Annotated in this window: 54 protein-coding genes and 1 pseudogene (2 of these 55 running past the window's edge); 15 read left to right on the forward strand and 40 right to left on the reverse strand. The window is 34.7% G+C overall.

Annotation, left to right across the window (positions count from 1 at the left end; genetic code table 11):
• Positions 1-210, forward strand: the 3' portion of a protein-coding gene (locus ACIQ1H_RS13390; RefSeq protein WP_402889396.1) for a substrate-binding domain-containing protein. It extends 711 nt beyond the left edge of the window; the window shows 210 of its 921 coding nt (coding positions 712-921); the start codon falls outside the window, past its left edge; its stop codon occupies positions 208-210.
• A 143-nt stretch (positions 211-353) separates the two neighbouring features.
• Entirely contained in the window at positions 354-629 is a 276-nt protein-coding gene (locus tag ACIQ1H_RS13395; protein WP_402889507.1) for a TRIC cation channel family protein, read from the forward strand.
• Positions 630-639: 10 nt separating this feature from the next.
• Here the strand turns inward: ACIQ1H_RS13395 and ACIQ1H_RS13400 are convergent, their stop codons facing one another.
• The 4 genes from ACIQ1H_RS13400 to ACIQ1H_RS13415 all read right to left on the reverse strand — a co-directional run bounded on the left by ACIQ1H_RS13400 (position 640) and on the right by ACIQ1H_RS13415 (position 3,807).
• Positions 640-1,908: a PTS ascorbate transporter subunit IIC gene (locus tag ACIQ1H_RS13400; RefSeq protein WP_173478398.1), complete on the reverse strand. Its 1,269-nt coding sequence runs from the start codon at positions 1,906-1,908 to the stop codon at positions 640-642.
• Positions 1,909-1,989: 81 nt separating this feature from the next.
• Positions 1,990-2,253, reverse strand: a complete 264-nt coding sequence (locus ACIQ1H_RS13405) for a PTS sugar transporter subunit IIB (protein WP_337982194.1) — start codon at positions 2,251-2,253, stop codon at positions 1,990-1,992.
• Positions 2,253-2,708 carry a PTS sugar transporter subunit IIA gene (locus tag ACIQ1H_RS13410; protein ID WP_402889398.1) on the reverse strand — a complete coding sequence of 152 codons (456 nt, stop codon included), beginning with the start codon at positions 2,706-2,708 and terminating at the stop codon, positions 2,253-2,255. Before ACIQ1H_RS13410 ends, ACIQ1H_RS13405 begins: the two co-directional genes overlap by 1 nt.
• 202 nt (positions 2,709-2,910) lie before the next feature.
• Positions 2,911-3,807 (reverse strand): LysR family transcriptional regulator, encoded by an 897-nt coding sequence (locus ACIQ1H_RS13415; RefSeq protein ID WP_402889400.1) that lies wholly within the window; start codon positions 3,805-3,807, stop codon positions 2,911-2,913.
• Between the two features lie 137 nt (positions 3,808-3,944).
• Between ACIQ1H_RS13415 and ACIQ1H_RS13420 the strand changes: the two genes are divergently transcribed.
• The 8 genes from ACIQ1H_RS13420 to ACIQ1H_RS13455 all read left to right on the forward strand — a co-directional run bounded on the left by ACIQ1H_RS13420 (position 3,945) and on the right by ACIQ1H_RS13455 (position 12,736).
• Positions 3,945-4,910 carry an ABC transporter ATP-binding protein gene (locus ACIQ1H_RS13420; protein WP_402889402.1) on the forward strand — a complete coding sequence of 322 codons (966 nt, stop codon included), beginning with the start codon at positions 3,945-3,947 and terminating at the stop codon, positions 4,908-4,910.
• Entirely contained in the window at positions 4,904-5,941 is a 1,038-nt protein-coding gene (locus tag ACIQ1H_RS13425; protein ID WP_402889509.1) for an ABC transporter substrate-binding protein, read from the forward strand. The genes ACIQ1H_RS13420 and ACIQ1H_RS13425 overlap by 7 nt, the downstream gene beginning before the upstream one ends.
• 185 nt (positions 5,942-6,126) lie before the next feature.
• Positions 6,127-7,788 (forward strand): ABC transporter permease, encoded by a 1,662-nt coding sequence (locus ACIQ1H_RS13430; RefSeq protein ID WP_402889511.1) that lies wholly within the window; start codon positions 6,127-6,129, stop codon positions 7,786-7,788.
• A complete protein-coding gene (locus tag ACIQ1H_RS13435) occupies positions 7,781-8,872 on the forward strand; it encodes an MBL fold metallo-hydrolase (protein ID WP_402889404.1) in 1,092 nt (363 codons plus the stop codon). The genes ACIQ1H_RS13430 and ACIQ1H_RS13435 overlap by 8 nt, the downstream gene beginning before the upstream one ends.
• Positions 8,869-9,678 carry a hypothetical protein gene (locus ACIQ1H_RS13440; protein WP_402889405.1) on the forward strand — a complete coding sequence of 270 codons (810 nt, stop codon included), beginning with the start codon at positions 8,869-8,871 and terminating at the stop codon, positions 9,676-9,678. The genes ACIQ1H_RS13435 and ACIQ1H_RS13440 overlap by 4 nt, the downstream gene beginning before the upstream one ends.
• A 315-nt stretch (positions 9,679-9,993) precedes the next feature.
• Positions 9,994-11,295, forward strand: coding sequence for a M48 family metallopeptidase (locus ACIQ1H_RS13445; RefSeq protein WP_402889513.1), 1,302 nt, complete (start codon positions 9,994-9,996; stop codon positions 11,293-11,295).
• A 114-nt stretch (positions 11,296-11,409) separates the two neighbouring features.
• Positions 11,410-12,225 carry a YitT family protein gene (locus ACIQ1H_RS13450; RefSeq protein WP_173478579.1) on the forward strand — a complete coding sequence of 272 codons (816 nt, stop codon included), beginning with the start codon at positions 11,410-11,412 and terminating at the stop codon, positions 12,223-12,225.
• 133 nt (positions 12,226-12,358) lie between these two features.
• Positions 12,359-12,736: an MmcQ/YjbR family DNA-binding protein gene (locus ACIQ1H_RS13455; RefSeq protein WP_402889408.1), complete on the forward strand. Its 378-nt coding sequence runs from the start codon at positions 12,359-12,361 to the stop codon at positions 12,734-12,736.
• A 132-nt stretch (positions 12,737-12,868) separates the two neighbouring features.
• Here the strand turns inward: ACIQ1H_RS13455 and ACIQ1H_RS13460 are convergent, their stop codons facing one another.
• From ACIQ1H_RS13460 to ACIQ1H_RS13485, 6 genes are all read right to left on the reverse strand, one after another.
• Positions 12,869-13,213, reverse strand: a complete 345-nt coding sequence (locus tag ACIQ1H_RS13460) for a GIY-YIG nuclease family protein (RefSeq protein ID WP_402889410.1) — start codon at positions 13,211-13,213, stop codon at positions 12,869-12,871.
• Between the two features lie 16 nt (positions 13,214-13,229).
• Positions 13,230-13,985 carry a DUF2087 domain-containing protein gene (locus ACIQ1H_RS13465; protein ID WP_402889411.1) on the reverse strand — a complete coding sequence of 252 codons (756 nt, stop codon included), beginning with the start codon at positions 13,983-13,985 and terminating at the stop codon, positions 13,230-13,232.
• Positions 13,986-14,111: 126 nt separating this feature from the next.
• A complete protein-coding gene (locus ACIQ1H_RS13470; RefSeq protein ID WP_402889413.1) occupies positions 14,112-14,990 on the reverse strand; it encodes an ABC transporter permease in 879 nt (292 codons plus the stop codon).
• Complete coding sequence (locus tag ACIQ1H_RS13475) at positions 14,990-15,910, reverse strand: ABC transporter ATP-binding protein (RefSeq protein ID WP_402889415.1); 921 nt, start codon at positions 15,908-15,910, stop codon at positions 14,990-14,992. The genes ACIQ1H_RS13470 and ACIQ1H_RS13475 overlap by 1 nt, the downstream gene beginning before the upstream one ends.
• A gap of 6 nt (positions 15,911-15,916) precedes the next feature.
• Complete coding sequence (locus tag ACIQ1H_RS13480) at positions 15,917-16,321, reverse strand: DUF3021 domain-containing protein (protein WP_402889417.1); 405 nt, start codon at positions 16,319-16,321, stop codon at positions 15,917-15,919.
• Position 16,322: 1 nt separating this feature from the next.
• Complete coding sequence (locus ACIQ1H_RS13485; RefSeq protein ID WP_337981699.1) at positions 16,323-16,772, reverse strand: LytTR family DNA-binding domain-containing protein; 450 nt, start codon at positions 16,770-16,772, stop codon at positions 16,323-16,325.
• Between the two features lie 295 nt (positions 16,773-17,067).
• Between ACIQ1H_RS13485 and ACIQ1H_RS13490 the strand changes: the two genes are divergently transcribed.
• Positions 17,068-18,096 (forward strand): AbrB family transcriptional regulator, encoded by a 1,029-nt coding sequence (locus ACIQ1H_RS13490; RefSeq protein WP_402889419.1) that lies wholly within the window; start codon positions 17,068-17,070, stop codon positions 18,094-18,096.
• Between the two features lie 46 nt (positions 18,097-18,142).
• Here ACIQ1H_RS13490 and ACIQ1H_RS13495 read toward each other — a convergent pair whose 3' ends face one another.
• On the reverse strand, positions 18,143-19,837 hold the full coding sequence (locus ACIQ1H_RS13495) for a methyl-accepting chemotaxis protein (protein ID WP_402889421.1): 1,695 nt from the start codon (positions 19,835-19,837) through the stop codon (positions 18,143-18,145).
• Positions 19,838-20,172: 335 nt separating this feature from the next.
• Between ACIQ1H_RS13495 and ACIQ1H_RS13500 the strand changes: the two genes are divergently transcribed.
• The 3 genes from ACIQ1H_RS13500 to ACIQ1H_RS13510 all read left to right on the forward strand — a co-directional run bounded on the left by ACIQ1H_RS13500 (position 20,173) and on the right by ACIQ1H_RS13510 (position 23,532).
• Positions 20,173-20,313: an RAxF-45 family protein gene (locus ACIQ1H_RS13500; RefSeq protein ID WP_402889423.1), complete on the forward strand. Its 141-nt coding sequence runs from the start codon at positions 20,173-20,175 to the stop codon at positions 20,311-20,313.
• 105 nt (positions 20,314-20,418) lie between these two features.
• Positions 20,419-22,218, forward strand: coding sequence for a ribosomal protection-like ABC-F family protein (gene abc-f, locus ACIQ1H_RS13505; RefSeq protein ID WP_402889425.1), 1,800 nt, complete (start codon positions 20,419-20,421; stop codon positions 22,216-22,218).
• 579 nt (positions 22,219-22,797) lie between these two features.
• Positions 22,798-23,532, forward strand: a complete 735-nt coding sequence (locus tag ACIQ1H_RS13510) for a hypothetical protein (protein WP_402889426.1) — start codon at positions 22,798-22,800, stop codon at positions 23,530-23,532.
• 98 nt (positions 23,533-23,630) lie between these two features.
• On the opposite strand, the gene ACIQ1H_RS13515 is transcribed toward ACIQ1H_RS13510, so the two are convergent.
• The 29 genes and pseudogenes from ACIQ1H_RS13515 to ACIQ1H_RS13655 all read right to left on the reverse strand — a co-directional run bounded on the left by ACIQ1H_RS13515 (position 23,631) and on the right by ACIQ1H_RS13655 (position 57,373).
• A complete protein-coding gene (locus tag ACIQ1H_RS13515) occupies positions 23,631-24,011 on the reverse strand; it encodes a hypothetical protein (RefSeq protein ID WP_173478422.1) in 381 nt (126 codons plus the stop codon).
• 384 nt (positions 24,012-24,395) lie between these two features.
• A pseudogene (locus tag ACIQ1H_RS13520) lies at positions 24,396-24,890 on the reverse strand (peptidoglycan recognition protein family protein); the annotation flags it as partial.
• The gene (locus ACIQ1H_RS13525) at positions 24,874-25,170 is read right to left on the reverse strand and encodes a phage holin (protein ID WP_402889428.1); all 297 of its coding nucleotides are present in this window, start codon (positions 25,168-25,170) and stop codon (positions 24,874-24,876) included. The gene ACIQ1H_RS13525 and the pseudogene ACIQ1H_RS13520, both read right to left, overlap by 17 nt.
• Positions 25,171-25,188: 18 nt before the next feature.
• Complete coding sequence (locus ACIQ1H_RS13530; protein WP_402889430.1) at positions 25,189-25,602, reverse strand: hypothetical protein; 414 nt, start codon at positions 25,600-25,602, stop codon at positions 25,189-25,191.
• A gap of 78 nt (positions 25,603-25,680) precedes the next feature.
• Positions 25,681-26,127: a hypothetical protein gene (locus ACIQ1H_RS13535; RefSeq protein WP_402889431.1), complete on the reverse strand. Its 447-nt coding sequence runs from the start codon at positions 26,125-26,127 to the stop codon at positions 25,681-25,683.
• 26 nt (positions 26,128-26,153) lie between these two features.
• Positions 26,154-28,076, reverse strand: a complete 1,923-nt coding sequence (locus ACIQ1H_RS13540) for a DNRLRE domain-containing protein (protein ID WP_402889433.1) — start codon at positions 28,074-28,076, stop codon at positions 26,154-26,156.
• Positions 28,077-28,107: 31 nt separating this feature from the next.
• A complete protein-coding gene (locus tag ACIQ1H_RS13545) occupies positions 28,108-30,432 on the reverse strand; it encodes a LamG domain-containing protein (RefSeq protein WP_402889435.1) in 2,325 nt (774 codons plus the stop codon).
• A 43-nt stretch (positions 30,433-30,475) separates the two neighbouring features.
• A complete protein-coding gene (locus ACIQ1H_RS13550; protein WP_402889437.1) occupies positions 30,476-31,390 on the reverse strand; it encodes a LamG-like jellyroll fold domain-containing protein in 915 nt (304 codons plus the stop codon).
• 1 nt (position 31,391) lies between these two features.
• Positions 31,392-32,609 carry a discoidin domain-containing protein gene (locus tag ACIQ1H_RS13555; protein ID WP_402889439.1) on the reverse strand — a complete coding sequence of 406 codons (1,218 nt, stop codon included), beginning with the start codon at positions 32,607-32,609 and terminating at the stop codon, positions 31,392-31,394.
• A 47-nt stretch (positions 32,610-32,656) separates the two neighbouring features.
• Positions 32,657-33,856, reverse strand: coding sequence for a discoidin domain-containing protein (locus tag ACIQ1H_RS13560; protein WP_402889440.1), 1,200 nt, complete (start codon positions 33,854-33,856; stop codon positions 32,657-32,659).
• A gap of 20 nt (positions 33,857-33,876) precedes the next feature.
• Positions 33,877-35,121, reverse strand: a complete 1,245-nt coding sequence (locus ACIQ1H_RS13565) for an SPRY domain-containing protein (protein ID WP_402889442.1) — start codon at positions 35,119-35,121, stop codon at positions 33,877-33,879.
• Between the two features lie 4 nt (positions 35,122-35,125).
• Positions 35,126-36,427, reverse strand: a complete 1,302-nt coding sequence (locus ACIQ1H_RS13570) for an SPRY domain-containing protein (RefSeq protein ID WP_402889443.1) — start codon at positions 36,425-36,427, stop codon at positions 35,126-35,128.
• Positions 36,424-37,497, reverse strand: a complete 1,074-nt coding sequence (locus ACIQ1H_RS13575) for a discoidin/SUN/FTP domain-containing protein (protein ID WP_402889445.1) — start codon at positions 37,495-37,497, stop codon at positions 36,424-36,426. Before ACIQ1H_RS13575 ends, ACIQ1H_RS13570 begins: the two co-directional genes overlap by 4 nt.
• A gap of 17 nt (positions 37,498-37,514) precedes the next feature.
• Entirely contained in the window at positions 37,515-37,844 is a 330-nt protein-coding gene (locus tag ACIQ1H_RS13580; protein ID WP_402889447.1) for a hypothetical protein, read from the reverse strand.
• Positions 37,845-37,867: 23 nt separating this feature from the next.
• A complete protein-coding gene (locus tag ACIQ1H_RS13585) occupies positions 37,868-38,464 on the reverse strand; it encodes a hypothetical protein (protein ID WP_402889449.1) in 597 nt (198 codons plus the stop codon).
• A gap of 86 nt (positions 38,465-38,550) precedes the next feature.
• A complete protein-coding gene (locus ACIQ1H_RS13590) occupies positions 38,551-39,297 on the reverse strand; it encodes a hypothetical protein (RefSeq protein WP_402889451.1) in 747 nt (248 codons plus the stop codon).
• Between the two features lie 62 nt (positions 39,298-39,359).
• On the reverse strand, positions 39,360-40,523 hold the full coding sequence (locus tag ACIQ1H_RS13595; protein WP_402889452.1) for a hypothetical protein: 1,164 nt from the start codon (positions 40,521-40,523) through the stop codon (positions 39,360-39,362).
• A gap of 27 nt (positions 40,524-40,550) precedes the next feature.
• On the reverse strand, positions 40,551-40,964 hold the full coding sequence (locus ACIQ1H_RS13600; RefSeq protein ID WP_402889453.1) for a PAAR domain-containing protein: 414 nt from the start codon (positions 40,962-40,964) through the stop codon (positions 40,551-40,553).
• A gap of 12 nt (positions 40,965-40,976) precedes the next feature.
• Complete coding sequence (locus ACIQ1H_RS13605) at positions 40,977-44,741, reverse strand: phage tail spike protein (RefSeq protein ID WP_402889455.1); 3,765 nt, start codon at positions 44,739-44,741, stop codon at positions 40,977-40,979.
• A 23-nt stretch (positions 44,742-44,764) separates the two neighbouring features.
• Complete coding sequence (locus ACIQ1H_RS13610; RefSeq protein WP_402889456.1) at positions 44,765-45,406, reverse strand: hypothetical protein; 642 nt, start codon at positions 45,404-45,406, stop codon at positions 44,765-44,767.
• A 13-nt stretch (positions 45,407-45,419) separates the two neighbouring features.
• Positions 45,420-46,076, reverse strand: a complete 657-nt coding sequence (locus ACIQ1H_RS13615; protein WP_402889457.1) for a hypothetical protein — start codon at positions 46,074-46,076, stop codon at positions 45,420-45,422.
• A gap of 1 nt (position 46,077) precedes the next feature.
• A complete protein-coding gene (locus ACIQ1H_RS13620) occupies positions 46,078-46,674 on the reverse strand; it encodes a distal tail protein Dit (RefSeq protein WP_402889458.1) in 597 nt (198 codons plus the stop codon).
• Positions 46,674-53,033, reverse strand: a complete 6,360-nt coding sequence (locus ACIQ1H_RS13625; RefSeq protein WP_402889460.1) for a peptidoglycan DD-metalloendopeptidase family protein — start codon at positions 53,031-53,033, stop codon at positions 46,674-46,676. The genes ACIQ1H_RS13620 and ACIQ1H_RS13625 overlap by 1 nt, the downstream gene beginning before the upstream one ends.
• 163 nt (positions 53,034-53,196) lie before the next feature.
• Positions 53,197-53,688 carry a hypothetical protein gene (locus ACIQ1H_RS13630; RefSeq protein ID WP_402889462.1) on the reverse strand — a complete coding sequence of 164 codons (492 nt, stop codon included), beginning with the start codon at positions 53,686-53,688 and terminating at the stop codon, positions 53,197-53,199.
• A 67-nt stretch (positions 53,689-53,755) separates the two neighbouring features.
• A complete protein-coding gene (locus ACIQ1H_RS13635) occupies positions 53,756-54,754 on the reverse strand; it encodes a hypothetical protein (protein ID WP_402889464.1) in 999 nt (332 codons plus the stop codon).
• Positions 54,755-54,776: 22 nt separating this feature from the next.
• A complete protein-coding gene (locus ACIQ1H_RS13640) occupies positions 54,777-55,550 on the reverse strand; it encodes a hypothetical protein (protein WP_402889465.1) in 774 nt (257 codons plus the stop codon).
• On the reverse strand, positions 55,547-56,086 hold the full coding sequence (locus ACIQ1H_RS13645) for a hypothetical protein (RefSeq protein WP_402889467.1): 540 nt from the start codon (positions 56,084-56,086) through the stop codon (positions 55,547-55,549). The genes ACIQ1H_RS13640 and ACIQ1H_RS13645 overlap by 4 nt, the downstream gene beginning before the upstream one ends.
• A 231-nt stretch (positions 56,087-56,317) precedes the next feature.
• Complete coding sequence (locus tag ACIQ1H_RS13650; RefSeq protein ID WP_402889468.1) at positions 56,318-56,788, reverse strand: hypothetical protein; 471 nt, start codon at positions 56,786-56,788, stop codon at positions 56,318-56,320.
• Positions 56,789-56,863: 75 nt separating this feature from the next.
• Positions 56,864-57,373, reverse strand: a complete 510-nt coding sequence (locus tag ACIQ1H_RS13655) for a hypothetical protein (protein ID WP_402889469.1) — start codon at positions 57,371-57,373, stop codon at positions 56,864-56,866.
• 287 nt (positions 57,374-57,660) lie between these two features.
• On the opposite strand from ACIQ1H_RS13655, the gene ACIQ1H_RS13660 reads away from it, so the two are divergent.
• Positions 57,661-57,671, forward strand: the start of a protein-coding gene (locus ACIQ1H_RS13660) for a ParB N-terminal domain-containing protein (RefSeq protein WP_402889471.1). 1,300 nt of this gene lie beyond the right edge of the window; only the first 11 of its 1,311 coding nucleotides appear in the window; its start codon is at positions 57,661-57,663; its stop codon lies beyond the right edge, outside the window.

Genomic DNA, 57,671 nt, shown 5'->3' on the forward strand with positions numbered 1-57,671 from the left:
GAAAAAATCGCCAAGCTCATTGATGTCGATTTTATTCCAGTTGTTAAAGAGCGTTATGATATTGTGTTATTAAAAACGCCCGAAAACCGACCACTAATTGATGCGGTGAAGGAGATTTTAAATGCATCTGATTTCCAATCTGAAGTGGCTGCGTTAGGAGATTATGACGTCTCTCAAATGGGGCAAGTTATGTATGAAACGCTATCATAAAATGTAATATTGAGTTTATGATAAAAATCAATTCAATTTTAACTAGTAAATTTAATGGTCGTTGTGTCATTTGGATATTGCACAGCCTCTATGTAAATTTCACGATATATGGTGAGATGGATAAATTAGTAGGTATTACTGCTATGATATTAGCCCGCCATAAAATAGCTTGCGTTGTTAATGCGCAACTATTTTATGGGCGGGCTTTTTTGTATATAAAAAGGGGGTTGGATTATGTGACCTGTACTGTATTACACATCATTGGCATGATTGCATACGCCATAAGTGGTGCATTTGTTGCGATACAGGCCAAATATTCTTTTATTGGTATATTTGTGCTCGGTCTTACTACGTCTGTCAGAAGTGCCAGGCACGCAAATAATTCTGACAATTTATTTAGAACGAGACTTTTAGTATAGAGAGATGCTATTACACTGCACCAAATAATTTTAAAATATTGATAATGACAATACCGACAATGCCAAAGTCAGAATCACCAAATGTTGTTCCTTCATAGCCGATGTCACCCATGAAAATAAGTAATATAGCAGGGATGAAGCTGATGATTAAACCGTTGGCAAAAGCACCTGCCATTGAGCCGATTCGACCACCTGTTGCATTTCCAAAAACGCCTGCGGCTGCACCTGTGAAGAAATGAGGCACGAGACCTGGGATAATAACTTTTAGTCCAATAAGTGGGAGTGCAAACATAGATAATAAACCAGCTAAAAAGCTAAAGAGGAAGCCGATGATAACAGCGTTAGGAGCAAATGGGAAAATTGTCGGGCAATCTAATGCAGGCTTGGCATTTGGTACGAGCTTATCGGCAATGCCTTTAAATGCTGGAATAATTTCAGCAATTAGCATGCGGACACCAGCAAGGATAATATAAACACCAGCAGCAAAAGTAATCGCTTGAATAATTGCGAAAACGATGAAATTAGAACCACCCGATAGTTGTGCTTCAATATAAGAGCGACCTGCGAATAATGCCACTACAATAAAAAATATGGTCATTGTTAAGGAAATTGCAACGGATGTATCTCTTAAAAATCCTAGTGATTTAGGAACTTGAATTGCTTCTGTTGTTTTAGCTTTGTTGCCAAAAAGCTGACCAATTTTAGCAGAAATATAGTAGCCTATACTTCCAAAATGACCAACTGCAAAATCATCACTGCCTGTAATTTGGCGCACAGTAGGTTGTAAAATGGCTGGGAAAATAACCATACAAATACCTAATAAGATGGATCCAGTAATTATAAGTGGGATGCCACTCATTCCACCAACTGAGAGTGAAGCCGCGATTAAACACGCCATAAATAATGTATGATGCCCAGTTAAAAAAATATATTTTAAAGGCGTAAATCGCGCTAGCAATAAGTTCATGATCATACCGAATACCATAATCATGGCAGTAGATGTTCCAAAAGTCGTTTGCGCTGCAGCTACAATAGCCTCATTGTTAGGGATTACCCCTTGAACTTGAAAGGCATGGTCGAACATTTTACTAAAATGCGTTAAAGAACCAATTAAAACTGCTGCACCTGCACCTAAAATGACGAAGCCCATTATCGTTTTTAATGTACCTGAAAGAACAGTTGAAGCGGATTTTTTTTGGATTAGTAAGCCAACAAGAGCAAATAGGCCGACTAAAATTGCTGGTGTACCTAAAATGTCATTCATCATAACATCTAACATACCAACACCTCATCCTATTCAGTTTTTCAAACTTTATAAATAGTTAATACCACAGACTATTAGCCGTACAAATAAATTTCCTTAAAGCAATGGCTCAAGCTTTAATTTGATTTCTTGAATACTCATCATATTGACGATACGAACGATTTTTCTAACACCATTATCTAATTGATCTACAATATCTCCTGCACCGATATAAATATCTGCCTTCTCTGCCGTTGCAGATGTTAAATCTGTATGAGTTACCTCTGCTTCTTTTCCGAGTTCAAGTAGTGCTTTTTTTACGTTCAGTTCCATAATGAAGCTACTGCCTAAACCATTTCCGCAAACGACTAAAATTTTCATCATAATCGCTCCTTTGTCGCATATTGTTTAATTTTTTCAACAATGCAATCTGGATGTTGGCATCCAATAATCTCGTCAATTTGACTAGGTTCTTGTAACACTTGTGTTAAATCAACTAAGGCTTGTAAATGTGTTGTATGATCAGTAGCTGCTAAAACGATAATTAGTGATACAGGTTTATCTGTTCCAAATAGTACAGGGTTTTGTAAATTTAATAAGCTCATCGATAATTCCTTTACTCCATCAGATGGACGAGCATGTGGTATTGCCACTTTAGGTGTCAGCACGACATATGGACCATGTTGTTCGATGGATTGTATCATCGCTTGAATATAGCGCTTTTCTATTTTGTTTTGCTGTAAAAGGGGTGCTGCAGCGACGTGTATAGCATCTTGCCAGTTAGCGACTTCGTTAACAATTTGAATCGTCTCTATATTGAGTAACTCGGTAAGCAAGTTGTTATCCCTCCTTTCAGTAGAAATCAACATGTCTTCTATCCAAGGTATTAATGCATGCTAAGAAATTATGTCAAATTGTCGAATGTTTTTAACGAAATTGTTGAAAAGGGGGGAATACATAATAATCCGCTAGAAGAAAGAGGGAAGCTCACAGATGTTTGTATCTGTGAGTCTTGTTGTTTGATTATGATGAACAGCATTAAGACTGGATTTTTCGTGCTAAATTATAAATGGCTTTTTTGACGAATGCGTCAATCTTATTATCTAGTCTGGACTGAGGATATATAAGCTGAATTTTTCGTTTCAGTGCTATATCATGTAAGTCTTTCTGTACCAATAAGCCTGATTGCAGTTCTTCTTCAATAAGGGATACGGACAGAAAGGCTATTGTTTTACCAAAGGTGAGCATTTTTTTAATCGTACTGACAGAATCGAGTTCAATTGTATTGAAAGATGGTTGAAAAGGGTTTAGCCATTTTTCAATAAAATGGTTGGTTGAACTCGAAGACGTATGTAATAATACTTTGTTTTTAAGGACATCTGATTGCGAGATGTCCTTTTTTGCTGCCAGTTCGTGACTAGGGCTTAATGCTAAAACGAGTGAATCTTCGCCAATCGTTTCATAGCAAAGTGTTGAATTTTGTTTCTTCGTTTCCATTATTAAGCCAAAATCAAGCTCCTGCAAGGCTACCATTTTTTCGATTTCAGGTGCGGTTTTTACTTCTAAGGAAATGCGAATGTCAGGATAAGCTGTGGAAACTTGGTTAATGATTTCAGGCATAAAAATATGGGCAGGGAGTGCACTTGCTCCTAAACGTATGGAGCCAACATTTCCTGCTAGTAGATTTTCAATGAAGCGGTCCATATCGTTTTGTAATTGTACGATTTGGCGTGCATAGTGAAACAGCCCTTCCCCTGCTTCGGTTAAACGATAACCACCAGCATTTGTTCGAAATAAGCGTACACCGTATTCTTCTTCAATGGAGCGAATATGAAAGGAGACAGTAGGCGGTGTAATACCTAGCTCTTTAGCGACAGGAGCTAATTTTTTTAAATCGACGAGTAAGCAAAATGCCTGTAATTTTAGATAATTCATTTTAGCCTCCTAAAGGAAATTCGATAAACTATTGCATTTACTTTAGTTTATTAGATTTTTTTTAACGACATATTAATAGTAGGTTAATATTTTCTAAATATCTGGAAACTATAGTAGAGATAGACGAGGAGGATACGATGAAAATCTCAATTACAAATTTAGAGAAAAAATATGGACATGCACAAGCGCTATGGCCTATTAATGTGGAATTAAACAGTAAGTTCATTACAATTTTAGGACAGTCAGGCTGTGGTAAAACGACATTATTGAAATTACTAGCTGGTCTTGAAAAACCAACGAATGGTGAAATTGCATTCGATGACACAATTATTTATTCTTCTAAACTTCGTAAAAATGTTAAACCAAATCAACGCAATATCGCTATGGTCTTTCAAGATTTCGCGCTCTGGCCACATATGACCATTTTCCAGAACATCGCATTTGGTTTAAAAAAGATTGTACCAAAGGCGGAAATACCAGCACGGGTAGCGTATGTGATGCGTTTGGTGAACATGGAGGGATATGAAAATCGCAAGCCAGGACAGTTATCGGGTGGACAACAACAGCGAGTAGCACTTGCGAGAGCACTGGCAACGAATCCAAAGTTAATCTTATTTGATGAGCCATTATCAGCGTTAGACGCGGTGCTAAGAGAAAAAATGCAAGATGAAATTATGCATATTATCCATGAATTCGATTGCCAAGCTATATTTGTTACACATGATCAAACGGAAGCAATGACGATGTCAGATCAAATTATTGTGATGGAGTCAGGAAAAATTGCGCAGGTAGGGTCACCACAGGAAATTTATCATGCACCAGCAACTCCTTATGTAGCGGATTTTATAGGTAAGGTCAATTGGCTCGATAAAGGGAATCGGATTGTACGTCCCGAGGGGGTATCGAGAAAACAATATCCTGGAACTATTGCGAAACAAGCGATGATTGTAAAAAGTACTTTCATTGGAGATCGCTATTTGGTTCAGGCACAAGTAGAAGGAAAACAATGGAGCTTTTATGAAAGCATGCCTTTAGAACATGGCAAACAACTTGAGGTTTTTGTAGATACAAAACAAATATATCAATTGGAGGGCTTATCGTGAAAAAACGATTCAAATTACTAGCAACTGCTGGGATTCTTTTAGCACTAACATTAGCGGGGTGTGGCAATAACAAATCAGCCGACAGTGTCAATAATGAGGCAGCAAGTGCAAAGCCGAAAGAAGAAGTGCAAACATTAACGGTTTATTCAGCTGGTCCAGATGGCTTAGCTGCCAATATACAGCAAGCATTTGAAGAAAAAACGGGCATAAAAGTAGAAATGTTCCAAGGAACAACAGGCAAAATTTTATCTCGTCTAGAAGCGGAGAAAAATAATCCTGTAGCAGATATCGTTGTATTAGCTTCCGTCGCATCAATGGATGGATTAAAGGAATCCAATCAGTTACTTAGCTATCAAGAAGCAGAAAATGCGACGAAAATGAATAGCGATTGGTCTGATGGAGAGGGCTATTATTATGGTTATAGTGCCTCAGCATTAGGCATTGCGTACAATACGAAAAATACAAAAGACATTCCATCTGAATGGACAGATTTAGCTAAACCAGAGTGGCAAGGGAAAATGAATATCCCTGACCCGAGTTTGTCAGGCTCTGCGGTCGATTTTATTTACGGTTATACAGAAGCGGAAAAGACAGCTTGGGATACAATCCAATTATGGAAAAACAATGGACTCCAAGTGAATGGCGCAAATAAGGAAGCGCTAGATGCAGTTATTACAGGTGATAAAAATGCAACAATCTCAGGTGTAGACTATATGGCTTATAAAGCAAAAGCGAGTGGGGAGCCAGTAGAAATTGTTTATCCGAAGAGTGGAACGGTTGTAAGCCCTCGAGCAGTCGCTATTATGAAAGATGCTAAAAATGTGGAAGGTGCAAAAGCATACGTCAATTTCCTACTTTCAGATGAAGGACAAAAGCTAGTGACAGATGCATATTTACTGCCAGGTAATAACGAAATTGCTGTAAAAGATCGTGCGGCATTAGATGAGATTCCACAGTTAAAGGTGAACTGGAAAGGTTCAGAGTCAAAGCAGCTTGATATTTTAACGAAGTTTAACGATATATTCCGATAAGAGGCAATGAGTCTATAAGTCTCATTCCTACTAGAAGATGCGATAAATAGGTAAAGAAAAAATTCGCTTTCAGTCATAAGACTTTGAAGAACAGCACTGACGATTGCGGATTTTTTCTAAATACAAAACGCATCATTTTATTAGGAATATCTACACTAGGTTTCTATGAAAGGAATGATGCAATGATGATAATGGAAGGCAGACGCACTTTTAGCTTCTTATTAACGATTGTCGCAACGTTTGCTATCGCGCCATTAATAGCCATTGTTTATTATACATTTGTCCAGGATGGTCATTTTGATGTTTCACAAATTAGTAGAATGTTTGACAATGATCGTTTGTGGCGTACATTGGGTAATTCTTTATTATTAGGAGTTTTCGTGATTTTAGGGACTACAATACTGGCATTACCTATGGCATTTATTCGCACAAAAACAAGCTTACATAAATATGGTTGGCTAGATATTATTTTAACGATTCCATTTATGACACCTCCTTATATCGGTTCTATGGGTTGGATTTTATTTATGCAAAATAATGGTTTTTTACAGCAGTTAGTACCTGGTACCGCTTGGTTATCCAATGCCTTTTTTTCTTTATTTGGCATGGTGATGGTTATGAGTCTGCACCTGTTTCCTTTTTTATATTTAATGCTGAAAAATACGCTACTTAGAATTAATGGTTCATTTTTAGATGCAGCCCTTATTTTTGGCCGCAGCTCATTAAGAAATTGGCTGCAGGTTATATTGCCTTTACTCGTTTCAAGCTATGTTCTAGGAGTATTGCTCATTTTTATTAAAACGCTAGCGGAATTTGGGACGCCTGCAACGTTTGGCAGTCGTATTGGATTTCAAGTGTTTACAACAGAAATTCACTCTTATCTTTCAAGATGGCCAGTTGATATTCGGATGGCAACATCGCTATCATTATTTTTACTTTCCGTGTGCCTCGTTGTTTGGTACTTTCAAAATCTTATTGGACGAAAGTTTACATATAGCGTGCTTTCAGGAAAAACACCTGCTGTTCGTGAAATAAAAGATAAATGGTATATCAAGTTTGGGTCATGGTTTTATGTTGGGATTGTGTTATTGCTTGCTATTGGAATTCCGTATTTTTCAATTGTCGTAACTTCTTTACAAAAGGTGCGAGGAGACGGTTTAAGTGCTGGCAATTTCAGTTTTGCGTCGTATCAGGCTTTGTTTACTAGCGGTAGCGCGGGGTTAGCCGCATTTTTGAATAGTATTGTGTTTTCAATTGTCACTGCCGTTATTACAGCGATTATTGGATTTTTTATTGCACTATACGTTAAAAAGGGCGAAACGAAAAAGCAACAAATGTTAGATTTCTTTAGCCTAATGCCAAATATTATTCCAGGAATTGTTTTTGTCGTCGGTTTAATTATGTTTTGGAATGCACCTTGGCTACCAGCAACGATTTACAATACAAAAACAATGGTAGTGGTGACGTATTGTGTGCTTTTCCTACCATACTCTGTGCAATATACAAAATCGACATTTTCACAGTTAGATCAATCTATTTTCCAATCAGCTGCTATTTTTGGGCGGAATAGTTGGGACATGTATCGATATATTTTCATCCCACTGTTAATGCAGGGAATACTTGCTGGTATGATGATGACATTTATTATTTCAATGCGTGAGTTAGTCGCAGGTCTTCTTATTTTGCCACCTTCAGTGGAAACAGGAGCAACGTTTATCTACAGCCAATTTGAACAAGGCAATGTAGGGCTAGGAATGGCTGTTGCTGTTATTACAGTCGCTATGACAGTTGTTTTTATGTTCCTATTAGATTGGCTTCAAAGGCGGGGAGGGCATGTAGGTGCTTAAGATAGAAATTTTAGGCGGCGTTGGGGAGTATGGCCGTAACTGCTTTTATCTTGAAAAGAATGGCCATGCCATTTTACTAGATTGTGGTGTTATGAACAATCGTGAAAAGACAAAGCCAAATTTAACACCTGCTCATGTGGCAAAACTAGATGCCGTGTTTATATCTCATTCCCATATTGACCATGTAGGAGCGCTTCCTTTACTTGCACAATGGGGCTACGATGGGCAATTGATTATGAGTGAAATAACCGCAAAACAATTACAACAATCTTTTCAAAATATTAGAACGTTTGAGCCAGCATCGCTAGGCAAATGGGTCAATGTTAACGATCATCTTTCTTTTCTATGGGGCTATAGTGGGCATTTAATAGGAAGTGTGTGGTACAGTATTCGCTTTTTAGAGGAGGTGATATTTTTTTCAGGCGATTATGTGATGGATTCCTATCTATTAAAGGCAAATCTTCCGATAGAGCATAGTGAAAAGTATGACGTAGCATTCATAGATAGTGGTCATGTTGAGAAACGTATTCACAACAAAGAAGTATTACAGCAATTAGCGGATTATATCGAAGCGAACGATCGTAATGCAATACTTTTTCCTTCTTCCTTTTCTGGCAAAACGGCTGATATTGCATTTTACCTTTTTGAGCATACGACTAGAAAGGTGTCTATCGCGAAAGATTTTTTACCTTTTTTTGAAGAGTATTACGATGCACCTGATAATGTTATATTCTCTCCGCTCTTGTCATCATTCAAAAAAGAATGCTTACAAGAGCGGACAAGAGCAGAGAACGCCATTTATTTTGTTCCAGAGCGCGATGACGTAATAATATCGAAGCTACTTACGGATTTACCATCAGCCAATGTCATCTTTACGGGGTACTTTAATAAAGGTAGTTACATTCAACAATTAGCACCAAATCAACTAAAACATTTTTTCTACAAAACACATCCTGATTATGAGGATACTATCGTGCTATCAAAGTATATTAATGCTCATCAAACCATCTATTTTCATAGTCAATTAACAAATAAAGAAACGACACTATTAAAAATAATCGGAAGTGAGGGTGAAAATATATGAAATATTATTTGAAGAGGCTTGCATTGAAATTAGGCGTAATAGGATTAGTATTAAGCATGTTTGGAGTAATGGGTGCCGTACAAGCAAAAGCCGCCATCGAGCCTGGGCATGAGATTAAATATAATTTGAAATCAGAGCTATTCAATGAGTCAGATATTTTAAACTTTTTTGCAGCTACTAAAAAAGATGAAGTGAAAATTTACTACTTCGATACACAGAGTAAAGATTTTTTAAGTACAGACTATAACAATCGTTTACGCGTTTATAAAGATAGCAATAAAATCGACATTACGTATAAAAAGAGATTTCTTAATACACCACTTGAAGAAGCACTTGCAATAACTGAAAGCCATGGTTTTACTGGTGACGAATCCAACTATAAATTTGAAATGGATATTAAGGGTGGTAATCGTACATTTACTATTAGTCGAAAAGAGTCATTGAAGGAAACTACTAAAGTTAACTATAATTCGGTGGATACAAGTGCAGCCAAAAAATTAATTTTAGAAAATGTGCCAAAGAAAATTTTAAATTGGGACTCTGCTACTTGGTATAACAATACGTTATCACAGGCAGTCGTGTATGGACCTGCCAAGGCAACAACATATAAAGGAAGCTTTGCAGGTTATGAGGCAGATATTGAAGTTTGGCATTATCAAGGTGAAATCATGACAGAGTTATCGACAAAAGAAAATAATGCTGCAAAAGCTGCCACGATTGAAAAAGTATGGCGTGAACAACTTCAAGCAGCAGGTTATCTAAGTGAGGATCAGAGAGGGAAAACAGCGTTTGTTATGGATAAGTAAATAACACTCTTTGCATAGTTATTTATTTACAGATGCAATAAGATTTTATAAAAAAATTTCGTGAAGATTCTACAGATTGCTGTTAAAGCAATCGTTAGAAGTACACGGGATTTTTTTATTTTTCTAGCATAGTGGGTAATAAATATTGTGACACAGTAAAAGATAGTTTACATACAGCTGTTTGATCAAATAATGAAGTAAAATGGTCCAACTCTTTTAAGATAAAATAAAAACACATAAAGTTTGTTCTAACTTTTTCAAATTAGCTTACACTTACTATAGGACGAACTTTGTGTGGAGTAAGGGGGAAATAACATAGCGAAAAAAATGGGAATTATTGCGCTATTCTTATTTGGTGTGTATGTTCTTTGCATGTACTGGTATATTTTCCATAGTGGTGGCGGCACGATTCCGCGGGCGTTTCAAGGAACAGCTGCGGACCCAGTCATGTTTATGTCTGAAAAAGAGCTAAACTTAAGTGGTGAATATTCAAAAATACGAAATTTCCTATTTTTCGTAGTAACACCGTTTGAATGGCTCGTTTATATCGTCATTTTGTTAATGGGAGTTTCTCGTTATTTTGAAAAAGTGGCTACCTCACAAACAAAATGGAAACTGCTGCAAAATGCTGCTTATTTATTTTTGTTATCATTTTTGCTTTATGTCGTTCTTTTCCCAATTGAATACTATCGCTACAATTTAAGTAAAAGCTATGGGATAAGTACACAAGCATTTACTTCATGGATGCGAGATGGAGTTGTTGATTTTTGGGTCAATTTTGGCATGACCTTTATTGTCGTATCAGTTATTTATTGGTTAATTAAAAAGAGCGCAAAGAGATGGTGGCTATACGCATGGCTATTAACAATACCATTTACGATTTTTGTCATGTTTCTTCAGCCCGTTGTCATTGATCCGCTATACAATGATTTTTATCCGTTAAAAAATAAAGAGCTTGAAACAAAAATTTTAGCAATCGCTGATCAAGCCGATATTCCAGCAGAACATGTTTATGAAGTCAATATGGCGCAAAAGACCAATGCTCTAAATGCCTATGTAACAGGTATCGGTAGTAATTCAAGAATTGTACTATGGGATACGACATTAAATCGCTTAACGGATAATGAAATTTTATTTATCATGGCGCATGAAATGGGACATTATGTTGAGAAACATATTTACTTTGGCATTGCAGGTTATTTATTGTTGACCTTAGTAGGGCTTTGGATAACAGCAAAGACTATGAGGTGGGCGATTGCTCGGTACGGACATGCAATAAAAATTACGAAAATGAGCGACATTCATTCCTTGCCACTATTTTTACTAATTACATCCTTTTTATTATTTGCATCAAGCCCTTTATCTAATTATGTATCAAGATATCAGGAAATGAGAGCGGATCAGTATGCTATATCTTTAATGAATGATCGTACGGCAGCGGTAACTGCATTCCAAAAACTTACAATCTCAGGGTTGAGTGAAGTTAATCCGCCGCTTCTTGTTAAATGGTTCCGCTATACCCATCCGACGATGCTTGATCGAATTATGAAAGTGGCAGAAACAGAAGAACCGAAAAATGAAAAGCCACTAAAAGAAGAACAGAAAAAAGGTAAATAGAATGTGTAGTAAGTTACTACAATTCATGAAGGTTTAGGTTTTTAGGGCGAATAAGTTGGGTATTCTAAAGAGAAGATTATCAAAATTGTTCGTTGTAGAATGGTAGGGGAATTCATGCGCAATATTGTGATTATCACGCTTGCTTCGATATTAATGGCATTTGCATATAATTTTTTATTAATACCGCATGAGATTTTAAGTGGCGGATTAAGTGGGATTGCCATTATGCTTGGTATTGTGACGCCTTTGAATACAGGTATATTAAACCTTTTATTAAATTTACCGTTGCTAATTTTAGGTGTGATGAAGCTGGGGAAACGCTTTATTGCTTATACAATCCTATCTGTTGCGGTAATGTCTATCTCTTTGTTAATCATTCCAATTTATAAGGCAACAGAGGAACCGATATTAGCATCCTTATTTGGTGGAGTTATTGTCGGTCTATGTGTCGGTCTCGTTTTTCGCGCATCGGGTTCCTCAGGTGGCTTTGATATTATAGCGATGCTTTTAAGCCGTAAAAGAGACTTTCCGCTTGGTGCACTGATTTCAGCAATGAATGGTATTGTAGTGGCAATATCAGGATTTGTCTTTAGTTGGGATGCAGCCTTGCTGACGCTCGTGTCAATCTACGCCACAGGGAAGGTTGTCGATACAATCCATACAAGTAATATTAAACTAACGCTTATGATTATTACGAGTAATGGTGAGGATGTAAAACAACAACTATTAACGAGATTACAACGGGGCATAACGATGATGGATGCCAAAGGTGGGTATTCAGGTGAAGGACGAAAAGTACTCATTACCGTTATTACACGCTACCAGCTTGCGGAAGTGAAAAGTTTAATAAAAGAAGTAGATGCGAAAGCATTTGTAAATATTTTGCAAACGACCGAAGTAATCGGGGTGTTTGATCGTGGTTCTAAATAATAAAAACATGTATTGATGATTACCTTAAATATAGTCACTTTAGAAAAAAATGTATTTTAAAAGCACGCGTTATTGATTATAATGATAATCGAACGTGTGTTTTTATTTTCTAGGATAGAAGGATGGGGTAACGATGCAAAAAGATACGATTCATGCATTTTGTTTAAAGCTACGCGGAACGACTCATGATTACAAAGAAGAATGGCAGGCAGACCGCTATCATATTGGGGGGAAAATGTTTGCGATGATGGGCGGAGATGCTACAAGGAAGCCCATTATCACTTTAAAATGTGAACCTAGTCGAGCAGAAGAATTAAGAGAAACCTACGAAGGAATCATTCCAGGGTACTATATGAACAAAACTCATTGGAATTCGATTTATATGGATGCAAATATTCCAGAAGGCTTACTTGAAAATTTAATCCAGCACTCCTATGACCTCGTGTTCGCAAAGTTAACAAAAAAAGCACAATTAAGTGCCAGTCACTCAAACAATTCTGAATTTTTATAGTTGGTTGCGAGAGCGCACGCAATGTAAGCCGCAACATACCACGCGATAGCGAGGGTTGCGGCTTACGTCGTGCCCTAAGTGCCAGTCACCGAAACAATTCTGAATTTTGAAGTGCTAATCACTTAAATATAATTAAGAATTATAGCCCAGCTCACCATAAGGCTGAAGCTCTTCAAGCCACTTTTCTTCTAGCTTTTCAAGTTCCTTTTTTGCGTCAAAATAGCCTTCTTCTTTTTCCTTCAAATACTCCACGACCTCGAGCTGAAAAGCATCTTTGCCAAATGTATTGTAGTCAGCCTGTAGCGCTTTATTCGTATAAGTATTTGTTTTTAACATAAATTGAAATCCGTTTAATCGTTTTAAGTTATTGAAGCTCCCGACAAACACTTTACCATTTTGTTTGTTTGTCATTGTAAAAACTCCTGCTTCAATTTTCATTTCTTTATACATTTCTTTTAATTCTTTTTTGTGGTCCATTGTTAACCCTACCTTCTTATTTTTTTACCCAGTAAGCACTGCCATCGTCTACACGATCCATAAAACCGTATTGAATTAAATAGCGACGAATTTGTACATAATCCTCATATATTGGTTGAATGATTGCATTAAGCTCTTTTTCTGTATACTGTTTTGACTCATCGAGAAGCGTTGTAATCGCACGTAGTACAACGATTTTATGCTTTTCTCGTTTTGGGAAGCGGACGAGCTCTTGATCGATGCCATTCGGGAAGTATTTTGCAAGCAGCTGTTGTTCTTCCGTAAGGGTGATGTTATAGCGATCGTCGACCATCGTAGCCGTTTTGTGAATCGGTACAAAAGAATCTTCCTTTTGATCTTGTTGTTTTAAAAGCTCCATCATGGCAAGAAATGTTTTAGCTTGACGCTCTTTTTCTTTTAAAGCAAAACGATGATGTCTAATAGTCGTTGCGCTGCCAATTTCTAGCTCCTCTTTAATTTCCTGATCGGTTTTACCCTCATAAAAAAGGCGCAAAATATGACTCTGATGTTCTGTTAAACCTGTCATTTTTTTATTTAAGCCATTTAAGTAATGAAAAACTGATTGGTGTGAAGCAGTAATATGGTGCTGCATAAATTTCTCTGCCTCATATAGGACATCTTCATGTGGATAAATAATACCCTTTTCGATTTTCTCCCCACAAAGAAGGCAAGTGTAGTGTGTAGCTTCATTTGTATAGCCATGTGTTATGTCCTCGATAGAAGCCTGCCAAAATAATTGATTTACATCCATTGTGAAACCTCCTGAAAAACAAACGATTATTTATTTTGTTTGTTTATTTATATTTAAAATAACAAAGTGTTTGGTAAAAAGCAATAAAAATACACATCGCGTTTGCTGGCGATGTGTATAAAATGACTATTCATGATTTTTCTTTTTGAAAATCATAACTGATAAAATAGCAAGTATGAAAATTGTTACTAGAATCACTATATAACTTATTGATAGGTTAAGAGAATGCCCATTGAGCTCATAAACAATACCATAGTTCAGCTTATAGCTCTCCACCTGTGCAGCGGGAACACCGTCAAAAACTTTTGTTATTGAGCTATCCATAAACGCATTACGTAATAAAAGTGTCGTATGACTAATAGGGAAATACATAATAAGCTGTTGGGCAAAGTTTGGTAGTACACCGACAGGTACATATACACCACATAAAAAGCCTAATACCGTACCGACAATTGTACTCAGTGTTGAAAAAGCGTTTTGAGTGCTTACAAATAGTACGAGAAAAACATTAAATACGCTCGCCAATAACACAGACAATAATAGAATACCTATCACAGTAATTAAGGAGCCAAAGCTAAGTAGATGACCGCCAGTGGCCACTAAGAAAATTTCACAGCCGACAAGGGCAATGAGTGAGAAGATACAGCCGATAATAAAAGCATTCATAACATAGCTCATCTGAATTGTTGCGCGGGAAATAGGGGCAGTTAAAAAATCTGCTGTCGCTTTGGATTCACTATCACGAACGGCAATAGCAAATGCGGCTAGTGTTGTGGTAACAGCCATCATGGATAATAAACCTGCCACAAGCCATTCATTGACCATTGCGATTAATTCTGGTGTTGCCTCTGTCATTTGCTCAATAGCGTCCACTTGCATTTTTTGCAGAAACACTGCATAAAGAACGATAACAATGATTACGGAAAGGAGGGAGAAAAAGACTTGGGTTTTATCTCTCCTAAAAACCTTATTATTACGTTGAATTAAGCTAAACATTGCTTCCATTACATCGCATCTCCTTGTGCCATAATATGAAGAAAAACATCGTCCATCGTTCCTTTAATAACTTCAAACGAGGCTAGTAGGGACTCAGCACTTTTTAAAAGGGAAAGTGCATGCATAGTAGAGTCTAGTTGAACTGAGAAAATGCCGTGCTTTTCGGTGAAATGTAATGTGTTGTCCTTAAGCCACTTTAACCCCATCGAACGATCATGAAATACAAGTGCCATTTGGTCATAGGCATATTGTGTTTTTAAGAAATCAGGTGTTCCTTCAGCGACAATGCGACCTTGCTTTAATACGATGACCTGATGCGCAACGGCAGCTTCTTCCATATAGTGTGTTGTTAGAAACACTGTCATATTTGTTTCTTCCTGTAGTTGTTTAATCGTTTGCCAAACAAATTGGCGTGTTTGTGGATCAAGCCCAGTTGTAGGTTCATCTAAAAATAAGATTTTCGGTCGATGAATAAGTGCTCGAGCGATATCTGCACGTCTTTTTTGGCCTCCAGATAATGTGCCATATTTTTGCTGTTCAATATCTTCTAAATGTAAATAGGTCGAGACAAATTGATAGTTTTCTGCAAGCTGTGCTCTCGATAAACCATATGTTTTGCCGCGGTGGATAATATTTTCACGTACCGTTAACCGTTCATCTAGTAGACTTTGCTGAAAGACGACGCCGATTGATTTACGAATTTCCCCATTCATCGATTTTTCATCGAGCGTATAGCCGTTAATCGTTACAGTTCCACTTGATTTTTGTAATAATGTACATAAAATTTCAATAGTGGTCGATTTACCAGCACCATTGGCACCTAAAAAAGCAAAAAGCGAGCCTTGTTCTACCTTAAAGGAAATGCCTTTGACCGCTAAATGTTCGCCATAATGCTTTTGTAAATGTTCGACTTGAATCGCAAACGTCATATTTGTCTATTCCTTTCTTTTTTGGATTACATGATTGATTTCTTCAATTTCGCTTTTTTGTAATATATATAAAACGCACCAGACAATGAAGTAAATAATAAGCTCTGAAACGAGCACGTACATAATACCGCCATGTTCGAACCAACGACCAAAATAGCCTGCTATCATCACGCACAGCGTAACGGCAATAAAATGCACGACTAGCTGGACAGAAAATAATAAACGCTCTATTTCAAAGATAAGGGAGAGCGTACCAATTACAATCCCAAGTATGGTTGCAATGATTACTTGCTCGAGTAATTCAGGTCCTGTCACTATTGCATGATTAGAAACGATACTTAACGTCACTAAAATATAGGATGAGCTAAGTGAAAACAGTAGACCAATAATCATCATGCGTAATATTTTCATATTAAAAATCCCTCCCAATACCTAATTGCCGTTTTAAGTCTTTTAAATACTTCCGACTAACATGAATCGACACATCATTGTCTAACAGTAATTCCGTTGAGCCGATTTTGCCCATCTGAATAGAAGCAATTTTATTAATGTTGACAAGGGTCGATTTACTCACACGTGCAAAATCTTTTGCTAATTGCGCTTCGAGCTCATATAATTTGCGTTTTGATTCAAATTCTTGCTCCTCTGTTTGTAAAAAGACTTTAGCGCCTTCAGCATAAATGGAATAAATATCTGTAATTTTTAGTAAATGAATTTCTTGCTGTAAATAGCCGTCTAGCATTGTTGTTTGGGCTGCTTGCAACTGCTTCATTAATTTTTCAATGTTTTCGTTGTACTCCTTTGCATGTATATGGATTTCTGTTTCTTCTAGCGCGCTATTAATCATTAAATGAATTTTCATTGGAGGCCTCCTTTGGTAATCGTATTACCTCAACTCCCTAAAAGGAAAAGGCATTTATTTACTGAATCAGGTTAATATTAATGTAGCATAGAAATTTTTAGTTACGTTAAATTGTTTGATAAGAGGTTAAAATTAATGATTAACAGGTTAGTTTTGTATAATAACTGCTGTTTTTAAAATGCCTGAAAATTCATAATTGTTTTGGTGTCAGGCACTCGGTATGGAAGGGGGGAGGGTAGCAAATTGGTTCGGTTGAGGTCATAATAGAACTATCATTCTTGAGGGGTTGCTAGCAATGTTGACATTTTATAAGCAGATGTTCTTAACACTATGTATTGGGTTATTAGGAGCGCTGTTATTTCAATTATTACATATTCCGATGCCATGGTTGCTAGGCGCAATCACAGCTGTTCTATGCGTACAGCTATTTACAAAGATACAATTGCAATGGCATAAATATTTCCGAAATGTTGGGCTAATTGTGGCGGGATACTCCATTGGGTTTGCTTTCACTAAAGAGGCAGTACAGGATATTCAACAGTTTTTAGGCAGTATCATTGTTCTTAACTTAATCTTTATTTTGTTATTTTTTGCTATTAGTTTTTTAGTAGCAAAACGTACGGAATTAGATTATCCTACTGCACTAACGTGTTGTGTCCCTGGAGGAATGACACAAATTGTTGCCTTTGCTGAGGAGCAGGGAAATATGAATATGGCTGTCATTACGTTTTATCAGGTGTTACGAGTATTGCTAATTGTTGGCTTCGTACCATTACTGGTGACAGGCACTGGAGAAAATATCGTCACTGTGGATGGAACGCTCTCATTGCCATTATTCATTTTACTACTTATTTGTGGAGTGGCAGGGTGTCTTGCCCAAAAGGTGAGAATTCCAACTGGTTACATGCTAGGTCCCGTTTTTTTATTAATGGGCTTAAATATTACAGGGCTTGAAGTGCCTAAAATGCCCATATCATTTCTTCATCTCGCACAGCTCGTAATTGGTATTTATATCGGCCTGCTACTAAAAAAAGAAGATTTGCATTTATCAAAGAAACATGTATTTTACGCTTTTATTTCAGCGGGGCTTTTTATTGGCGCTGCATATGCATTATCCTTCATTATGAAAAATTTGTACGAGCTTGATTTTCGCACAGGCTTTTTAAGCATCGTACCTGGAGGGCTAGATCAGATGGGAATTATAGCTGCATCTGTTCATGCAAATGTGACCATAGTGACGGCATTTCAGCTATTCCGTGTATTAATTGTGTCCATTTTCCTCGTACCGTTAGTGAAAATATTTGTGAAAAAAGCGAAGACGTAAAAAAAGATTGCTCATACGGATTTACCGATGAACAATCTTGCGTTCCTTAATATTTGAACTGATGAATTAAATTTTGCAGCGTTTCTGCATTTTTAGTAAGGGTTGTTGCCGCATTATTAATATCCTCCATCGAGTAGAGGTTTGTTTCAGCAATCTGTGAAACGACTTTTGACTGCTCTCGTGCATCGACAGCTATTTCTGCCATAATTTGGGTAGATGCATTGGCCTGTTCAATACGAGCATATAACTCTTCAGCAATGCCTGAAACTTCTTGAATTTTATTTGTGACAACAGCCACTTTAGTTGTAATGTTTTCAAAGGCAAGATTTGTTGTACGAACAATATCTACGCTTGAAGCGGCTTCCTTTTCGCTTTGTTCCATATGCGCACTCGCTTCTTGAGCTAGCTGCTGCATCGTATGAATGGTCTCGGTAATTTGCGCAGCAGATGTTTTAGATTGCTCAGCTAATTTACGAACTTCCTCCGCTACAACGGCAAATCCCTTACCATGTTCTCCTGCACGTGCAGCTTCAATGGATGCATTTAAAGCTAGTAAGTTTGTTTGGTCAGCTATTGCATGGATGACCTCGACAATATTACCAATAGTATTTGCATGTGCATCAAGGGCAACGATTGACTTAGCACTTTCTAACACCGCTTCTGTCATTGCCTGCATTTGTGCTTGCATAGCTTGTGCCGTATTCTCACCATGTTTCGCCGTATCAAAAGCTTCTGTCGCATGCGATGAAACTTCCATATTGGTTTCTGTTACATGTTGAATACCTCCAGCAATATCATGCATAGCTTCAGCATTTTCATTGGCACTTTGTTTTTGCGTACTTGCGCCACTTGCTAATTCTTGCATATTCGCTGTTAGTTGTTCAGTCGTTCTTGTTGTAGAGCCTGCTGTAGCAGAAAGCTCAGCGGATGAAGCAGAAACTTGATTAGCTGTTTCATCTACTTGTTTCATCATTTTTCGTAGCGTTTCAAGCATGGCATTGAAAGATTTTGCAAGATCGCCAATTTCGTCTTTTGTGTTTACAACGAGTTGTTGTGTCAAGTCCCCTTCGCCAGCAGAGATAGTTTCAAGCTGGGTATTCAAGCGTTTTAAAGGTTTTACAATATTGCGCACAAGTAATGTTCCTGCAATTACAGCAATAATGGCAGCTAAAAAGGCTACTATCCCCATTTTGATAATCATTTTTTGTGCTACCGCATTAATTTCGGAGGAGGGAACTCCAGCGAAAATCATACCAATAGTTTCTCCATTAGCATTTTTTATCGGTCCATATTGAGTGAAATAAGGTTTTCCGACTACATCAGCTGTTCCACTATATATGTTTCCTTCGGTAATAACAGCTTCTGTTACTTTCGGATCAGCAGTTGTGCCGATTGCACGCTGCCCATCTACCATAATATTTGTATTAACCCGTGTATCATTCGCAAAAATGGTAATAGCTGCTTCGGATAACTCTCCTAATTTATCGATTAATGCAGTTTCGTCAGCTATTTTTGCGTCTCCTTTGTAAAGTTCTCCATTTTCCAAATGCCATTCACCTGGTAAGGTTTGCTCCAAATTGTAGACGCTTAAATCGTAAATTTGAGTAAGACGTGTATTATTTTCTGATTCAAGGGTTGTTTTCATTTCACTAATATTTACGATTCCAACAGCAATTAAAACAAATAAAATAATCGTCACAATTAGCAAGCTCATTTTCGTTTGCATACGTAAGTTTTTCATAGATCCCTCCACATTTTAATCCACATAAATAGACAGCAAGTGATTGTAAAATACTTGCTGTTTTGTATATGTTTAAGGAAAACATTTCTATTTTTATTAGTATATAATTACTTACGCTTTTTGTATATTTCTAAATTAAATATAATTAGTGAATTTTAAGTAGCACTTTTTAAGGAATTTTTACTAAAAGAGTTGATGTTCAAGTTCTTTTTTGTATTCGAATGACCTATTTGAAAAATCACTTCCTACTCCAATAATTGGAGTAAATTATACATTCCTAAATTCTATGAAATATGGTATGATGTCTCTAATTATAAGAACGGAGGTGAAAAGGAATGAATCAAAACGCTACGAGAACAGGTGTAAAAGTGGATACTGCTATGTATTTTGCACGTGTTCAAACTTTCGATTTTGCCAACAACGGGATAGGTCTGTCTATTTTTAAGCAAAATCAAATATTATACGTAGCGGATTAGCCATTCTTTTTCACAAATAATGAAGGAAAAGACTGCTTGTTAATCGAGCGGTCTTTTTTTGTTGTCTAAAGATGTTTTTTCGCACGTTTTATGGAGGAAAAAACAATGCAAATGAAGGCTGAACAAATTCAAAAGGTAATTGGTGGAAATGTATTATTCGAAGGGCTTCAACTGGAAGTTAATAAAGGGGAACATGTAGCGATTGTCGGTGTAAATGGTAGTGGTAAAACGACTTTACTGCACTTATTAGCGGGTATAGATGTGCCGGATAGTGGTCGTATTATTAAAAGTAAGGGAACAACAATTGGCTACTTACATCAAATTCCGGATTACCCTTTACTTACAGTAAAAGAAGTGCTGGAGCAAGCATTTGCTGACCTATTTGCGTTAAAAGCAAAAATGGACACATTGGAACTGGAAATGCAAATAAACGTTTCGGACAAAGTTTTACAACAATATGGGCATGTTCAAGAACAATTTTTGCTGCTGGGAGGCTATGAAATGGATGCTCAACTAGCGACCATTGCAAATGGACTTGGCATTACGCCATTACTTCCATTACCCTTTGCAAGTATAAGCGGAGGGGAAAAAACAAAGGTTATGCTAGGTCAAATTCTACTAAGTAACCCCTCTATTTTATTATTAGATGAACCGACAAATCATTTAGATATGCAGGCAATAGAGTGGCTTGAAAATTATATTCGATATTTTGATGGCATAGTCATAACTTTATCGCACGATCGTCAGTTTATGAATCAAATGGCGCAAAAAATTATCGAAATTGAGGATGGAGAAGCATTTACGTACAAGGGGAATTATGATGATTTTATTGCGCAAAAAGAAGCAAAAGTTGAACAGCAATTTGCTGAATATGAAGAACAGCAAAAGAAAATTAAAAAAATGCAAGAGGCGATTAAACGTTTAAGACAGTGGGCAAATGAAGCGAATCCACCGAATGCTGCATTGTTTCGTCGTGCTAAAAGTATGGAAAAGGCATTAAACCGCATAGCACGTGTTAAAAAGCCAATCACGAAAAAGAAAATGAATTTAGCTTTAACGATGGCTGAACGTAGTGGCAAGGAAGTCGTACAAATGCAAGCGTTAAGTCATGCTTTTGACAAGCCATTATTAGAGGATAGTCAATTATCGGTCTATTTTGGCGAACGTTTGGCGATTGTAGGCAATAACGGAAGTGGTAAATCAACATTGTTAAAAATAATATTAGGTGAAATTGTACCCAATGAAGGGACTTGTAAAGTAGGTAATAGTGTAACAATTGGTTATTTGTCGCAACAATTCGAACATCAAAACCCAACAACTCGTTTAATTGATGCCTTTCGAGAGTCTGTAGCAGTATCTGAGGCAGAAGCACGTCATATGCTTGCACAATTTTTATTTTATGGATACGACGTTTTTAAGAAAGTGAAGGACTTAAGTGGTGGAGAAAAGATGCGTCTACGTCTAGCGCAACTAATGCACGAAGAGATTAATTTACTCATATTAGATGAACCGACGAACCATTTAGATATTGAGGCAAGAGAAGTATTAGAAGAAACACTCGAATCTTTTGAAGGGACAATAATTGGTGTATCCCATGACCGTTATTTCTTACAAAAAATCTTTACAAAAATTGCATGGATTGACCGTAATACGATTCATGTATATGAAGGCGATTATGAATGGGCGAAGACAAAACATATACTTGTAGAACAAGTTCCAACTGTAGAGAAAACCACAAAGTCGATTGTACAAAGTCATAAAGATCTCTCAATCGAAGAACAAATTGAAAAACTAGAGTGTAAATTAACAGAATCGACTCTCGTTAAGGAACAACGTCAAAAACTAGAGCAACAACTAGAAACACTATATGAGAAGTGGCTGCAAGGGGAATCGGACCATGCATGAATGCTACTGTTGTTTAAAAAAAAGCGAAGAAGGCAATTGTAATGTTAAAACTGGTTGAATATTATAGGGTTTCCACACTATTTTGCACATTTTTTTCACTGTGGGGGAACGAGTGCTTGAGGCATCATTCTTCGAGGGGTATGCGAGCTAAAAAAGTGAAAACCTTTCAAATTAAGTAAGATGAAAGATTAAAGCCTTTTGTAATATATTGGACAAATGAATGGTCACTCAAAAACTTCCCAAAACCGATATCCTTAAAGATTAGATTAGTGATAAAATGAACCTATTAGACGTCGAGTTTTAGAATGTGCACAAATGTGCACATAGAAAGATTTTACGTCATGTCATTGTACAGGAAGTCCACCATATCGGTCAGCTATCTATTTGGGCACGAGCGATGAGAGCATAGGGGTAAGGGGTAATTTTTTATGGGGATATGAATCATCATCTATATTTATTCAAGAAAAATAAACATTTGTAAAAAAAGTTTTGAATCTTAAAAGTATATTACTTGAAAAAATGTGGTATTCGATTTATTGTCTTTAGAGATACTTGTTTAATGGACTTGGAGGATATGAAATGCACGGAATTTATATACGCTACAATGTCTCAGAAAAAAACCAAGAAGCAACATGGCCACGAAAAGTGGATGCATTTGCATATGTTCAACGAGGGAAGCCACAACAAGGGAATGACAACATGCTTTCGATGGAAGAGCTAAGAAGTCATGCGATTCGATATATTAAAAGCTTAAAAGAAAATGCGAATTTACATTTAGTTGAACAACATAATGGTGAAATTGAGCATTTCGGTCGACGATATATGGAATCACTAAAAGTTAAGGAAAATATCGATTCACAGCTAATTAATCTCGAGGAAATTCGCTTACTATTGCAATTAATGAACGTATTGAACTTATCGCATAGTTTTGGCGAAAATGCGGGGAAAATACTTCGTCAAATTACGCCCTATGCTAAAGATGTAGAGAATTCAACATTCCATACTACACGTGTAGAACGTCATTTTTACTCAGAGATAATTGAACAAATTGAAGTGGTGTACGCGCGCATTTTGCGCCAACACAATCCGTCCACGACAGAAATGCAGCAATCGGAAAAGTTATGGACTACAGTTTGTGAGCAAGCAATTGACAAGGTAGAGGCACGCATTGAACGCTTATCTTCTATTAAGTTAAAGCATGAAAAAAATTTATTGGAATATAGTCAGTTGAAGCAACAAAATATCCAGGCAAAGGAACGCTTAGATAACGCTGTTCTGGAACTAGATGCTATATTAAATGTATTAGAATCTTAATCGAATATGTTGTTTAATGTGATATGACTAATATCCATAAGCATAAAGATAAAAGCATGTCGCCAATTGTGTTTAAAACCCAATCGGCTGACATGCTTTTATTTTACGTTATTTTTTTCTGCTTCTTCACGTTTCCATTGACGATAAACACGTAGCAAATCAAAGCCAAGTACTATCACAATAAGGTAGAAAATAGGGCTATTATAGGATAGACCAATTTCTGATTCCCCACCTAATAATGTGAGCACAATCCAAAGGCCGATTGTATAGAGCGTTAATCCAGCATACGCCTTTTTGGATATCTTTTTATATGTACCTTTTGAAGTCATCATTTGTATACATACAAGCACGATTAATATGACAAGGATAATTTTCTTCGACAATAGCTCAGCTAGCGTCGTGGCAGGGAAAAAATCATTGACAAACAGTAAAGTGAAAAATAAGAAAATACAAACATTTAAAACGGTGGATAGCTTCATGCAATATCTCCTTTGATGCCTTTAATCTTTTCTATTGTAACATGGTTTGAATATGCACAGTTGTTTATTCAGTGTTCAGCCAATGAAAGTGAAAAAACTCTAACTATTCTATAGAGAACAGTTAGAGAAAATAATATAGATCTATTTTTGATTATTTAATCTATAAAGAACTGTAGAAAATTGCTCTCTTGTAAGAGGTTTTTGTGGGTTTTGCCCATTTAATAAACCCTGTTCTTGAGCCCATGCCCATCCTTTTTCGTGAGATTTGTTTACAGGTCGATCTACTATTCCTAACATTGTATTAATGAATGCTAATTGTTGGAATATTGTTTGACAGTCAGCTTTTAATTCTTCATATTGTGACATGGTGAAGCCCCCTTTATTGCCATTCAATTTATCCAGTTCTTTTTGAACTCTATTTAAGAACGATGCCCATCTTCCTTCATCAAGAATACGATGCGGACAATATTTACCACTCCAATCTTGATGTTTTTTTACTCTATCAATTTTCCATTCACGTTCATGTAAAAGCTGTGCTATTAATTGAATAGCTAATATTTCAGCATTTACATAACGTTCACCTCCAGATTTCGAATAGCAAATTTCAATACCAATTGATTGCATGTTTCCATGCCCTTTACCATCTCCGCAATGCCATCCATTTCGGTTTAAAGGCAATCCTTGAATTACTACCTGATCATCTACTGCAAAATGATAGGATACCTGATGGTTATTGTTAACCATATAATTGATTTCGTTTGCGGCTGATGCATCATTCGCTGTATTATGTATCGTTAAATATTGAGCATCCATAGTATATGGACATTTAAGATTATATTTTGAGGGTGTTACTAAAAGTTGTTTAATATTTATTGTCATTAAAATCATCTCTTTTCGGCTTTACATATGCCAATGCTCTTTGAGAGTCACTGAGATTGGCCGTTGTAGGATCTAAAACGGCGTTATAGATACTAACGCCCATTAAAGCTAGTACGTAGGGATTAGAAAGCGCGTTAGCCATTAATGTCCATACACTTCCCCAAGTGGTCAAATCAGCTCCAGTGATGCCATAATAGGCGAATAAAGGGGTAATAATTGATAATCCAAATGTAATCCAAAATTGAGGATTACAAATACGGACTTTCCAATTGATTTTCATGGTATACCATTCCTTTCTTTATAAACCTAGCCACTTAATAATTTCTGCACCTATAATTGTAAGTGGGATAAGTATCCACCAATGTAGATATTGTTTGATTGTGTCACTAATTGAAAGGTTATCCTTTGCAGATTCATATTTTAAGTCTTCTTCAATGCTATCTACTCGTTTAGCAATACCTTTTACATCATCTTGCAGCTCTACTTGTGACATGTTGAGTTTAGTTAGATTAATATTGATGTTATTGAAGGTTTTATCCATTCGATTTAATTGAATTTGTTGGTATTTATTCATTTCTTGTTGCTGTTCTGAAACGACTGTTAAACGTTGTAATAATTCATGATTACCTTCTAATTTTGAAATTCGTTTTTCATGATTCTTCATTTCTACTTCTACAGAAGCCAATCGTTCCCCATGTTTTTCGCTTTGCACATTCATCACCAACTTTAAAAAATTATAAAAGGATAGAGTGGATTGTATGTCCACAACTATCCTAAAAGAATGCTTCAATTAATTTTCAAGTAATTGTATGTCCTCGAAAATTTCACAAAACCTATTATATAAAGTTGCTCTTTTACCAGTGAACTCTAAATCTAAATTCAAAAGTATTTCTTGTAAAACCTGTAGCATTTCAATTTTATCTGCAGTTTCGTCAATAATAAAATCTTCCTGAAGTAACGTTGAAATTTGGCTTTGCACTTCTTTTTCAGCCTCTGTACTAAAGATAGGAACTTCAATTTCTTTTTCATCTATAAATTCCTTGGTATATAAAATTTCCTCATTTTCATCTTTTTCGGCATAATCAGCAACTAATTGCTGTCTTTCTTGATTTACAAGATTTAGCTGATCTTCTAATAGTTTGAGAAAGCGCGTGCGCATTCGTGACTCTTTCCCTTTTAAAATGAGGTTAAATAGAAAAGCATATAATTCACTAATTTCGTAATTTTTAATAATCATAGTTCTTTCTCCTTTTTCTCCATTGTTTACATAATAAATGCATAGCCTGAAACGCCGCCATTTACCCTAATGACAGTATAAATATTGTATACAGTTAATATTCTAGGTTTAATTGTCGTTAAAATATCTGATTCATCCCAAGTTGGAATTGTAATTTGAGTAGAGATAGATGGCTTTGATACAGATATTTCTGTGTCTGTTTGACTAACAGCTTTAATATCAATATCTGTAGGTAATTGGCTGACTTTACGAGCTATAATCTCAGTATTAATTTCATTTACGTAAGAGACAAAAATTTCTGCATTTGAATCAAAATCTTTTTGTACTCTAATAGTAATACAAGCTTCAACTTCAGGCTTAGATACAACAATCTCAGTTGTAAGATCACTAATAATATTGGGTTCAATTTCAACCCAAATATCGTCTCGATGTTTTACCACGATTTCCGCTTCAATCTTTGGTTTAGAAACAGCAATTTTTGTATATAAATTGTGGTCTTTAAGAGCTCGAGAAGAAATTTTTGTAGGTATTGTATCTTTACTTAGAAGAATCTCTGTATGTACATTACTTGAAAAAATAGTATTAATATCAATTTCAGTTATCATATCGCTATCCCTATGTGTAGGAATAATGATTTCAGCTTCTATGAAAGGTTTATTAATAACTAATTCTGTATCATGCTCGTCATCTTTTATTCGGGATGCTATTATTTCAATTGGGATGCTTGGTTTATTAATTGTTATATCCGACCAAATGGTACAATCTTTTGAGACTTTAACGCTAACCTCAGTCAAAATGTTACTTTCATCTGGAATTGCTACCACTAGTTCAGCAGGAATAGATGGTTTATTAACTTTGATTTCTACGAAAATATCTTCATCGAGAGGCACTTCAACGCGATGAACAAAGAGATATGTTGGATGCTCAGAATTATCAAATGTTGAACCAACGGTGATTTCTGTGTCTTTATCTGAAGGCAGGGACTTATAAACAAAGATTTCAGTAATGTGCTGACTTCTGCCAAAACTAAATATTGTAGAGTCAAAATACTCTACTACTAGCTCAGGAGGTAACTGTGATTCTCTTGTAAGGAAGGTCACATATCCATCGGTAATTTCATTCGAGACACGAATGATAAAACCATTATTCACTTGATGAAGCGCAACCCAGCTTTTTACGATATCGAAAACATTGAATTCTAAGTAGCCTGCTTGTTCATTGATAGTGAATTCATTTGTAATTAACTGAATAGGTGTAGGGCGATTTAAGTGCGTAATACTATATTCAGACCATTTACTACCAGCATTTAAAAGCTCAAGCGTAATTCCTTTAGGAATACTACCACTGTAGTACAGCCTTACATATGCACTTGTTAAAACATATGATGGATTGATTGAAGTCACATCAAATTGTATAAATGATCGCCAAATGTCATCACGACTTTGGCCTGCCAACATAGATTTATACTCACCATAGTTAATAGTTTGATATTCTGTTTTTTCACGTGTAAAAGCGTCTTGAGTAGGGTTGAAAATATCTTTAATAATTGGCGGTTGTTGAACTTCATAGATGGCAGACATTCTATTATGTGGTGGAACTTCAATTTCAGCTAAAAGGTTGTTATATCCAATTGGTTGAATCTCAGTTAGCACTTCAGCATTACCCCGGTACATAATGTTGATGTGTATTTCCTTCGAAGTTTCATTATAGGCACGAGGGATAATTTCCGTATCAACATCTGCATTTTTTTCAGGTCTTGAAATAATTTCTGTATGAATATCAGCGTTATCAACCGCAATTAAACTATACTTTGCCTTAAAACTATTACTAAGGTTAGGAGCAGGTTCAGTTCCTAACAAATGACCATGCAAGCTTCCGTTAACGATTTCATCGGTTTTTGGATGTAGTGGAGGCTCCTTAACTATTTCATTATTATTGTCCTCATTCATATTTTCACTTCCTTATCACATTGTATTGTGATTAGGCTTTATCTGCTCTCACGATAATGTCAAACGATCCATTTGCGTCAGGCGTTGAACCTAATTTTGTTTTTAACCGAATAAAGAAGGGCATTTCAGCATTATTTGCAAGCACACCACTCAGCTTTAAATCTGAATGAGGTATAAAAGGTGACTGACTTTGACTGAATTCAACTGTCATTTCGGTTGGGAAATTAGCTGTATTTGCATACAAGTGAACATTTTTAACATCATAGCCGTATTGATTTTTTAGGATTACCTCGTGCTCGATTGTCGTTTGGCCAGCTATAATGACTCCAAAATCAAGATACTTTAATACGTCTCCTATTTCATTAGAAAAGTATTCTCCATAGACATCTTTAAACATAAGTCCAGAGTACGTACCCATAAAGTTTGTTGACCAATAATCTGTAGTACCAAAGTAGTCTTTAAACTCAACTTTTAAAGTATTCCAATCGTCAATTTTAATGTCCTTACTTCGGATTACTAATTCAATGTTTTGTGGAGATTCACCTAGCTTAGTAAAGCTACCATCAGAAGGGTAGAAGTTGCGGTTGTTCAGCAATACCCGATATTGTACCCGTGTTAAATCATCATCACTTAACACACCTTTAAGAACATTTCCGTTGAAAGCAATATCTATTTTTGCTGTTGTATTTAAAATATATAAACTTGTGTCCTGAATTGCTGCTGTATGGCGAGGAAGGTAATCTTCATATGAAACATTTTCAACAACAGAAACGATCGTATCACGAGGATTGTCTTTTAAGAAAATCCCAATGTTTAAGTGCTGCTCATTCCATGTCCGCCATTCTGTGTCAGTAATGTTATTTAAGTCTGTATGTTTCATGCCATTTGCAATAATAGCTTCTTCACTAGAAGCATCTGCAATAATAAACTTTTTGAGTATACTATCCCATACATACCACTTTGTAGTGTCTGTACCAGAAACAAAATAACGAGCTTCATCCCGATAGGATTGAGATATATCATTAACGAGAACATCATCCAAAGCACCATAAATTCGCTTCGGGTTGACCAGCTTAATGAACTGAGGTTTAGGTATAGCTTGCATTTCAAGCACTCTCTGTGCAGTCTCAGGTGCTTCATCAGTCCACGTCACAACTTCGAAATCGCCTTCTAATTCATCGAGAGGGGAGTAGTTTGCTTCTAAAATTAAGTCAGCATTTGTAACCTCTGTATCGTCTGTGTAGTAAAGCACCTCGACACTATCACCGAATTCATCATAAATGTCGAATGGTTCGGTAGTTGTTGAAACGACAATATCATCTGTTGATTCTGTGTATATAAGAATCTCTGGAAATTCACCGATATAGTCGTAAACACTATAAGGCTCAACACCTGTTTCTACAGCGATTTTAGTAGTGTCTGAATCAGTGTAGTAAATTGCTTGAGCTGTATCACCTAGTAAATCTTGTACTTTGAAACTCTCTTTGTTTAACACAACAGATGTAAATTGTTTTTCTTCGAAATCAGACCACATAATCACTGATTTATTACCTGAAAGTTCCTTCCATTGAGATTCTGAAATATGGTTTAGATTGTTCATACCATATTGGATGAAGTTTTCTTCTGTTGGTGTAGTTAACTTCCATGAAGTACCATCATGATATTTATAATCAGAATTGTGTTCAACAAAATATTTATCAGGAATAGGGGAGATTACTCTATCATAGATTTCAATTGAATCTAACTCACCTTTAAAAAAACTCTCTGCTCTATCTGAGGCTCTGCCAATAGTAAGAGGGTCTGCTCCTACAAATGAATTTGCTACCGTTGCTGTTGTTGTTGCGCTAGGTGTAAGCATATTGTCCACATAAATCTTCGCTTGGTTAGGTTGTGTCGTGCCATCCCAAGTAAAGAGTATGTCATGCCACTTCCCATCACAAATATCTACTGTGGAGAATATTCTAAAGTTATAGCTACCATCTACACCTAAACACCCTGCAAAACACAATGTTCCGTTAGATTCTACCCAACTTCTAACCCCTCTTTGTGCTGTAGCGTATACGTTAGAAACTAGACCTTCATTAATTTCTGTACTAGTTGGCTTGCTATCTTTTTTAATTTTAAGCCTTATAGATATAGCGCCTAAAGGAAGTGTAGGGCTACTAAACTGAGCATATTGACTTGTGCCATTAAAACTCATTGCATTTCCATTACCATTCCAACCTGTTACACGAGTAGGAGTGTTATATATAGTGCATGTATACCCACCGATAGAATCCATAGCATTTCCATTAATTTCATCAAAACTAATAAATGTTTTACCATATTTACTTAAATTATCTTTACTATTAGCCATTGTATTGACCTCCAATATTTTTCCGTATTAAAAGGACAACCAATTAATAGTTGTCCTCAATCATTGTGGTTTTAAAATCAGAACTAATAGGAATTGTAAACAATCTGCCTTTTCCTAGTGGGGTTCTGTTAATTGTCAGAATCTCATATTCAGTTGTAGTTTTAGTGAAATCAATTGGTGGTCTATCAACTGCTGAGTCAATTTCTTTTATCACTCCACCTTGAGCTAACAACATGTATTCTACTGTGTTGGGAATCTCTTTCACACGAGTTGATGTGGGGGTGAACACAAGATTTTTATTGTCTGTTGTCTTTACCACTAAACGTTTTTGAGTGAAGTCAGAGGGAGATAAGGCTTTGTTGAAGATTTGTAAGTCATCAATTTGACCATTAAAGTCATATAGGGCAGATGTATTATATCTAGCTAAATATAACCCATAAGTTTGAGAAGTGAAGGTTTCTGTGTAGTTAGAATACACAGCGTTTTGAACATCATCTAAGTATAGCGTTAGAATTTTATCTTCTATTGTTATATAAACTTCGTGCCAAAGAGTATCTTTAATAGAGGTTAGAAAAGGAAATGAGACAGAAACGCCATTATGGACAACATAAAATGTTGGTATGTCGTTTAGTAATGCCAAGTAAAACCCATTGTTGCCAGTCGAAGTGCCAGTAGTTGAAAAAACAACATTATTGACCATTATAGCAGTTGTGTTTTTCTTGAATTTAAACCTAATAGTTTTTTCCCTTAGGGGTATAATAGGAGCGTTGAAAAGAACATACTGTCCACCACTAAAGTTTAGGGCTTGACCTTCGCCATCCCAACCTTGCATTCTAGAAGCTCCTGTCACTGCACCAATATATCCATTATTTAACTTATCAATAACATTGCCACTAGACTCATCGAATCCAAACCATGCGACACCATATTGCACCATTAATTGCTCTGTTGTTGCCAAATTAGTTCACCTCTCTTTTATAGCCTAATTTAATTTTACCTATAGATACATAGGGAGCTCCAAACGATTCTTCTACATTAATGCGAAATGCTCTATAATTTTTATCTTCATTTAAAAAGAACACCTTTTCTGTATTATAAACCCATTCTGAAAGTGTGATTTCATTTAAGATAGTTTCGAAATCTGTTCCATTAGTTGATGCACTAATAGAAAATCTTTTTGGGGAAGTCGTGCTATTAGGTTCATTCCATGTGGTAATACTAATCATGTTGACTTTTTTAATCTCGTTAAAATCTAGTTGAACATAGGCTTTAGGTTTATTACTAGTCCATGAATCTGACCAATCAAAATTTGTTCCATTGAAAGGTTTGTAATAATCATAATTAGAATTAAAAAGACTACTACCACTTGCTACCAAGGGAGATGGAGCAGTATTAGAGGTCATGTTTGTATTGTACCAAGTAAAAATAGGTTCAAAATCCTCGTTCTCTCTAAGCTCTTTAATATTTAAAGTGTTAACTTTACCAATATCATGTGTGGATACTTTTCCACTCACATTAACAACAGGTGTATCATTAAAGTGTCTATGTTTAGTGAAAGGCACATCTAATTGAATCTCTTTACCTTGCTCAATACCATATAAAAGCATGTTTTTAATTGAAGGGTCAGGAAGGGGAATTAGAGTATTGTCTGATAGGGAATAATGTTCATTTGTTGTTGGATTTTTGATGATTAATTTATTATTTTCACCTTCTGAGCCAAACACCTTTAGCCTACCTAGTGTACTAACTGTTTGAGAATACCCATTGTTAGCATTAATCCTTAATCTAACATATTTACAATTCACAGCTTTGTTCAACAAGAATGTTTTTTCTTCTCCTTTGGAAGTCCAAACCACGCCTATCTGTATGTCAATAACAGTATAGCTAATTCCATCTTTTGAAACTTCTAGCACCCAATCTTTTAACATTGCTGTTAAGTCATTACCGTCAAAATTTCTGCTCGTAATAGAATACCCATCTATTTTACTGATTTTGTTAAACTTATACCCTAGATAATGAGGGTATGCTACTTGAGAAGAAACCCATGACTGACCTAGATTATCATTAAAAGCGTACCAAGCTGTATACGCTGTAGATAACACTCCACTAGAAAATGCTTGCCCATAGGGTGATGTGTCAGAAGTCATTATAGGGATTATATTGTTTAATGTACTCATTTAACCATTCCTTTTATCTAATTTATTTTTCAAATAAAAACTCAGTATCAGTTAAAACCGATGCTGAGTGGTTTTTTATCTAATTGTTTTTTCCATAGTCCATCTACTACATCTTCTGAAACAGTGTCTTGTAAAACGTAATCTTCATTGTATAGGGTAGCTGGAATTTCTATTTTGTTGACACCATATTTTACGAAATTACCCTGATTAACAACAGGGATTTTATTTAAGATTCCAATATTATTTGCAGAGTATAAAAGATTTGCCACTCCTATGTAGTTGGCAAAACCGTTATTATTGTAAATATACAATCTAAAGAAGCGATAATTGGACGCTCTAAAAGAATACACTCTTTTTTCGAATAATTTCCAATCTGTTTCACCACTGAATTTTTTTATTGTATTAAAATTAAACCCATCATTTGAACCTTGAATCTCAAAGTCTTTAGGGCTTGAGTTTGCATTAACACCCATGCCTGTTATTTCCAATTGATTCACTCTTGTCTTTTTACCGTAATCAATTTGAACCCACTGATTAGCTATGTTATTAAGTAAAGAAATCCAACAGTTATTGCTATCTGTAATAACACCATTGAAAGCAAGCCATGCAGGATAACTTGTGCTATAAATAGTACTAGCACTTGCAACAAATGGAGCAGGAACATTAGAGCCTGTCATTTTTGTTTCATATTTCATATGTTCTGAGTAAATAGTATGTATAAGGCTATTCGATTTCAATAATATATTACTGAAATAAGATAACTTTGGTGTTAATACTGTGTAAATTTGATTCACCAAATAGGTTGAAGTATTGTATTTTTCTTGAAATAGTATTTTATTTTTTGTATCTAATACGGTTATTTCAATTGAATTTTGTTTTCTATCTGTACCATCTGCACAATAGGGAATGAAATCAATTTTACTTATAGCAATAGGTCTATCAAAAGATATGCTTATTGTATCTGCTGAACTACTTAACCAATAATTCATGCTAGGATAGCTAGTAACTATTGATTTATCAGTATCGAAAGGAGAATCAACAAAATAATAAGTCCCCCAACTGTTCTTCGTGCTTACTGTACCTGTTAAATTTGTTCCTTGAATGTAGAAAGTATTTAAGGTTGTATTGGTTTTTGTCGTAAACTTTATTGGGTAAACATTACCATATGAATCATAGATTCTGATACCACCTATAGCATAATAACTGCTTGCTTTAGTGCATTTAAAAGATATTTCTGTAACTGTCATTTTGTCGCCTCTCTATATTGTTAATTGAAACTAATGCTAAGTGGTTTCTTATCTAACTGTTTTGTTGTTGCATCATACTGTTTAGTAACTTGCACAACATACTTCACTATGCTTATAGGTAGATTAAGACCTTCTAGCTTCGCTATTTGTCCATAATCAATAAAACTATTTGCTGATTTATTATTTAGATTTAATAGAGACAAGCCTTTGTAACCAAATACTAGCTCACCAATAGCAGAGTAAGCTGTATAATTCGCTTCTGTTATTTGAAGTCTATAGTATTGATAAGCTCTTAAATTACTAAACTCAAATATTCTAGTTTCATTTGCTTTCCAACCTGTTTGATTACTGATTACAGTTAGTTGATTCCAATTTAGACTATCATTAGAAGATAGTATTTTAAATTCTTTTGGTGCAGTGAGGTTACTATCTGAATAGTCTCTTGTAGTGAATGATATTTTGTTATATATTTTTCTAAAGCCAAAATTAACTTGAATCCAACCTAAAGGGCTTCCATTTGTAGTAAGCCATGAGTCACCTGAGCCACTATTTGTGCCATTAAAAGCCTTCCAACAAGCATAGGATGAATTGAAATCACCACTAGATGTTATTTCGAATGGTGACGGTGCTGTATATGAAGTCATGGCTAATGGTTCGAATGTGTTAGTATATTTAGTTGAGTATACCTTGTTGTTAGATTGAAGAAGGAATAAGTTTGCTGTAGTAATATTTCCATCGTAAGAATGTGTTCCAATAGGTAGGTCAGATGGGAGATATTTAAAAGGTGTTGCACCGAAATTTATAGTAGAAGTGCATCCACCACTACTTGAACCACTTGTTATAGAAGGATAAACAAGACCTAAGGATTTTATGTCTGTGTGAGAAATACCTTGTGATATACCATTTTTATAGAATTTTAAAATGCCATTATCTAAATCTAAGAACACACCAATCACATCATCTTTAGTGTATGAAGTTCCAAATTTTGTATTTTCAGGAACTTTGTTTGCGCCACTACTATATCTTCTTGCATTTTTATTAAGGTGAGTATCGCCAACACCTGCAAGGTCATTAGATATACCTACTTGAGAATATGTTATACTAGAAAATGATACTTCCCAATACCATTTCCCACTATCTCTACCTAGTGTTGCTCTAGTAGTGCTGTTTAAGTTAGGAACAAGGGCAGTTAGGTTGTCATTAGATAAAACAATACCACTACCTTTATTCAGAGGGTCTAGTGTTACTTTTACTTTGTTGCTCATTTATTTATTTCACCTCAACTTCAATACTTCTAATATCAAAATATCTCTTTAAGTTGATAGTTTTACTAAACACTTTTCCAACTTCATCCACACCTAAAATATCATTTCTTTCTGACATAACCATAGGTTCAAAGGTTGTTACTGTTCTAGTGAGAGGTGATAGACTTTCCATTCCATTCTTGGAGAATTGAGCAGCGTTAGGAAGTGTTATTGAAAAATCTGCCCAAAAAGGTTTTATGATAGGCGTAGGTTTTTGAATTAACTGAACATTTCCTAATGAAGCCCTACCGTTTCCTCCTGAGCTTCCATACGCATATATTCTGTAAAATCTATATGCTATATCGTTTGAGAACCTATATTTTTTTAAGGTAGCCGTCATAGGTTCTGTTGTGTCAAATAAATCAACAAAATCAACACCATTGTTTGAGCCTTGAAACTTATGTTTTGTTATATACGCTGTTCCCAGATAAGCTTTTGCTTCATATGAGGTAACTACTTTTTCATTCCCAAAACCAAAGTCAATAGTTATCCATTCAGGGTTAGTAGGTGTTGCTCCACTACTAGAAATCCAACCACTAGTGGGGCTAGTAGCAAGATAGCCATAGTTAGCGCCATCACTACTAGATTGTGTAATCGTGATACCATCTTGTGTAGGTTTGGTCATTGGTGCAATTAATTTTACCCCTCCATCAGAAGGTATTTTTTTATTGTATTTTTTGAAAATTCCGTTGTGTAAAATAAATGATTTACTTTCGTATGAAATAAATTGTGAATCATCATAACTTTTAACCCCTAAAGGTAAGTCATTTGAATTAGGTGGATATTTAAAAGGTGTTGCGCCAAAGTTAGCAGTAAAGCCACCATTACCTGTTGTAGTTCCACTTGATGCTATAATACAGAAATTCGAGAGTTTATTAATATTGTTATATGCTACTCCTAAGTTGACACCATTCTTATAGAATGTAAGCTCTCCATTATTAAAATCTACTAAGATTCCAATAATATCCCCAACCGCATAGGCGGGGGCGTAAGTAGTCGCCACACCACTGTTGTATTTTGCCCCATTGTAGTAGTAGAAAAAATAATTGGCGTTTGTACCTATCGCACTAGTCATAGGAAGGTCATTTGAACCTATACCTATGCAGTTATAATTTAATGCATCAACCTTAATCTCACAAAACCATACACCACTAGTTTTTGGATCAGTTGATTTAACTGAGCTTTGTTGAAGTATGTTATTAGCTGTTAAGTTTTCATTGCTGAGAGTTATAGTTGCGCCTTTTTCAATAGGATTCCATGTTGTCATTGTCTTTTCACATCCAATCTATCAATGCTTATCCACGGACTACGAGTTATCTGCTGTCTGTGAATACTACCTGCCTCTAACCATGTTGAATCATTATTCATGTTAAAAACGTAGTCTCTTTTTAGTGATAATGTTGACTCAGAAGGTTGATAGAAGTTTAATGCACCAATTCCAGTGTAGCTTGCATGGCCATTATTAGCAGTCCATTTTATTCTATATGACCTGTACTTTTTATTATTGAAGAACTCATATTCTTTGTCCGTATTGTTTGTAGACCAGGATTGATTTAATCTTTTGTCTAGTTCGATCCAAGTGCCATTAATACCATCAGTTGTATTTAAACTGCCTTCTATCATCCAATTTTTGGGCATAGAACTTAAGTAAGCTCCTGCCATACTTCTAACTTTGTATTTATTTATTCTAATTTTATTATTAAAATAGAATCCTAAAATACCTTCAATAACACCACTTTTTGTAACATAGCTTTCGGAGTTATCAATTCCACTAAATGCTTTCCAGGCTGCATATGTTGTACTATATATTGTTTCAGAGAACGCTAAACCTGTTTGTGATGATGTATTGGAAGTTAATTTTGGAATAACATAGTCCCCAACCATTTTTGAGTGTTCTTTAACGTATGGGTTAGCCTCAAAATCCCCCTTAGCAATAACAAATACATCCGACACAAAACCCGCAAATAAATCGATTCTTACTTGAATGTATTGTTTCATTTCAGACTGGATTGTTCCGTCCATTGCGATAGGTAACCAATCGGACCAGTGGACACTGTTATCTGAAACTCTTGTTAATACTGCAAAAGAACTTGAACCATTCATAGTATTTGTTGTAAATACTTTTTCGTAGCTGTTAAATATATCACCGAGATTGATTACATCTGAAGTCCAGCTGCCTTCTGCTGCATAGATTGGGTTTTCTGTACTATCCACATCGATTTGTGTTAATCGCAAATGTCCAGTTGTCTTGTCTATTTCAGTATTTTTATAAGTTCCAGATACACCGAGGGCTAGACCTATTTCTTTTTTCTCTAAATTACCGCCTATTAAAGACATGAGAGCATCCTCCTTTCTTAATGAATGATACTTTCTTCTTGTCTATCTCCAGTATCAATCGATTCTATTCCTCCAATGAACGAAATAAAGTTTCCATTAATGTTCGTAAATGATGGATTTAAAAACAATACAAGAAATTTAGCTTTCATATCTGCATTTATCTGCCCAATTCTGGCAACTAAGCCTTCATGTGTAAACATTTCGATTAGCTTTTCTAATGTGTATTTTCCTACGGCTATTGTGTAGCTACGTTCAGTGGATGATTCAAATAATGAAAACTTATTGTTAGATGCCGTAATCTCCAAAACATCGCTTTTTTCAGGTAGTTGCAGCCAAAATCGTTTCATTACATTCTTCCTTTCTGCGTGAATTATTTAATGATCCAGTTAATTTGCCCAACTCTATTAGCTGCCAATGGAGCGTAAAAGCGTCCCACTTCTGTTCCGTTTGATTGGAATAGCAAATAACCGTTCATTGGTTTATTCGAAGTGAGTTTTACTTCAATGAAAGCACGCTCATTAAAGGGCAAAGCTACAGTAGGCTGGAAAAACAGTTGTATATCATCTTTTTTATAATTTGTTTTATAGCCAAAATGTATCGATTTGATATTCGAACGTTGAACACCTTGTTGATTACTAAAATCAGTAAAGGCTTCTTTATATGTGATAAGGTCTTTTTGTTCGAAGTTAGTTGTTAAAGGATAAGTTTTGCCATCTTCCTTTACGTAAGCAACTTCAATTTTTCTACCGTTTATGTTGAAGGAGCCATCTGACATTTCAAAATAAAATTTCATCCTTTGCCCAAACAAACCAAAACGAATGACCTGGTTTTTCTGAATTAAATAAAAATCATTTTTTTTATGCGTAAGTAAATCATACTCAGCGAAGTTTTTACCATTGGCGTAATCAGCGTTCCAATTAAAGGGAAGATTAATTGCTTGATAGTTTTCGGCAGTTGTGAATAACATGTTTTATCTATCTCCTTCATTGCATTGAAGTGTTTTTTATTGTATGAAAAAAGGGTAGGGGACTGACCCTTACCCTTTTAAGCTTTTTATACGTAACGATAAGATACACGTTGCATTAATTGATTTTTACCTGCAGACGCATTCATCGGAACATCAGCATAAACAGAAATCTTAACAAAGTTACCACCAGCCAGGTCAGCGTTTGTTCCTGCATCATTGGTAACATTGGCTAAACCTAAAATTTCTTTAGCTTTTGGTGTTTTATCAATTTTAATTGTCAAATATTCTACTGTCCCATCCATAATAGCGTTGCCTTCTACAGTTGGCCAGGAAGGTTGTGTTGCGCCTGTCGTTCCTGCTTTCGATACTTTATAAATATAATTATTATTTGACGTTGGTTGAACGTAAGCATCTAGTGTCATTTCTGTTCCTGCAGACCAAACTTGTGCAGTTGCAGCGTGTATATTTGTTGTAGTACCGTTTGTGCCTAAATCCTTAGTACCAGAGGGATTAAGAGGATTTCCACCCTTACCAACAGGTAAGAAACGGGACTCTGATAGGCTATCAACACGGACATGGAACCAATTGTCTTTTACAGCTTCTACAATCTTTCCCTCTAAATCGCCTGTTCCACCACTTCGGTCACGTGTTGTAAATGTTACTTCTTCCATTTTAGGTGCATCGGTTGTTCCCCCTCGGTTGTTCCAAATATAGAATATCTTTGTATCTGATTGGGAAGCAGCATCAACAGTTTTGTAGTCTACTGTGTAGTTGACTTCTTTTGATGTTTCATTTGTACCTTCATACCATGATACGATCGGATAGTTAGACATAAATAAATTCCTTCTTTCTAGTTCATTTTGTTTTTTATATAATAAAAACTCTTTAAGCCTCACTAAGAGTTTAAAGAGTCGTTTAACATGATTTTGACATTGACTGATAAATTTTGGGCATCAACAGAAAAGGAGGGGATATATAATCTAAAAATATCACCTTTTTCCACGGTAGGTGCTGTTAAAGTATGAGATTGATTATCAAGATTATTATTTTCTTTAATCATTATTGGGGTATCGGTTAAATCAAACCAATCCGTGAAGTTAGCTGATTTTTGTACCCAAATGGGTGTAGGTTCTAAGCCTTTTGATGTAACAGAAGCTTTGATTTCGACAATTGCACCAGCATAATCAAAAACAATATGAGGGTCTTGTACACCTTCTAAAATATCTTTCGGGATAACAAATACCATCGTTTTATCATTAACAAATTCCGTAATATTTTTTAATTTAATAAAATGTTCTTTACTCATTAATCCATTTAATAGTTCGCTTGCTAATGGGATATTGCCCCCTAATGCGTCAATTGGAATCCAATCTTTTCCGTTCCAACGATAGCGTATACCTGTATCAAAAACTTGTGTTGTCCAGCCAACTTCAGGGTAAGGATAGGTCTTTGCAATATCATTATATGTAGGAACATAAGGCTGATAGATTAAAACGGTCGTTTCATAAGCATCTTTGACTAATTCTGTGGCATCCTGTGCTTTTTGTGTTGCGATTAATGCCTGGTCTGTTGCACTATTAGCATCGTTAATGGCAATCACAAGACGTTTTAAGTAATTTTCATAAGTATCTGTACGATCAATTAATTCTTGTACTTGTGATTTGCTTTTTTCTATAATGTCATGCAATGATTCAATCGCATTTGTACCATCATAATGAATGATACGTGTGGAAGGGTAGAGGATAAGGCCTCTTCCTTTATAGATAATTGAAAGTGTCTCGGCTTCTTTTGATTGATGGAAATATACAAAGCCATTCGTATAGTCAACATAAAATTCATTTTGACTAAGGTTATGTTTAATAAATGCTTCGTAGTTTATTTCAAGCATATCCGCAATACGTACTTTAAACATTTCATCAGGAATTTCTAATAAGTACACACGTTGATTTACTACTCGGGCAATATCTAGTCTATCGATAAAAGGGTCGTTAGGTGAACCTTTTCTCCAAACGATATGGATAGGGTTATTAAATTCTAAATAGTTAATAGGTAATGACAATGTATCACCTTCTTTCTTCCTTCATTTTTAATTAGCAAAGACGTTGCTGGAGCCTTCAATAATTATTGCGCTAGAGCCTGCGTGCGTTTCAATCGCATCGCTTTTTCTCGCTAATGGTTTCCCATTAATAAAAACAGTAGGGCTGCCATTTTTAACTGAACCATTCGTACTTGTATGAGCACCGCTATCATAAGACCAACCGTTAGGAAGCTGATAATCATCTCTTTCGGTTGTTTTGGCGCCTGAGAACGCCACTTCTTTTCCATTTACAAATACATTGGTACTGCCTTCGCTAATTTCTCCTACAATGGTTGCGTTAATGTAATCATAAAAGTAGGAGGAGTAAGGGGGAAGAGTATCAGGATTCAGTTTCTTTATTACGATATGATTTGGTGCAATACTATTTTGTATTTTTGCGCCTTTTATTGCTACTTCAGGCATGCCATCGTCTCCTTAGTTTAAGTTGATTCGAGTACCATTCACTTTAACGCCCTCACCATTTATGATGATTTTGTTTTCTCCTACGGCTAAAGTAATTGCAGTGGAAGCTTTGAAATTGATGTTTTTTCCATCAAAGTTCATAGAATGAGGTGTTTTCATTAAAATAGATTCATCGCCATTTTTAAGGGCAAATTCTCGTTTTTGGCCATCAGTGCCTACATAATCAAAATAAAAACCATCACTTTTTTTGTACTGGTAGCCAACATTATTCCCAGAGCCTGTATCACCGCCAGCCCCCCAAGTCATATGTGGGTAAGCGGCATCTCCTGTTTCTTTTACTGTAATCGTAAGCTTATCTTTTTCGGCACCTCCATAATTAGTTTTAATTTTAAAGAAATTGTCCTTAATATGAATAAAGTCTTGTGGTTGATTGGAATTAAGTGTTTTTAATTTATTGACGGTTAAATCTGAAATATAGCTGCCATCCACATCTTTAATAATTTCTTCGCTATCACTTCCCATAATTAGAAGCTTTTTCGCGTAAATAAGCCCATCTTTACCAATCCAAATACGCTTGTCACCTTTGGCATCAATGGCGATTCCTTCATTAGCATTTAAACGTATTTGTTCACCGTTATCCCCATTGATCGTAATGCCTTTAGTTTGGTCGAAAATGATTTTCTCTCCTAAAGACCCGTCAACAATTTTTAGATTGTGCGTGGTTATATCTTTTGCATAAAGTCTACCATCAGTGCCAACATAAAATTTCTTTTCATTTTCCACATAAATAGAAATTGCTTCATTAGCGTTAAGCTTAATTTTTTCGCCATTTTTTCCGTAGATTGTAATACCATTTTCCCAATTTAGTGTAATGGCATCACCTAAATCACCGTCTACAATACGAAGATTTTTTGTGACTAGTCCGTCAGCGTAGAGGGTACCGTCTTCCCATTTTTTGTCGCCAAGTGTAGCAAATAGCTTACTTACCCATTGATTATTTTCCCACTTTTGCAGGGCAAGACCATTTGTCGCATTGAGGAAAGCGCGGTATTTGCCATCATTTCGAACAGCGATAAACCCAAATTCATTCATGATTAAATTATTATTATAAGAACCCATATGAATGCCTGAATAAAACAAGGAGTCTTCGATTGCTTGTCGTAAACGTGTTGCCTCATCGTAATAGTCTTTAAACTTTTGCACAAAAAAGCCACGATCTTCAATGGGGCTCGTGGATTCAGTAAGGGGGTCTGTCATATCAATTTCTAAGTTTTGAGACTCAAGATAACCGTTCTTTAAGATTTTGATGTAGCTAGCTATGTAGTTCATTAATGTCAAATATACTTCTTTAACTTTACTTGTTGAGTATCGATCTGTTATCGAATGGACAGTAGGGAAGGTTTGGGTAGTTGTATCAAATGGGCCATTTACATCTGTCTCATTATCTCGTTCACTTCGTATATACTTTTGTGCTTGTTGAAGTAGTAGCTGGTAGTCCGAGTGAATTTTATATAATTCTTTAATAAGCTCCAATTTTTCAAGCGTCGTTAATTTTCCATCTGCAACAATTTTGTCAAATAAACCAATATCAAAATAATTATTTTCAGCATCTAAAATTAATTGGTCTAGATTGTTAACGATTTTAATATTTTCAGCTACCATATTTCGAGAATATAATGTTCCGTCTGTATGCGCCCATAAAATTTTCTTCCATGCGTCACCGTCTTTTTGACTAACTGAAAATCCTTCACAAGTTGTAATAGCAACCTTCGTAATATCATTCCATGAAGTTAATCCAAAGCATTCTGGGTCTGGCTCATCTGTCACTAGCCCCAAACGCATTACTTCATCACCGTTCCGATTATAAATTGTTGTACGTGAACCTTGTGTCAGCCAAATACCTGATTCATCCTCGATGATTAAATTCACACCAGAAATAATCTTACCGAAAATTCGCTCGCCAAATATACCATCTTTCGAAATAGCATGTTTCCACGAGTTTCCATTATCGTTTGTAATTGCTAAAAATCCATTTTGGATGACTAGCCAGCTTAAAGGATCCGTTAAATCTTTTACAGTAATACCCCGTTCATTGATTTCAATTTGCTGATTATAGCCTGCCATCACTGCATTTTTTAATGAATCCCATTTATTATTAATGATGTCATTGATGGCCCCGTTGTTTTTTTCGGAAAGATTCCATTTCCATTTTTCCATTTGGACGAGGGTAGAGGTATTACCAGCTTTGCTAAGCTGCTCTAACCAAGTGTTTTTTTCATCAATTTCGTTGGTGATAATAACCGAAATGCTTTCTCTTTCAAAGTCATATGTAATTTCCGTTATTTTAGCTTTTATATCTACTAGTAATCGATTGTAACGAACAGAAACGATATCCCCCAAATTGAGCTTATCCCAATCATTTTGACATTCTACAACTGTTAAAAAATCAATGATATTCATATCTAATTTAATTTTAGGCTCTAAGTATTTCCTGAAAACTTCCTGCGCTTCTTCTAATAAATCTTGATCATCGACAATGGAGTCATTCGTATATTCTTTTTCAATTTCAAAATTAGATAACTCAGTTAACTGTTCATTTGAGAAATTATTTTCTCTTTGTAATTGATTTCTTAATTGTTCTAACTCATCTTCGTAGTTTTTTAGTTGATAATTTAACTCTCTAATAAATGCTTCTTGATTGGATATCTCATTTCTTTTTACTTCTAATCGATTAATAATATCCAAGTGAGCGGGGGAGTTGGATTGAAAATTGGCGTTAGATAAATCTAATTCATCTTCTATAATCACTTTTTGAGTAATTAAAGTACTAAGGCGTTGACTTTCAGTTTGGATAATAGCTGTTTGTGTTGTGATGGTTGTCGTTAAATGTGTAAACTTTTCTGCTAATGAGTCAACTAATGTATGGTAATCTTCTAGCGCTATACAAAGCTCATCACTCAAATACTCTGAATGGCTAACGACGACTCCATTTTCTTGTTTGAAGGGGTAGAGATAGAATCTGAAATCTTCCAGATAAGACTGTCCTGTTGGATTTAAACGATGAATGGTAAGTCCTTCTTGGCCATATACTTTTAATCGAGTGATGGTATCAATCGTATTAGTAGATAAATTAAAGCTTTCTAAATATTTGCCATCCCGAATGTAAAATCCTTTATTGTTGCCAATATTATCGGGTCTATAGAAGTTTATTTCACATTTAAGCGTGTCCCATACGATAAGTGCATTCCATAAGTTTGCTAATTCATAAATGATTTCTAAAATATTATTTGAGGAAACTTCGTAGCTTCGATACGTTTCGAAAAAGCTATCGACATAACCAATCTTCCATTTCGTATTAGTAGAAGACAATATTTCTGTAGCTATTTGTGCAAGTGTTTTACTAACTACCTCGAAGTCTCTAATATTTTTGTCACTTAATTGTACACCTAACGATAGGGCAGAATACTGTATATATTCATCATCACTATACGATTTGTTCGATTCATTTAATAGAAAGTATTCCGTAATAGGACCAAATTTCAGTTTAAATAAATAACGGTTTTTAATCGCTTGTATATTTTTATTGTCCATTGGCACACCGTCTTGAAAAATAACAGTTGGAATCTTAAATGATAGTTCATTTAATACCGATAGTTTTGTACTATAGCTAATATCATAGGCTTCACTTAGTGGTGCGATTGTCTTTTTATCAGGGCGGCATAGGAAAACTCTAGGTTTAACTGTTTTTAAATCATAATTAATGTCACCTATATTCACTTTATCACCTCCTTTCACTGAAATTATTGTTGAATAAATTGATGCTGATACCTAATACGCATATCAAAATCACCGTTTGCTTTAATGTAGTTGTTTCCGACTAGTAATTCTAAAAATTCATCATTATGATCATCATAGCGATAGACACCTGAATTTTGTCTATCTGACACGATTTCTTCTTTCTGACAATGAATATAAACTTCTTCATTATCGATTAGATTTTCTAATTGCATTTTTTGATTTGTCATCGTGTTTATGATTTCGATTGATCCATTGCCGTTTGTTTTTGTAATCCATAGCTTAGGCTTAATATTAAAATCACCTAAGTTTTCTACAACGGCACATGGGTCAAAATTAATAGAAAATGCCTGAATATATGGCTTTTGATATTCTTGCGTAGCACTCATAACAATTTTATAGCGAAATGCCAAACCTTGAAGTCCGTATTGATCTACTAAATCTGTACTATATAAATTTAATGGCTGCCATTTTGTCCAATTGACTGCATCGTATGAAACTGAATAATAAAATTCGACTTGTTGTGCATGGACATTTAAAATATTTGTGGCAATTGTAGTAAAATATTTTTGGGCGTTATTTGTAATTGAATGAATTTTAGAGATATAAGAGCCCTTTACGTTTACAATTGAACTCCATTTTTTCATGTAAGCACCACCTCTATTCTATTTTGCCAAACGGTCTAAATTCACAACTGCTGCCGATCCGTTTCCATTTAATTGTTTTTGCTTTACGCCAAACGACAGAGCCATCAATGGAAGTGACCCCATTTTGAATTGAAGCCCATTCAGGTTCAACTGTTGAAGATAATCCTGCTGTTTCGCAAATGTAGTAGTATTGTTTGCTACCATTAGTAGGGTAAACAATATCGCCAACTTCATAGTTATACTCCCTGCGCCAATTGTTGCCGTTTGTATCATAGAACTCTTGATTTAATACAGTAAGAAAAGTAGGGGAGGTAGTTGAACTTCTGCCATCCACTACACATTCATATAAACCACCATTGTCAGGTACAGCTTTTATTAACTCGCCAACAATATAATCCTTATTCGTTTTCCTCGATTTTGCATGGATGCCTTCTCTTGTTGCAACCCATCCAATATGGCTACCGATTGCAGGTGTTTTATTCCATATTACATGACCGATTGAATAGAAAATATTTTCATTTAAATCCTCAATAGATTGTGTAGATGATTTTAAGTATTGTTCAAGCTTTGTAAAATTTCCCCCATAGTTAATAATGGTCTCTTTAATATCATCCTGTTCAAAGGTATCTTCGGTTACAATTTTTAAGTCTAATTTAGTTGTAGTTTCCATGTTAAATGTCACTCCATTTTAAAGTATTGGCATACAAGATGCCCCATGTATTCGTTAGTTCATCAATAGTTAATCCGTTTGAAGTAATTTTCATATTATGACACTGACCTTCCGCAAATGTAGTAATGTCATCCTGAAGTAAATAGCCCTTATTCGATTTTCTGAACTCGATTTTATCTAGTATTTGTTCATGCGAATAGCTGTAAGGTGAGTCGCAACGAATTGCTAACTCGACATAACCTTGTTTGAGGCCATTATGGATTAGTCTAGAATCTCCTTCTACAAGTGCATACATGACTCGATTAGGATTATGATCAAACACTAGTGGTTTATAATAGGGCTGAAAGAGCCAACGAGCAATTTTTCTTAAGTCATGCTCATTTACCCAATCATCAAGATAAAAAGACAATTTAAAAGAGAGTGGATCATGTTCCACTCTCTGAAAGTAAGGTGTTTCATTATTAGCGATTTTCTTTTCGATAATACGCCGTTGTGGTAAAAAATTCTCTTCGAATAAATTACCTGAAGACCATCCAATATAAACGCCCATATCTTTTGATGAAATATTATCATACATAAAATGAACTGATTCTAACACTAAGGTCTCATTCCTTTCTTACGTAGTAAGTTGTCGTTAATCATTTTGCTAAACTTATTGAGATCATTCATATCCCCATTCATTTTATCGATATTGAATTCGATGTTTATATTGCCATATGTAGTCCCTTCAGAAAGATAAGTTTTTAACATGGATGATTCGGGCAGAGGGGATAGGGTGCTAAAAATTTTATCCATGACATTAATGGAGTTAAACAAACTTTTAGTATCTGCAGAATCTAACATAATTTCATTCGGATGTGCGATGATGGCTTTGCCACCTTTACCATCAATACCACTACCAGACCAATTCATGTAGCCACCAGAATCTAATGATGCTATATGACTTCGAAAATAATCTTGTAATTTAGGGTTTTGAATAAATTCCACGTAATTTTGCATCATATTTTTTAATTGAGATATCTGCATTGAATTTAAAGTATTCGTTATCTCTTTGTAACCTGCATTCGTCTGTATTTTTGAGCCTTGATCTCTACCTGCTTTAGCCATATTATCAGCTGTATTGCGTAATATTTGTTGCTGTGTAGGGTCACTAATTTGGTTGACTAATACATCTTTAAAGTATTTAGCAGTTAACACTCTAGAATCGCCTACGCTAAGTGAAGTACCAATACCATATTTAGAAGCATTGTTATAAGAGTTTTCAGAATTTCCACCTATAGCTCCACCATTTACAAACTGATTAAAGTATTCATTGTATGCGCCGCCGCTTATATTAGATTGTTCTTTAAAATATGCTTTTAAAGTTTCCATCTCCGCATTAGTTAGCCCTGATATTGCTGAGTCAAAACTAGTATTTTTAGAAATAGTAGCACCTTGGTTATGACCTGCTTCTCCATAAATATTACCTTTATAATGAGCTTGTTCCTTTGCAGCGCCTGTCAACATATTCGCAACATTATCAGTTAAAAATTTTCCTAGTAAAACTTTGAGATTTGCTTCAGATAAATTACCTTTTGATGATGTACCATTGCCATAATTTTTATCAATATCTGGATTATAGCCTTCTGGTGGAACATTTGATTCAATTTGGGAATCATTAAATTTAGCAATTAAATTTAATGCTTCTTCTAGCTGATCTATAACATTTTGACGAATAGAAAAACCTACTGTTTTCATCGTGCCATTCATTGTATCTGCTAATCCTGGCATCGTTAATTTCATTTCATTAATATATCCTTGAAAATCCGCAGTAATTTTATCAAAGTTTTCTGCCATAATGTCTTTTCTTAATTGTGCAAACTTTCGTTCATCATTAAGTAAATCATTATAATGTTTTTCCCAATATTCTTTTTCACGATTAATGTTATTGATGATATTTTCATGTTCTTTTTCTTGAAGCTTGGTTTTTTCGTCTATTTCTTCTTCTTTTGTTTCAAGCGCATCATTTAAAGACTCTTTACGTAATTCAATTTCTCGATCATGTCTACGTTCGGCAATTTGTTTATCAAGTTCATCTAATTGCTCTTGCAGTTTTTTTCGCTTAGATTTTGCTTCATGTGAGTTATCAAGTAGTAATAGATTATATTGACTTTGGACATTATTTCTTTCTTTTTCCATATCGCCAATTTCCATTTCATAATCACGTTCTGATTCCTGTCTATCTAGAAGTTTTAATTTATCCTCTACATTCTTTCGAAATAAATCCATTTCATCTTGAAGATTATTCATGTTTTTTTCATGTTTTTCATTTTCTTGATTGATTTCATCTTCAATTAATTTCATATGTTCATCTCTACGTTCTTGAACATAATCTTTATATGCGGAAATTAAATCATTGGCAATTTTTTCTAACTTGGATTTATTTGCTTCTTCAAGCTGTTTTGTATAATCTTTTACAGCTAATGTGGCATTAATATAAGCTAAAGTTTCCGCTTTTAATAAGTCTTCAATTTGTTTGGATTTCTCAATGGTAATATCCTGCTGTTTCAATTCTTTAGCTAAATTATTGCTTGTTTCTAAATGTTTCTCTGCAATCTTTTCTTGCTGCTTAAGCATGATATCAGTATATTTGGCATAGTCAGCAGAACCTTCTTCATACATTTTGCGAATTCCTTCTGCTCTGTCTTTCTCAAATTGCATATCAGCAATAGCTACATTTGATTGGGTTTTAATATTGACAATGATTTCATAATTATTATCTTGAATATCAAGCTGGAGTTGTTTGATATCCTTTTTTAAGTCGGTGGCTCTGTCATTAGCTGTCGTTAATGCCTCGCCAAATAATTGTCCCGTATTCATTAAATTTTGAATATCACTTAATTCTTGACGATTAATATTTTGCTTTTCACGCATGGTTGTATTAATTTTTTCAAGTGATTGTTGATATTTGAGGGATGCAGTATCGAGTTCATTTAGAACCAAATATTCGTAATCAAGGACGGAATCTTTCGTTTTACGTTTATCTTCAAAGGAATTGATTAAATCATTAACAAGACTTACATATGATTCTAATTTCGATGTATCAACATCAACAATTGCAAAATCAATTTCGCTATTAATTTTACCTAATTCATGTAGTTTTTCAGTATACTCTGCAACGACAGCGGCTGATAGTTGGCCACTATTAATAAACTGTTTTAATTGCTCGATTTCAGCAACATTAATTTTCTTTTTTTCAATTAATGCTTGTGCTTGCTTGTCTAATTCATTGCGGTATTCCTTTGATGATTCTTTATATTTCTTTAAGCGATTAGCGCTATTTTCTAGAAATTTATCATAATTTGATTTCTTATATTCAAACGGAAGTAAGTACGCATCAATAATTTCCTTTTCTAATTTGGCAATGGCTTCTTTTTGATTTAAAATATCCATTTGCAAATTGATTAGTTCAGATTTTGCTTGATCTATAGCTTGTTGTCCTGTTGCAACAACGTTAGAAGAATCAGGTATAGTGCCCGACTTTGCATTATTATAATAAGCCGTAGGGTCAATTTGTAGACCGTTTTTACGCGTTTCATAATGAAGGTGGGGACCAGTTGTCCGCCCTTCTTTTCCAGTGTCACCAATATAAGTTCCTGCCTGAATGTATTCTCCAACCTTTGCTACTGTTTTATCTAAATGAGCATAAAGGTGTTCAATGCCCGAATCATCTCTAATAACTACAATATTTCCATATGATTCATGTTCTTTATTTTTTACTGCATTACCTGCTTTTACGACTGTACCAGATACGTTTGCCTCTAATCTTGTCCCTTTTTTAGCTGAAATGTCTATTCCTAAATGTTTATCTGGTTGACCAGTAATTGGATCTAGACGTCCTCCATAGGAACTTGTAATTTTACCCGACCATCCACTTATTTTTTTGGCAGTACTTGATGTCGATTCATTGCTTGTAATCATCCCCGTTTTATTGATTTTTGATGAAGAGACTTGGGATTGAATAGAGTTAGCTTGTTTTTCTATAATCGATAATTTATCTTTTTCTAGTTTTAATTGCTGTTCTAATGATTTTCGATATTCTTCAGAATGCTTCGGTAGGGTAGATTGAAGTTTTACTTGCTTTTCAATTTCAAGATTTAAATTTTCTAGTGACTGTTTATATGTATCTGTAATATAGGTGGATTGTTGGGTTGTTTTATTAGCGTTTTTTTCAGCTGTGTTAACTGAAGAAACATTTTTACCAATCTTGCTTAATTCTTCACCATATTTTATTTTTAAGTTAGTTAAATCAACTAATTCGGCTTTTTTAGGGTCCACCTTCGCTGCTGTTCTATGGTAGCTCATTTCATTTTGTAGATTTGTAATGTCCGATGAAGAAGTTGGATTGTCAATTTTTTTACTTATTTTTTCAAGTGCTGCAATTTCATAATTAATGATTGCAATACGTTTATTCGTTTCAAGTGCAAGATCAAGGGTGGCTTTTTGTTCTTCAGTAAGTTTATTTTCACGATATAACTTATAGGCATATAACAATGCATCATTTGCTTTGTTTTCAGCAATCATTGTTTTTATTTTTTCTGAAGAAAGGCCAATAAATTTAGAATCATTGTTCAAAAGATCTGGATAGACGGAAGCTAAATCTTGCATTATTTCGTATCGATTATTTAATAGATCTTTTATATTTTGTTCTTGAGCAGTTAATTGTTCTTTATTAAAGATATCAATTAAGGTCTGTTGAGAATAACCAGCTAATTGATTTGTTAAAGCTTCATAACTAAATAAAGAATCATCTAACGCATCTACATAAGAGCTTGAAATACCTAACGTTTTCTCAGTAACATCCTTATAGTTTGTCATTTTAGATGCTAGATTATCAAGCTCATTACCTGATACAACAGCACTTGTAGTGAAATTATGAAGTGACAATCCTGTGGCATCCATTACATTTTTATATTGTTTGTAATTAGTTGTGATACTTCCAAGATGTTGTTTTAGGCCTTCTTGAATGGATGCTAGTTTAGTATCATCAATATTTGGATAAGCAAGTTTTAATTTTCCTTTTATATCGTCGAAATAATCTTCTACTTCTTTTTGAGTCTTTGTAAATTTATCTGGAGAAGCATATTCTAGTTTGCTAAATTGAGAATTAATATTATTAATAAACTCTGAAGCATTTGTATTTTGAAATAAAGTTTCCAATGCTGAATGTAAATTTTGGACTTCTTCAACATTCGATGAGAAAATTAATTTAGAGCTAAGTGTTTGGGCTAAATCTACAGTACTTCCTTTTATAGTTTCATTCTTACTGATTATAGAATCTAAGTTCTCAATATAGCTTACTTTTATTTCAGGGGCTAGTTGAGTTAATTTAAGAGATGGATCTTGTAATATATTTATATAGCGTTCAGTACTTAATATTAATGAATTTAAATATTTTACATCGTCTTCAGTTCCTGATATTTTTGCATCAGCGAGTTTATTTTTTAGTTCGGGTAGTAATTTTTGCAATTTCTCAATGGAATTATAAATGGGTATATCGTCATTCCAAAAGTGTTCCTTTTTTCCTAGAAAATTCACTTTATAATCGGGACTTGCATTTTTGTTAATTCTATTTGTTGTATCATTTGCTCTAGCAAACATTATTAGTTTACGGTTAATATTTGATTGATTTGTATCTAGTTTATCCTCCATGAGAGTTTTTCTAGTTTTATCTTCCGCAGATTTAACATTTTCCTTCTCAATTGCTAATTGCTCTTTTAATAAAGCTGTCTTTATTTTAATAGCTTCAACTGAGCCGACCATTTTCTTACCATATTCTTCTTCACCTGTGGCAAGTGAGGGGAGAAGCGTAGCCAATTCATTTTGGATATCGCGGTATTCAGCAAGTGTTATATTATCAGCATTGCCATTATTAACAATTTCGCTTAACCTTTCATATTTAGGAATTAAACTATCAATTGTACTTGAATTGTGGTCATAAGTATTCAACATTTCTTTTTGAGCAGCTTCAAAGTCTTCTGCCTTCTGCTTTGCTTTTGCAATACTCTCACTGATTTTCCCTATAACAAAATCTACCGCCATAAAGCCTAAACCGATACCTGTTGCTGATAAAAGTGTTTTTCCAAATGTGCCAACACTTCTCTCCGTATTTTCAAAGATCTCTTTAAGTGTGCTAGTCGTATCTATTGCTTTTAAGAATGTGTCACCAAGTGAAGTAGAACTTTGTGAGGCCTCTTTCGTATTTTTGCTAAAGCCCATAATACCTTGGTTAATGTTTTCTAATTGGCTTGAGATTTCTGATAATCCTGCAATATTAAAACCTTCACCGAACTGGATGTCATTGATCTGCGTATTTAAATCTGAGATTTGGGAAGATAATTGTTCGAAGTCAGTATTGTTTGCATAGGCATGATATAAAGCATAAAAATTAGATAACGTTGTTTCGAGATTTTGCAGACTTTGTTGTGTTTCTTGTAAGCCGTTTAATTGAATTTGGTTGGAATTAACCTTTTCTACTTCTATTTTAAGTTGCTTTAGTAGTTGTTCTAATGATTGTAGGTCACCAGTAGGAATGCTTGCTAAACGTTTATAAAATGATTTCACATTTACTTTGCTATCATCAATAGCTTCATTTAACTTGTCTATTGATTTTACTGTTGTGGTTATTTGTTGTTTGAATTCATTGAATTGTGAAAGGGTAGGGGATGATCCAGCTCCAACATTTTGCAGTTGTACGTTTAACGTATCTAAATGTTGTTGAAGGGCATTCATTTGCTGTTCATATTCGATAAATAAAGTCGTATTAAAACCTTTTACGTCAAAGTTTATCGTAAGCGTATTTATGTTTTTTAATCTCTTTATATATGTATTAATATTTTTTTTTGAAACCGCGTCATTGACTCCTAGTGCGACTAATAAATCCATTGGTTCATTTGATTGTGTACCGTTAGTACTCAATTGTTTTTCCCTCCTATTATGAGATAAACAAAAAATACAGCGCCTATAAAAGTTGCTGCATTCTTTCTTTATCAAATTTTCTATGAATATATAAATATCCTAAAATGTTCAAATACCCACCTAAAAAGGTAGGGGAGTAGTTCAAAATTTTAACTATTTAAATTCATTGAATTTTGTCATCGGGTTCTAATTTACTCATCAATTGTTTTTCAAGTTCTAAAAACTGAATACTGATATTTAATTGCTTATTAATTTCTTCGAGAACACTTGAAATTTCTTGTACTGAGAACATTTCCAATAGGAATACGTCATACCAGCCAATTTCTACTAGATTATGCATAGTAGCAAAATGAGTTTCAATTGATTTATCTTTCAGTTCAGCTTTTAGTTCAGTAAAATGTTTGATAATTAAAAAGAGGATATAGTGTTGAAGCTCATGGTCATTTTTAAAGAAATCCAAGTTTTTTTGTTGAACATATTCAAATGTACTTGCTAAATCATTTATTAACATTGTTTTTTTACGTTTACTGAACTTTGGGTAGTAATAAATAAATTTCCCAAGATTTTTATCAATGTAAAACTTTTGTTTTTTATTTAATTCATCAGCATTTTTTTGAATATCTGCTAGTGTTAGTTTCGTTTCACGTTTAGTCATTTTCTCGACTCCTTCATTGAAATAAAAGGGTAGAGAATTATTCTCTACCCATTTTTCATTAATTCATTTAAATTACATCAACTGTAATTGTTTCAAGATATGTACCATCTGTTACTTCAATAATTGTTTGATCATTCGATGTCGCACTTGCGCCTAAAGTTACGATGCCATTTGTATCAACACTTGCAATAGTTGAATTTTTTGAAGTCCAAGTTAAATCACTGTTTTGTAACAGCACGTTACTGTAACCAGGACCACGAATACCTAGTACAGTGATTTGTTGTGAATCTCCTGGAACCGTTGAATCAAGAATTAGACGAGAAGGATTTGAAGCTAGTGCTGTTACTTGTACTTTTTCGTCCGTTAAATTACGAAGCTTAATGTATGCGTAGTTTCCTTTTTTATCAGCTAGTGAGCTACCTGCTAGGGAAGAAGAAGCTACCCCTTCATGCGTCATTGAAATTTCAACTGCACCATTTGGTTTAAAGTTAGGCACTTCAATAATGACTTCACCTGTTTTTCCATTATTCGAACGAATATCAACATTTAACTCCATACGCACAGCTTTCGGGAATGAATCTGCTGAGATTTCGATCGTATCCATCATTTCCTGTACTGCATAGACAACTTGCACTTCTTTGCCAGCTAAAGCTGGAACAGAAATATCTTTGCCCGTAGGAGCGTATTGTGAGAATGTTCCATTCAATTGTTCCACATGGACCTTACCAATAGGCGTATTAGCTAATGAACCTTTACCACTGTCATCAAGTAAAATAATTTCATCTGTATAGAATTCAGCTAATTGGTGATTAATTTCTGTCCCATTTTGTAATGCAATATAAGCAGTATCGAATGCAGCGTCTTCAATAGAGAATGTTAATTCTTTTTGGTAGTTAAGTTCATAAACTTTTTTAGAGCCTTTACCTGCATGAATTGCTTGTGTTTGAATTGCTTGCGTCATTGATGAATTTAACAATGTTTTCCCATTAAGAATTAATTCATCCGTTAAACGATCGAATAAACGTACATTTGCTACTGAAGTTAAAAATTGATTTTGTTGTGTCATAATAAATTACCATCCTTTTAGATTATTGTTTTTTATTTAAACTAGGATTAAGTCCTAGTTGTTTCATTTGCTTATCAAATGCTGTCTTTGTCATAATGACATCTTCATTTTTCTTCGGTTCTTCTATATGTCCTAACCAGTGAGGAAGGTCTTGCTCATTTTTAAATTCAACCATACCAGAATAACGAGCATTTAAGATTGCATCACTACTAACCATATAATCCATTCTTATTAACCCTTTATGAAATTGATACAGGGTTAAGTTTTTTATTTCGTGATAGGGGAGCCCAGATTTACAATGGTAGGCAACTATTTGCTGTTCTATATCTGCTTGTCGTGTTTTCCTTTTAGCCATAAATGCTCGAGCCTCTTGAATCGCTTTTTTAGTACCTGGATCAATGAATTCATCATCTAAATCGATAAGGTTTTGCTCGCTAATAATGGTCTTGATTTTATCAAAATCACGTTCGTGTAATGAAATACCGTCGACAATAATAAATGCCATGCCTTTTTCATTGACGGTTAACTGTATATTTTCTGTTTTAAAGATTAAGCGATATAGAGCAATTAGCTTAACTACTAAATCCTTACCATCATTATTTTGGGAGAGGGCGAGGAGAAACATGAAATACGACATTCGAATTACTTCGGGTTCTTGAAAGTCGCTTTTAGGCAAGAGTAAACATTGCACGCAATCATAAAATTCATCAGCATCTATCATTCGGATAGGATGAAGATGGAGTCCCTTATAGGGGGTTGGCTTGCCAAATGCTTTTATTGTTGAAATGCTCATCATTTTAAACCTCGTGTTTTTTGGCTGGAAGGGATAGTAAAAATCCAACGATATCCTACAAAACCGTCAGGCATATTTAAAAGCGGCATCCCACTGTGGAATTTTAACTCTTTAAACTCTATGAGATCCTCATGAAAGAGTGCTTCATTCAAGGATTCGCCGAGCCAATCAAGTCGAAAATCTACATTATTAATGGTATTCGGTGTATAAATATCAAAAATATATTGCTGCGTGCTAGAATAGGGATTTTCAGTAAAATGATTTGTTGTTTTGAGATAATGTTTTTGAGGTGTTCGTGGACCAGTATATAAACAAATACGACAAAACGCAGAATCTATTATTAAATCGCTTGTTTTATCCCCAATAACTAATATGTTGTTTAAAATTAAATCTTTATTAGGTAATTGAGAGATTTCCAATTTTGACTCATCAAGCGGGTCGTCTAATGAATCTTTTGGTAGGTAATACAGTAAACGAAGTAATTTTTCATCATTTTTCAATCGTTGATAAAACTTAGATAAATTATTTACAATTTTCATTCTCCTTTGTCTTCACTTCCTAAAGAGGTTTATTCCGAAGGTTTCAATTTGTTTTTTATATTATTTCATTTAATTAACACCACCTACTATATATTGTTAATTTCCAATTTTACGATATGTACTAATGTGATAAACTTTTTTTAATATGAAACCTTCATGATGTATCCATGCAAGTGCATAGATACATTTGAAAATTTCATTATGTATTTTGTATTAATTTATTTATCAGATTTAATCTTCCTCTACTTCTTCGATTCCAAATGAGATTGCTTCTAAATAAGAAGTATTAGAAAATGTATTATGTCGAATTGAGCCTTTTTTAATTTCTTTTTGTTTATAATGAGACAATACATAATTATCTTGCAAGCGGTGCTGTGCTCCATGACTTTTAAGTAATTTGGCAATTTCTCTACGTCTCTTATTGCGCTTTTTCGTTTCTTTAATAAATATTAAATTTTGTTCTTCTAATAATAATTCCTCTTTCGTAAAATATCCTTTAGTTATATAATAGCCTATCATGTCTAATAAGATTAACGTATTGTATGTATTTGCTGTGAGACTAAAATATAATTCTAAAGAGATTTCTTCACCCTTATATACCACTTTTTCATTTTCTAACATAAAGCTTACATATTGAACTCTTTCCTTTATCGGAAGATTTATATTGAGTTCTACGGTAGCGTGAGGTAATTGTAGTTTCATATGATTGCTCCTTCTACTTATTAAGTTGATTAGTGTATCTTAAAAACTACTTTTTTCGCCCAAATATATTTTGTATTACTTTTTGCATTTTTTACACTGTGAATGATATAGATCTTTGCTGCTGTTATTAATACTATAAAATTCATCAGTAGCAGGAAGAACTTCTTTACATTTGCTACATCGTTTTGATTTTAAGTTTAATTTCTGTGTATATATGGTTTTTCTCCATTGTCGATCGTTTTCTTGTTTTATTCGTAAACAAATTGTATTTAATCTTCGTCCAACCGTTTTAATAGGTATGTTTAGAAGTTGTCCAATTTTATGATAAGAAAAGTCTTTAGCTATGTATCTAAGTAATTCAATCTGTTCTTCATTCAAACAATTTTTTATTAATCCATCTAAATCTGCAAATAAACTAATCACTTCTGTATTCATTTTTAAAGTGCTGGATGTATATCCTACTTGATTTCCATTTAACATCGTATCATCAATCGAACCTCTAAATGTCAACAATTCCTTAATAACTGTTTCATCTGATAAAACTAACTGAGTGTATTTATTATCTTTAACTGTTTGATGGGCCACACCCTCATCTCCTTTAATGTAAAATAATAGCTCTTACATAAACTAATTATAATAGCATTGATTAATAATTCAATGTTTTTTTAAATTAATTAATCTATAAAAATCTAGAATATACAATTTTAAATTGTTTCTTCCTATATAAATGTAGATAAAAGAAATTGCAATTATCAAACGAAATAAATTAATATAAATTTAATTAATTCATTTATTGTAGTTACATTTTAATATTGCATATGGTACTATTGAAATAATTAGATAATTAATGGAAAAACAAGGGAGTGTAAAGTTTGAAGATCGG

The organism is Lysinibacillus sp. NPDC097279, from assembly GCF_044761745.1.
Taxonomy (GTDB): domain Bacteria; phylum Bacillota; class Bacilli; order Bacillales_A; family Planococcaceae; genus Lysinibacillus.

Bases quoted from the DNA above. Each gene is read 5' to 3' on its own strand.
- ACIQ1H_RS13485 (WP_337981699.1), bottom strand. From the start codon at position 16,772: ATGAAAATTCATTTAATGATTAATAGCGCGCTAGAAGAAACAGAAATC.
- ACIQ1H_RS13645 (WP_402889467.1), bottom strand. From the start codon at position 56,086: ATGAAAATTGTAAATAATTTATCTAAGTTTTATCAACGATTGAAAAAT.
- ACIQ1H_RS13490 (WP_402889419.1), top strand. From the start codon at position 17,068: ATGTTGACATTTTATAAGCAGATGTTCTTAACACTATGTATTGGGTTA.
- ACIQ1H_RS13470 (WP_402889413.1), bottom strand. From the start codon at position 14,990: ATGGAAGCAATGTTTAGCTTAATTCAACGTAATAATAAGGTTTTTAGG.
- ACIQ1H_RS13540 (WP_402889433.1), bottom strand. From the start codon at position 28,076: ATGAATGAGGACAATAATAATGAAATAGTTAAGGAGCCTCCACTACAT.
- ACIQ1H_RS13590 (WP_402889451.1), bottom strand. From the start codon at position 39,297: ATGTCTAACTATCCGATCGTATCATGGTATGAAGGTACAAATGAAACA.
- ACIQ1H_RS13565 (WP_402889442.1), bottom strand. From the start codon at position 35,121: ATGAGCAACAAAGTAAAAGTAACACTAGACCCTCTGAATAAAGGTAGT.
- ACIQ1H_RS13395 (WP_402889507.1), top strand. From the start codon at position 354: ATGATATTAGCCCGCCATAAAATAGCTTGCGTTGTTAATGCGCAACTA.
- ACIQ1H_RS13465 (WP_402889411.1), bottom strand. From the start codon at position 13,985: ATGGATGTAAATCAATTATTTTGGCAGGCTTCTATCGAGGACATAACA.
- ACIQ1H_RS13615 (WP_402889457.1), bottom strand. From the start codon at position 46,076: ATGGAAACTACAACTAAATTAGACTTAAAAATTGTAACCGAAGATACC.
- ACIQ1H_RS13455 (WP_402889408.1), top strand. From the start codon at position 12,359: ATGCAAAAAGATACGATTCATGCATTTTGTTTAAAGCTACGCGGAACG.
- ACIQ1H_RS13475 (WP_402889415.1), bottom strand. From the start codon at position 15,910: ATGACGTTTGCGATTCAAGTCGAACATTTACAAAAGCATTATGGCGAA.
- ACIQ1H_RS13430 (WP_402889511.1), top strand. From the start codon at position 6,127: ATGATAATGGAAGGCAGACGCACTTTTAGCTTCTTATTAACGATTGTC.
- ACIQ1H_RS13480 (WP_402889417.1), bottom strand. From the start codon at position 16,321: ATGAAAATATTACGCATGATGATTATTGGTCTACTGTTTTCACTTAGC.
- ACIQ1H_RS13400 (WP_173478398.1), bottom strand. From the start codon at position 1,908: ATGTTAGATGTTATGATGAATGACATTTTAGGTACACCAGCAATTTTA.
- ACIQ1H_RS13420 (WP_402889402.1), top strand. From the start codon at position 3,945: ATGAAAATCTCAATTACAAATTTAGAGAAAAAATATGGACATGCACAA.
- ACIQ1H_RS13440 (WP_402889405.1), top strand. From the start codon at position 8,869: ATGAAATATTATTTGAAGAGGCTTGCATTGAAATTAGGCGTAATAGGA.
- ACIQ1H_RS13575 (WP_402889445.1), bottom strand. From the start codon at position 37,497: ATGTCTTTAATAGGCGGTAATTTAGAGAAAAAAGAAATAGGTCTAGCC.
- ACIQ1H_RS13635 (WP_402889464.1), bottom strand. From the start codon at position 54,754: ATGACACAACAAAATCAATTTTTAACTTCAGTAGCAAATGTACGTTTA.
- ACIQ1H_RS13525 (WP_402889428.1), bottom strand. From the start codon at position 25,170: ATGAAAATCAATTGGAAAGTCCGTATTTGTAATCCTCAATTTTGGATT.
- ACIQ1H_RS13460 (WP_402889410.1), bottom strand. From the start codon at position 13,213: ATGGACCACAAAAAAGAATTAAAAGAAATGTATAAAGAAATGAAAATT.
- ACIQ1H_RS13495 (WP_402889421.1), bottom strand. From the start codon at position 19,837: ATGAAAAACTTACGTATGCAAACGAAAATGAGCTTGCTAATTGTGACG.
- ACIQ1H_RS13500 (WP_402889423.1), top strand. From the start codon at position 20,173: ATGAATCAAAACGCTACGAGAACAGGTGTAAAAGTGGATACTGCTATG.
- ACIQ1H_RS13555 (WP_402889439.1), bottom strand. From the start codon at position 32,609: ATGAGTACATTAAACAATATAATCCCTATAATGACTTCTGACACATCA.
- ACIQ1H_RS13610 (WP_402889456.1), bottom strand. From the start codon at position 45,406: ATGAAAAAATGGAGTTCAATTGTAAACGTAAAGGGCTCTTATATCTCT.
- ACIQ1H_RS13600 (WP_402889453.1), bottom strand. From the start codon at position 40,964: ATGCCTGAAGTAGCAATAAAAGGCGCAAAAATACAAAATAGTATTGCA.
- ACIQ1H_RS13415 (WP_402889400.1), bottom strand. From the start codon at position 3,807: ATGAATTATCTAAAATTACAGGCATTTTGCTTACTCGTCGATTTAAAA.
- abc-f (WP_402889425.1), top strand. From the start codon at position 20,419: ATGCAAATGAAGGCTGAACAAATTCAAAAGGTAATTGGTGGAAATGTA.
- ACIQ1H_RS13585 (WP_402889449.1), bottom strand. From the start codon at position 38,464: ATGTTATTCACAACTGCCGAAAACTATCAAGCAATTAATCTTCCCTTT.
- ACIQ1H_RS13535 (WP_402889431.1), bottom strand. From the start codon at position 26,127: ATGATTATTAAAAATTACGAAATTAGTGAATTATATGCTTTTCTATTT.
- ACIQ1H_RS13510 (WP_402889426.1), top strand. From the start codon at position 22,798: ATGCACGGAATTTATATACGCTACAATGTCTCAGAAAAAAACCAAGAA.
- ACIQ1H_RS13640 (WP_402889465.1), bottom strand. From the start codon at position 55,550: ATGATGAGCATTTCAACAATAAAAGCATTTGGCAAGCCAACCCCCTAT.
- ACIQ1H_RS13580 (WP_402889447.1), bottom strand. From the start codon at position 37,844: ATGAAACGATTTTGGCTGCAACTACCTGAAAAAAGCGATGTTTTGGAG.
- ACIQ1H_RS13650 (WP_402889468.1), bottom strand. From the start codon at position 56,788: ATGAAACTACAATTACCTCACGCTACCGTAGAACTCAATATAAATCTT.
- ACIQ1H_RS13630 (WP_402889462.1), bottom strand. From the start codon at position 53,688: ATGACTAAACGTGAAACGAAACTAACACTAGCAGATATTCAAAAAAAT.
- ACIQ1H_RS13450 (WP_173478579.1), top strand. From the start codon at position 11,410: ATGCGCAATATTGTGATTATCACGCTTGCTTCGATATTAATGGCATTT.
- ACIQ1H_RS13405 (WP_337982194.1), bottom strand. From the start codon at position 2,253: ATGAAAATTTTAGTCGTTTGCGGAAATGGTTTAGGCAGTAGCTTCATT.
- ACIQ1H_RS13560 (WP_402889440.1), bottom strand. From the start codon at position 33,856: ATGACAGTTACAGAAATATCTTTTAAATGCACTAAAGCAAGCAGTTAT.
- ACIQ1H_RS13545 (WP_402889435.1), bottom strand. From the start codon at position 30,432: ATGGCTAATAGTAAAGATAATTTAAGTAAATATGGTAAAACATTTATT.
- ACIQ1H_RS13515 (WP_173478422.1), bottom strand. From the start codon at position 24,011: ATGAAGCTATCCACCGTTTTAAATGTTTGTATTTTCTTATTTTTCACT.
- ACIQ1H_RS13570 (WP_402889443.1), bottom strand. From the start codon at position 36,427: ATGACAACATGGAATCCTATTGAAAAAGGCGCAACTATAACTCTCAGC.